This window comes from Rhodococcus sp. P4_F5 (genome assembly GCF_056401315.1).
In genome coordinates, this window is the sequence record NZ_JBFUJP010000021.1 from 1 (window position 1) to 57,671 (window position 57,671).

General features: G+C 72.1%; 37 protein-coding genes and 1 tRNA gene (1 of these 38 running past the window's edge). 20 read left to right on the forward strand and 18 right to left on the reverse strand.

The features are described from left to right. The 5 genes from AC1DU4_RS11045 to AC1DU4_RS11065 form a co-directional block, all read right to left on the reverse strand. The coding region (locus AC1DU4_RS11045; RefSeq protein ID WP_477839749.1) for an amino acid adenylation domain-containing protein at positions 1-16,537 on the reverse strand (16,537 nt) is incomplete at its 3' end. Positions 16,538-16,687: 150 nt separating this feature from the next. Beyond that, entirely contained in the window at positions 16,688-17,506 is an 819-nt protein-coding gene (locus AC1DU4_RS11050) for an SCO1664 family protein (protein WP_477839751.1), read from the reverse strand. Positions 17,507-17,509: 3 nt separating this feature from the next. Beyond that, positions 17,510-18,103 (reverse strand): DUF3090 domain-containing protein, encoded by a 594-nt coding sequence (locus AC1DU4_RS11055; RefSeq protein WP_477839753.1) that lies wholly within the window; start codon positions 18,101-18,103, stop codon positions 17,510-17,512. Positions 18,104-18,139: 36 nt separating this feature from the next. Next, on the reverse strand, positions 18,140-18,874 hold the full coding sequence (locus AC1DU4_RS11060) for a histidine phosphatase family protein (protein WP_477839755.1): 735 nt from the start codon (positions 18,872-18,874) through the stop codon (positions 18,140-18,142). Positions 18,875-18,883: 9 nt separating this feature from the next. Continuing rightward, positions 18,884-19,726, reverse strand: a complete 843-nt coding sequence (locus AC1DU4_RS11065; protein ID WP_477839836.1) for an undecaprenyl-diphosphate phosphatase — start codon at positions 19,724-19,726, stop codon at positions 18,884-18,886. Positions 19,727-19,868: 142 nt separating this feature from the next. On the opposite strand from AC1DU4_RS11065, the gene AC1DU4_RS11070 reads away from it, so the two are divergent. From AC1DU4_RS11070 to AC1DU4_RS11095, 6 genes are all read left to right on the forward strand, one after another. Continuing rightward, positions 19,869-20,786, forward strand: a complete 918-nt coding sequence (locus AC1DU4_RS11070) for an aldo/keto reductase (protein ID WP_477839756.1) — start codon at positions 19,869-19,871, stop codon at positions 20,784-20,786. A gap of 28 nt (positions 20,787-20,814) precedes the next feature. Continuing rightward, positions 20,815-21,252 (forward strand): TIGR03668 family PPOX class F420-dependent oxidoreductase, encoded by a 438-nt coding sequence (locus AC1DU4_RS11075; protein ID WP_477839758.1) that lies wholly within the window; start codon positions 20,815-20,817, stop codon positions 21,250-21,252. Positions 21,253-21,324: 72 nt separating this feature from the next. Then, the gene (locus AC1DU4_RS11080) at positions 21,325-22,002 is read left to right on the forward strand and encodes a biliverdin-producing heme oxygenase (protein ID WP_477839760.1); all 678 of its coding nucleotides are present in this window, start codon (positions 21,325-21,327) and stop codon (positions 22,000-22,002) included. 110 nt (positions 22,003-22,112) lie between these two features. Continuing rightward, positions 22,113-23,135, forward strand: coding sequence for a heme/hemin ABC transporter substrate-binding protein (locus tag AC1DU4_RS11085; protein ID WP_477839762.1), 1,023 nt, complete (start codon positions 22,113-22,115; stop codon positions 23,133-23,135). A gap of 38 nt (positions 23,136-23,173) precedes the next feature. After that, complete coding sequence (locus AC1DU4_RS11090) at positions 23,174-24,223, forward strand: FecCD family ABC transporter permease (RefSeq protein ID WP_477839838.1); 1,050 nt, start codon at positions 23,174-23,176, stop codon at positions 24,221-24,223. Beyond that, positions 24,220-25,071: a heme ABC transporter ATP-binding protein gene (locus tag AC1DU4_RS11095; RefSeq protein ID WP_477839764.1), complete on the forward strand. Its 852-nt coding sequence runs from the start codon at positions 24,220-24,222 to the stop codon at positions 25,069-25,071. Before AC1DU4_RS11090 ends, AC1DU4_RS11095 begins: the two co-directional genes overlap by 4 nt. 24 nt (positions 25,072-25,095) lie before the next feature. On the opposite strand, the gene AC1DU4_RS11100 is transcribed toward AC1DU4_RS11095, so the two are convergent. Continuing rightward, positions 25,096-25,449: a hypothetical protein gene (locus AC1DU4_RS11100; protein WP_072844768.1), complete on the reverse strand. Its 354-nt coding sequence runs from the start codon at positions 25,447-25,449 to the stop codon at positions 25,096-25,098. A gap of 204 nt (positions 25,450-25,653) precedes the next feature. On the opposite strand from AC1DU4_RS11100, the gene AC1DU4_RS11105 reads away from it, so the two are divergent. Together AC1DU4_RS11105 and AC1DU4_RS11110 are read left to right on the forward strand one after the other, a co-directional pair. Beyond that, entirely contained in the window at positions 25,654-26,658 is a 1,005-nt protein-coding gene (locus AC1DU4_RS11105) for a YncE family protein (protein ID WP_477839767.1), read from the forward strand. Positions 26,659-26,714: 56 nt separating this feature from the next. Then, the gene (locus AC1DU4_RS11110) at positions 26,715-27,785 is read left to right on the forward strand and encodes a quinone-dependent dihydroorotate dehydrogenase (protein ID WP_477839769.1); all 1,071 of its coding nucleotides are present in this window, start codon (positions 26,715-26,717) and stop codon (positions 27,783-27,785) included. Between the two features lie 55 nt (positions 27,786-27,840). Here the strand turns inward: AC1DU4_RS11110 and AC1DU4_RS11115 are convergent, their stop codons facing one another. Next, positions 27,841-28,374 carry a YbhB/YbcL family Raf kinase inhibitor-like protein gene (locus tag AC1DU4_RS11115; protein ID WP_477839771.1) on the reverse strand — a complete coding sequence of 178 codons (534 nt, stop codon included), beginning with the start codon at positions 28,372-28,374 and terminating at the stop codon, positions 27,841-27,843. 54 nt (positions 28,375-28,428) lie between these two features. Continuing rightward, positions 28,429-29,802 (reverse strand): M20/M25/M40 family metallo-hydrolase, encoded by a 1,374-nt coding sequence (locus AC1DU4_RS11120; RefSeq protein ID WP_477839773.1) that lies wholly within the window; start codon positions 29,800-29,802, stop codon positions 28,429-28,431. Positions 29,803-29,989: 187 nt separating this feature from the next. On the opposite strand from AC1DU4_RS11120, the gene AC1DU4_RS11125 reads away from it, so the two are divergent. Further along, positions 29,990-30,075: transfer RNA gene (locus tag AC1DU4_RS11125), tRNA-Leu, on the forward strand. 78 nt (positions 30,076-30,153) lie between these two features. Here AC1DU4_RS11125 and AC1DU4_RS11130 read toward each other — a convergent pair. After that, complete coding sequence (locus AC1DU4_RS11130) at positions 30,154-31,368, reverse strand: S8 family peptidase (protein ID WP_083577305.1); 1,215 nt, start codon at positions 31,366-31,368, stop codon at positions 30,154-30,156. Between the two features lie 178 nt (positions 31,369-31,546). On the opposite strand from AC1DU4_RS11130, the gene AC1DU4_RS11135 reads away from it, so the two are divergent. Next, a complete protein-coding gene (locus AC1DU4_RS11135; RefSeq protein WP_477839775.1) occupies positions 31,547-32,989 on the forward strand; it encodes an SDR family NAD(P)-dependent oxidoreductase in 1,443 nt (480 codons plus the stop codon). Positions 32,990-33,013: 24 nt separating this feature from the next. Further along, on the forward strand, positions 33,014-34,252 hold the full coding sequence (locus AC1DU4_RS11140; RefSeq protein WP_477839777.1) for a saccharopine dehydrogenase family protein: 1,239 nt from the start codon (positions 33,014-33,016) through the stop codon (positions 34,250-34,252). Here AC1DU4_RS11140 and AC1DU4_RS11145 read toward each other — a convergent pair. Beyond that, entirely contained in the window at positions 34,233-34,595 is a 363-nt protein-coding gene (locus AC1DU4_RS11145) for a lysoplasmalogenase family protein (RefSeq protein WP_477839779.1), read from the reverse strand. The genes AC1DU4_RS11140 and AC1DU4_RS11145 overlap by 20 nt on opposite strands. Further along, positions 34,556-34,945 (reverse strand): lysoplasmalogenase, encoded by a 390-nt coding sequence (locus AC1DU4_RS11150; protein WP_477839781.1) that lies wholly within the window; start codon positions 34,943-34,945, stop codon positions 34,556-34,558. Before AC1DU4_RS11150 ends, AC1DU4_RS11145 begins: the two co-directional genes overlap by 40 nt. A 231-nt stretch (positions 34,946-35,176) precedes the next feature. Here AC1DU4_RS11150 and AC1DU4_RS11155 point away from each other — a divergent pair, with 231 nt between their 5' ends. From AC1DU4_RS11155 to AC1DU4_RS11170, 4 genes are all read left to right on the forward strand, one after another. Then, positions 35,177-36,532, forward strand: a complete 1,356-nt coding sequence (locus tag AC1DU4_RS11155; RefSeq protein ID WP_477839783.1) for a CoA transferase — start codon at positions 35,177-35,179, stop codon at positions 36,530-36,532. Positions 36,533-36,601: 69 nt separating this feature from the next. Next, positions 36,602-37,087, forward strand: a complete 486-nt coding sequence (locus tag AC1DU4_RS11160; protein WP_477839785.1) for an OsmC family protein — start codon at positions 36,602-36,604, stop codon at positions 37,085-37,087. A 1-nt stretch (position 37,088) separates the two neighbouring features. Beyond that, the gene (locus AC1DU4_RS11165; protein WP_477839787.1) at positions 37,089-38,171 is read left to right on the forward strand and encodes a nucleoside hydrolase; all 1,083 of its coding nucleotides are present in this window, start codon (positions 37,089-37,091) and stop codon (positions 38,169-38,171) included. A 73-nt stretch (positions 38,172-38,244) separates the two neighbouring features. Continuing rightward, positions 38,245-39,117 carry a BPL-N domain-containing protein gene (locus AC1DU4_RS11170; protein WP_477839789.1) on the forward strand — a complete coding sequence of 291 codons (873 nt, stop codon included), beginning with the start codon at positions 38,245-38,247 and terminating at the stop codon, positions 39,115-39,117. Between the two features lie 19 nt (positions 39,118-39,136). On the opposite strand, the gene AC1DU4_RS11175 is transcribed toward AC1DU4_RS11170, so the two are convergent. After that, positions 39,137-41,617 (reverse strand): helix-turn-helix transcriptional regulator, encoded by a 2,481-nt coding sequence (locus tag AC1DU4_RS11175; RefSeq protein WP_477839791.1) that lies wholly within the window; start codon positions 41,615-41,617, stop codon positions 39,137-39,139. A gap of 611 nt (positions 41,618-42,228) precedes the next feature. Here AC1DU4_RS11175 and AC1DU4_RS11180 point away from each other — a divergent pair. The 4 genes from AC1DU4_RS11180 to AC1DU4_RS11195 are packed head-to-tail and all read left to right on the forward strand — an operon-like array spanning position 42,229 to position 48,906. After that, positions 42,229-46,209, forward strand: a complete 3,981-nt coding sequence (locus AC1DU4_RS11180; protein WP_477839793.1) for a Pls/PosA family non-ribosomal peptide synthetase — start codon at positions 42,229-42,231, stop codon at positions 46,207-46,209. Continuing rightward, positions 46,206-46,880, forward strand: a complete 675-nt coding sequence (locus AC1DU4_RS11185) for a BPL-N domain-containing protein (protein WP_477839795.1) — start codon at positions 46,206-46,208, stop codon at positions 46,878-46,880. The genes AC1DU4_RS11180 and AC1DU4_RS11185 overlap by 4 nt, the downstream gene beginning before the upstream one ends. 2 nt (positions 46,881-46,882) lie before the next feature. After that, positions 46,883-48,133: a heparan-alpha-glucosaminide N-acetyltransferase domain-containing protein gene (locus AC1DU4_RS11190; protein ID WP_477839797.1), complete on the forward strand. Its 1,251-nt coding sequence runs from the start codon at positions 46,883-46,885 to the stop codon at positions 48,131-48,133. Continuing rightward, complete coding sequence (locus tag AC1DU4_RS11195; protein ID WP_477839799.1) at positions 48,130-48,906, forward strand: BPL-N domain-containing protein; 777 nt, start codon at positions 48,130-48,132, stop codon at positions 48,904-48,906. The genes AC1DU4_RS11190 and AC1DU4_RS11195 overlap by 4 nt, the downstream gene beginning before the upstream one ends. Before the next feature lie 6 nt (positions 48,907-48,912). Here the strand turns inward: AC1DU4_RS11195 and AC1DU4_RS11200 are convergent, their stop codons facing one another. The 4 genes from AC1DU4_RS11200 to mutA all read right to left on the reverse strand — a co-directional run bounded on the left by AC1DU4_RS11200 (position 48,913) and on the right by mutA (position 55,583). After that, positions 48,913-50,262 (reverse strand): serine hydrolase domain-containing protein, encoded by a 1,350-nt coding sequence (locus AC1DU4_RS11200; protein WP_477839801.1) that lies wholly within the window; start codon positions 50,260-50,262, stop codon positions 48,913-48,915. Positions 50,263-50,438: 176 nt separating this feature from the next. After that, positions 50,439-51,428 (reverse strand): methylmalonyl Co-A mutase-associated GTPase MeaB, encoded by a 990-nt coding sequence (gene meaB, locus AC1DU4_RS11205; protein ID WP_477839803.1) that lies wholly within the window; start codon positions 51,426-51,428, stop codon positions 50,439-50,441. Next, complete coding sequence (scpA, locus tag AC1DU4_RS11210) at positions 51,418-53,673, reverse strand: methylmalonyl-CoA mutase (protein WP_477839805.1); 2,256 nt, start codon at positions 53,671-53,673, stop codon at positions 51,418-51,420. The genes meaB and scpA overlap by 11 nt, the downstream gene beginning before the upstream one ends. Next, the gene (gene mutA / locus AC1DU4_RS11215; protein ID WP_477839807.1) at positions 53,670-55,583 is read right to left on the reverse strand and encodes a methylmalonyl-CoA mutase small subunit; all 1,914 of its coding nucleotides are present in this window, start codon (positions 55,581-55,583) and stop codon (positions 53,670-53,672) included. The genes scpA and mutA overlap by 4 nt, the downstream gene beginning before the upstream one ends. A gap of 169 nt (positions 55,584-55,752) precedes the next feature. On the opposite strand from mutA, the gene AC1DU4_RS11220 reads away from it, so the two are divergent. Next, complete coding sequence (locus tag AC1DU4_RS11220; protein WP_477839809.1) at positions 55,753-56,448, forward strand: TVP38/TMEM64 family protein; 696 nt, start codon at positions 55,753-55,755, stop codon at positions 56,446-56,448. Here AC1DU4_RS11220 and AC1DU4_RS11225 read toward each other — a convergent pair. Then, positions 56,435-57,628: an SPFH domain-containing protein gene (locus AC1DU4_RS11225; protein WP_477839811.1), complete on the reverse strand. Its 1,194-nt coding sequence runs from the start codon at positions 57,626-57,628 to the stop codon at positions 56,435-56,437. The genes AC1DU4_RS11220 and AC1DU4_RS11225 overlap by 14 nt on opposite strands. Positions 57,629-57,650: 22 nt before the next feature. Then, on the reverse strand, positions 57,651-57,671 hold the 3' portion of the coding sequence (locus AC1DU4_RS11230; protein WP_477839813.1) for an NfeD family protein. Its footprint extends 411 nt past the window's final position; 21 of the gene's 432 nt are visible here — the last part of the coding sequence; its start codon lies beyond the right edge, outside the window; its stop codon occupies positions 57,651-57,653.

A 57,671-nucleotide genomic window follows, 5' to 3' on the forward strand; every position in this document is an offset into this window, starting at 1 on the left:
CGGCCGGCGCGCGCCCGCGGGCGAGCTCCGCCGCCTCCTCGCGCGCGAACGCCCCCGCGATGTCGATGTCCCCGACCCGGACGGACGGGTCCGCCGCGACCGCCGCGAGCACCCGGCCGAACATGTCCGCAAGTGCCGTCGCGGTGGATTCGTCGAACACGTCGGATGCGAACAGCACGTCGCCCGTCAGTCCCGCCGGAGCGCCGGAGTCGTCGAATCGCTCGCCGATCCCGAACTGGAGGTCGAACTTCGCCTCGCCCATGTCGACCTCGAGCACCTCGGCCGTCAGGCCAGGCAGGCCGACGCGGGGCCGGTCGACGTTGCGGAACTCGAGCATCACCTGGAACAACGGGGCGTACGACGTCGACCGCGCCGAGGCCGACCTCTCGACGAGCCGCTCGAACGGGACGTCGGCGTGTGCGAAGGCGTCCACGTCCGCCTCGCGCGTCCCGGCGAGCACCGCGTCGAACGGCGCCGCCGGATCGACCGCGGTGCGCAGCACCAGCGTGTTCACGAACATGCCGACCACGTCGTCCAGTTCGGCCTCGCCGCGCCCGGCGACCGGGGTTCCGACCACGACGTCGCGGCCGGCCCCCACTCGGGACAACAGCGCCGCGAGTGCGGCGTGCACCACCATGAACAGCGTCGAATCGTGCCGGCGCGCGAGTTCGGTGAGCCTGCGGTGGACGCCGGCTTCCACCGAGAGCTCGACCCGCCCACCGCGCGTCGAGCGCCGGGGCTCGCGCGGACGGTCCAGCGGCAACCCCGTCACCGGCGGCGCCCCCGCGAGTCGGTCCTCCCACCAGGCAATCTCGCCGGCAACGCGCGAGTCCGGGTCGTCCCGGGAACCCAGCGTCGCGTGCTGCCACACGGCGAAGTCCGCGTACTGGACCGGCAGCGGTCCCCAGCCCGGCGCGGCGCCGCCGACCCGGGCCGCGTACGCCGTCGCGACGTCACGGGCCAGGGGTCCGACCGAGAACCCGTCGGCCACGATGTGGTGGACCACCAGCACGAGGACGTGCTCGTCCGGCGCGGTGCGCAGCAGGCGCACCCGCACCGGGACCTCGCGTGCCACGTCGAATCCTTCGTGCACGATCTCCCCGACGCGGGCGGTCACCCGGTCCGCGGTGACCGGCTCCGGCGTCAGGTCCCCGACCACGCCGGGCGCGGGCACCGTCACCTGGGACGGGCCGGCGGCCGAGGACGGGAACACCGTCCGCAGCGATTCCTGCCGCTCCACCACGTCGACCAGGGCCCGCCGCAGGGCCGGGCCGTCGAGTCTCCCCGAGAGCCGCAACACCATCGGCACGTTGTACGCGGCCGACGCCGGATCGAACTGGTTGACGAACCACATGCGTTCCTGTGCCAGCGACAGCGGGATGCGGTCGGGCCGGACGCCCGTGCGCAGCCCGTCCCCGGGCAGTGCGGCGGCGGCCGCGCACCGCGGCGCGAGCGCAGCCGCGGCCGGGCAGTCGAACAGGTCTCGCAGCCCGATCCGGCTGCCCAGCACGCGGTTGATCCGGGCCACCGCCCGCGTCGCGCTGAGGGAGTTGCCGCCCAGCGCGAAGAAGTTGTCGTCGACCCCCACCGTGTCGATGCCGGTCACCTCGGCGAACACGGTGACCAGTGCCGCCTCCGTGGCGTTGCCCGCTTCCCGGAATCGCGGTGTCAGCGAGGCGAGTTCCGGTTCGGGCAGTGCGGCGCGATCCAGCTTGCCCACCGGGGTGAGCGGGACCGCGTCGAGCGTCACCACCGTCGTCGGCACCATGTGCGCCGGCAGGCGCCCGCCCGCGAAGTCCATGAGGGCGGCGACGTCGACGCCGTCCGCGGAGTTCGGCACGACATACGTCACCAGCATCGGGTCGCCGACTTCGCGTGCCCGCGCGGCCGTGACGGCGAACCCGACCGCCGCGTGGGCGGCGAACACCGCGTCGATCTCCCCGAGCTCGACGCGCAGCCCCCGCACCTTGACCTGGAAGTCGCTGCGGCCCAGGTAGTCGAGTGCTCCGTCCGGCCGGCACCGGACGACGTCGCCGGTGCGGTACACCCGGCTGCCGGGCGCGCCGCGCGGGTCCGGGACGAATCGCGCGGCGGTCAGCGCGGCCCGCCGGTGGTATCCGCGGGCCAGTCCCGCGCCCGCGATGTACAGCTCACCCGGCACGCCGGCCGGGACCGGTCGCAGGAAACCGTCGAGGACGAGCAGGTCGGTGCCGTTCACCGGGCCCCCGATCGGCACCCGCGCCCCGGGCACCAGGGGCGCGCTGATCGTCGTCAGGATCGTCGACTCGGTCGGCCCGTATCCGTTGAGCATCGTTCGTCCGGGCGCCCAGTCGGCCACCAGTTCCGGGCCGACGGCGTCGCCCGCGACGACCAGCACGTCGAGGTCGTCGAGGCGGTCGGGCTCGACGGTGGCGAGCACGGCAGGCGTGATGCAGGCGTGGGTTATCCGCTCCCGGCGCAGCAGTCCGGCGAGGTCGGCCCCGCCGTACACGCGCGGCGGCGCGATCACCAGCGTCGCGCCCGCAGACGCGGCCTGCAGCAGCTCGAGGACCGAGACGTCGAAGCTGGGCGAGCACACGTGCAGGCAGCGCGCCGCGGCCGGAATCGCATAGTGCTCGCGCTGCGCGGCGAGCAGGGACGACAGGCCGCGGTGGGTGACGCTCACACCCTTCGGCCTGCCCGTCGATCCCGACGTGTAGATCAGGTACGCCACGTCGTCGACGTGCACCGGGCTCGGCCGCTCCGCGTCGTGGACGGCATCCGCCGGCCGTGCGTCGACGTCCGCCTCGCAGTCCGGATCGTCGAGCACCAGCCAGTGCACGGAGTCCGGCATGCGCCCGTGATCGGCGTCGAGCACCAGTCCCACCGCGGCGTCGGAGTCGGTGAGCATGTGCTGGACGCGGGCGGGCGGGTAGGTCGGATCCACCGGGACGAACGCCGCACTGGTCTTCGCCACCGCCCACACGGCCGTCACCGAACGCGCCGACCGCGGCAGGGCGATCGCCACCACCGCGCCCGGTCCCGCCCCCGCGTCGATCAACTGCCGCGCCAGTCGATTCGACTCCGCGTCGAGGTCCCGGTACGACAGCCGCGCGTCCTCCGAGTCCACCGCGACGGCGTCGGGCTCGATCCCGGCCCCGGCGACGAGGATCTCCGGCAGCGGGCGCGGCGGACTCGCCGCACCGCCGCGGATCGGCGCGGCCGCGGCCCGCTCGTCCGCGGACAGCAGTTCGACCCGGGCGACGGGGTGCGCCGTCTCGTGTGTCACGGTCGCGAACGCGCGCCGCAGCCGGTCGGCGATCGATTCCACCTCGGCCGGGTCGAGCAGGTCCGGCCGGTACTTCAGGACCAGCCGCAGCCGCTCGTCCATGCTCGCGAGCACGGTCAGCGGGTAGTGCGTGGCGTCGAAACCCTCGACGCCCGCCACCCGCAGGCCGGCGACGTCGGTGTCGCTCGCGAGCGCCGAGCGGTCGACGGGGTACGACTCGAAGACCGTCAGGGTGTCGAACACCGCCGCCGGACCCGCCTCCCGCTGGATGTCGGCGAGCCCGACGTGGTGGTGGTCGAGCATCGCCGCCTGCTCCGCCTGCACGCGGCTCAGCAGCTCGCCGACGGTCTCGCGGGGATCGAACTCGATCCGCACCGGCACGGTGTTGATGAACAGCCCGATCATCGACTCGATCCCGGGCACCTGTGGCGGACGGCCCGACACCGTCGCACCGAACACCACATCGGTGCGTCCGGTCAGGGCCGCGAGCGCCAGCGCCCAGGCGACCTGGACGACGGTGTTGGCAGTCACCCCGCGCTCCCGGGCGGCCGTCGCCAGCGCCTCGGTCTCCTCGGCGGGCAGCGTCAGGGTCACCTCCCCGGGTTCGGCCGGAGCCGCGACACCGTCGAGCGGAGCCTGCGGAGCGAGCACAGGCTCGTCCCGCGGCACCAGCAGCGTCGGCCCGTCGACTCCGGCCAGGGCCCGGCGGTACGCCTCGACGCCGGAGGCGTGGTCCTGCGCGGTCAGCCACGTCAGGTAGTCCCGGTAGTCGCCCGCCGGGGGCGGCTCCCGGTCCGCGGCATAGAGGGTGAGCAGCTCTTCGAGCAGCAGCGGCGTCGACCAGCCGTCCAGCAGGATGTGGTGGTGGGTGAGCAGCAGCCGGTACTCCTCCGTTCCCGTTCGGGTCAGGGTGAAGCGCAGCAGCGGTGCGCGGTCCATCACGAACGGCGTCGCCCGATCCGCCGCGAGCAGTTCCCGCCAGCGTTCCCGACCCGTCGCCCCGTCGAGTCCGGACAGGTCGATCTCATTCCAGGGCACCGGAATCCGGCCCTCGACGACCTGGTACACGTCACCGGCGTCGTCCTCCACGAAGCACGCCCGCAGGTTCGGGTGACGATCGAGCAGAGTCCGCGCGGCCCGGCGCATCCGCTCCCGCGACGGTCGGCCGTGCAGCTCGACGACGAGCTGGACCATGTACGCGTCCACCGATCGCTCCGCGAGACGGGCGTGGAAGAGCAGTCCGGACTGCAGCGGGGTCAGCGGCCACACGTCGGTCAGCCCGGGCCGGCGCGCCTCGAGGGCGTCGATCGCCGTCTGGTCGAGCGGGACGAGATCGACGTCGGACGGGGTGAGACCGCCCGCGCCGGGGCTGTGGGCGTACGCGGCGAGCGCACCCAGCGCCCGGTGCCACAGGTCGGCGAGCCGGTGCACGTCGTCGGCATCGAGAACTCCGGTCGGGAACGTCCAGGACGACTGCAGGACGGCGCCTCCCGGCCGCGGCACGAGCCCGGCCGCGATGTCGACGACGGCCGTCACGGGCATCCGTGGTTCGTGGGCGCCGCCGAGCCCGTGCCGCCGGGTGGGCAGCCACGCCTGCGGATCGTCGCCGGCGCCCGCCGTGATCCGCCCCAGGTAGTTGAGGACGATCTGGGGCTCGCGCCACCCGCGCACCTGCGGCCCGGGTTCCCCGGCCAGTTCACGGAGCAGCCCGTACCCGATCCCCCGGTCCGGGATCGCCCGCAGCGCCTCCTTCACGAGCTTGACCGCCGCGCCCGCCGCCGCACCCCCGGTGAACGCCTCGGCGAGATCGATCGACGACAGGTCCGGGCGCACAGGCGACAGCGTGGTGAACCAGCCGACCGTGCGCGTCAGGTCCGCACCGGGCACCGCCGGCTCCTCCCGCCCGTGCCCCTCGACGCCGAGCAGGACGTCGGACCTCTCGACGCCCCGCTCGCCGCGCCAGCGGACCACCGCCATCGCGAGCGCCGTGAGCAGCCCGTCCAGCACGGCGGCGTGGAGCGACTCCGGCAGCGCGGTGAGGACGGCATCGGTGATCTCGGGCGGCGCCTCCAATGTCAGCACCTCGCTCGTGGCCGCGACATCGCGCGCGGGATCCAGCGGCCGCGACCCGATCGTCGGGTCCGGGCCGCCGAGGATTCGCTCCCACATCGGCAGTTCCGGGACCCGCTGCGGGGCAAGTTCTTCCAGCGCGATCGCCCACCGGCGCATCGACGTGCCCACCGGCGGCAGCGCGGGCACCCGCCCCTCCGACGCCTGCGCCCACGCCGATGCCAGGTCCGCCACCAGCACGCGCCACGACACGCCGTCGACGGCGGCGTGGTGGACGACCAGCAGCAGCCGGCCGGTGCCGGACGGCCCGTCGAACCACACGACCTGCACCATCGTGCCTGCGGCCGGATCCAGGCGGTCGGCCGCGGTATCGGCCGCCGCGGCCACGCGCACGTCGAACGCGGCGTCGTCCAGTGAATCGACCTCGATCCGCGTCACCACGTCCCGGGCCGTGACGCCCCCGACGCCGGGAACCGTCATTCGCCAACCACCGGGGCGAGCGGAGCGACGGGGTGTGTCACCGTCGGTGTCGCGGTCGCGGCTGAGCCGGGCCCGGAGCATGTCGTGCGTGTCGAGGACCGCCTGCACCGCGACCTCGAGCGTGGCCCGGTCGACTCCGTCGGGCAGCGCCAGCAACACCGACTGGGAGAACCGGTCGATCCGGCCGGCGCTGCGGCCGAGCATCCACGCGAGGATCGGGGTGAGCGGCACCTCCCCGACACCGCCGCCGGGCAGTTCTTCGAGCGTCGACGGACGGGGGGCGGAGTTCGAGTCGGCCACCGCGGCGAGCCCCGCGACCGTGGGGTGGTCGAACACGTCACGCGGTGTGAGAGACAGCCCCGCCGCCTTCGCGCGCGCCACCAACTGGATCGACATGATGCTGTCGCCGCCGAGGGCGAAGAACGAGTCCTCCGTCCCGACGGTGCCGCGCCCGAGAACGTCCGCGAACAGCCGGCGCAGGGTCTCCTCGGCCGCACCGGACGGCGCCCGGCCCACCGACACCTCCGCCCCGTGGTCGGGCGTCGGCAGGGCCGCCCGATCGAGCTTGCCGTGCACGGTCATCGGCAGCGCGGGAAGCACCACGATGTGTGCGGGGACCATGTACCCGGGCAGCCGCGCCGCGAGGGCCTCGTGCAGGCGCGCCGTGTCCACCTCCGCCCCCGCGGCGGCCACCACGTACCCGACCAGCCGGTCTCCCCCGCGCCCGACCGCACGCACGTCGGCCACCGCCTGACCGACGGATCCGTCTGCCGTCAAGCACGATTCGACCTCACCGAGCTCGATTCGATTGCCGCGCACCTTGACCTGACGGTCGCCGCGCCCCAGGCAGACCAGCCGACCGCCGCCGGTCCAGCGCACGAGGTCTCCCGTGCGGTACATCCGCTCGCCGGAATCCCCGCCGGGTTCGGCGACGAACCGGCCGGCCGTCAGCCCCGGACGACGGTGGTAGCCGCGGGCCAACGCCGGGCCCGCGAGGTACAGCTCGCCGGGCACCCCGACGGGTACCGGCTGCAGCCTGCGGTCGAGCACTCGCACGCGGAAACCCGGTGCCGGGCCGCCTATCGTGACGGGATCGCCCGGGAACAAAGGGTCGCTGACGCTCGCCGCGACGGTCGCCTCCGTCGGCCCGTACGCGTTGTACATCCGCCGTCCCGGGGCCCAGCGGGCCACCACGTCGGGCGGGCACGCCTCGCCGCCCGACAGCACGCACACCAGGTCGTCGAGTCCGGCCGGATCCGTCGCCGCGAGCGCCGTCGGCGTGAGCATGCAGTGGGTCACCCGCTCGGCCGCGAGCAGATCCCTCAGCTCGCCGCCGCCGTACACGGTGGGCGGCGCGATCACCATGGTCGCACCCGCACCGAACGCGAGGAGCAGCTCGAGGATCGATGCGTCGAAACTGGGTGATGCGCAGTGCAGTGTCCGGGAGCGGGGCGTCGTCCGGCACCGCCGCTGCAGGTGGTCGGCGAACGCCGCGAGACCGCGGTGAGTAACCGTCACGCCCTTCGGAGTTCCCGTCGATCCGGACGTGTAGATCAGGTAGGCCGCGTCGTCGAGCCGCAGCCGGGCGGTCCGTTCGGTGTCGCGGATCGGTGCGGCGGCAGCGGGTTCGCCGATCAGGCGGCCGGCGTCGAGCGTCCACCAGCGCGGCTCGTCTGGCAGGGCGTCCCGGGACCGCGCGAGCGTCAGCCCGAGGATCGCACCCGAATCGTCGAGCAGGAAGGCGAGCCGCTCCGCCGGGTGCGCCGGGTCGACCGGGACGAAGGCGGCCCCGGTCTTCGCGACGGCCCACAGGCCGATCACGAACTCGACGCTGCGGGGCATGGCCAGCGCCACCACCGACCCCGGGCCGACGCCCGTGTCGATCAGGCTGCGGGCGAGCCTCGTCGACGCGCGGTCGAGGACGCGATAGGAGATCTCCCGGCCGTCGAATCGGATCGCCGGCGCGTGCGGATCGATCGCCGCGCCCGCCGCGAGCACCGCGGCCAACGTGCGCGGCGGCGTGCCCGGCACCCCCTCCACCGCGGTGAGCGCGGCGCGCTCGGCACCGTCGAGGATGTCGATGTCCGCCACCGGCAGGTCCGGGGACTCGGCCGCCGCCTCGAGGATCCGCACGAACCTGTCGGCGAGGGTCCGGGCGGTGGCCTCGTCGAACATGTCGGTCGCGAACACCAGGCCGGCGGCCATTCCCGCTCCGCCGCCCGCGGCGTCGAACTCCTCGGCCACGGTGAGCTGCAGGTCGAAGTTCGCGGCCACCTCGCCGGGGTCGAGTGCCTCCACCCGCAGACCCGGCAGCGCGAATTCCGGCGGCGCGATGGTCCGGAACTCGAGCATCACCTGGAACAGCGGCGTATGCGCGTGCGAGCGGGGCGGATCCAGCGCGTCCACGACCCGTTCGAACGGGATGTCCGCGTGCGTGAACGCGCCCAGATCGGTCTCCCGGACCCGGTGCAGCAGCTCACCGAACGAGCAGGCGCCACCGACATCGCAGCGCAGGACGAGGGTGCCCACGAACATCCCGACCAGGTCGTCGAGGGCGGCGGCGCCGCGGCCGGCGATCGGGGTGCCGATCGCGATGTCGTCGGTCCCGGCGAGCCGGGACAGCAGGGCGGCCAACGCCGCATGCACCACCATGAACACGCTTGCATCGCGGCTGTGGGCGAGCGCGATCAGGCTCCGGTGCAGCCGCTCGTCGACCGCGAACTCGACGCGCCCACCGGACTGCGATCGGTCCGCCGGCCGGGGCCTGTCGCTCGGCAGGTCCAGTACCTCGGGCAGGCCCGCCAGGGTGGTGGTCCAGTAGTCGAGCTGACGGGCGAGCGGGGACGACGCGTCGTCCTCGGTTCCGAGCCAATCGCGCTGCCACAGTGTGTAGTCCGCGTACTGCGCGGTCAACGGCGGCCACCGTGGCGCGCCGCCGCGCAGGCGCGCCGCGTACGCGGCGGCCACGTCGCGTGCCAGCGGGTTCAGCGAGAAGCCGTCGGCGAGAATGTGGTGCAGCACCACGGTGAGCACGTGGGTCGTCTCGTCGACCAGAAAGAGGCTTGCCGACAACGGGACCTGTTCCGCAACGTCGAAGCCGCGTGCCACCGTCGCCCGCACCCGGGAGCGCAGGTCGTCGGCGTCGAGCACCCGGGCGACCTCGAGTCCGGACTCCGCGAGCTCGGCCGGCAGGATCTGCTGCCTGGGCCCGTCGTCGGTGAGCGGGTAGACCGTGCGCAAGGATTCGTGCCGGGCGACGACGTCGCCGAGCGCGGCCCGCAGCGCCTCGGCATCGAGGTCGCCCGACAACCGCAGCGAGAACGAGATGTTGTAGGCCGGGGACTCCGGATCGAACTGGTTGACGAACCACATCCGCTGTTGCGCCGGGGACAACGGGATCCGGGCCGGCCGGGCACGCGCGCTCAGCGGTGGCCGGCGCACCCCGCTGCCCTCCCCTCCGACCCGCCGGGCGAGCTCGGCGACGGTCGGGCCGTCGAAGACGTCCCGGATGCCGAGCGCGGCGCCGGTCGCGTCGTTGATCCGGGCGACCAGTTGCGCCGACACCAACGAATTGCCGCCGAGCGCGAAGAATCCGTCACCCGCGCCGACCCGATCGACACCGAGCAGATCGGTGATCACGCCCGCGACGATCTCCTCGACCGGGTTCCGCGGCGCGACGTAGGAGTGCTCGGCGACACCGGGTGCGGGCAGGCTCGCGCGATCGAGCTTCCCGTGCGCGGTGACCGGCAGCCGGTCCAGGATCACCACCGCCGACGGCACCATGTAGCCCGGAAGCCACTGGGCGACGGACGCTCTCACCTCGTCCGGATCGAGGACCGCACCGCCGTCCGGCACCGCGTACGCGACCAGCCGGATCCCGACGGGGCCCGCGTCGGTGACCACCACCGCGGACCCCACCCCGGATACCGACGCGAGTGCCGACTCCACCTCGCCGAGCTCCACCCGGTATCCGCGCACCTGCACCTGGTGGTCCGAGCGACCCGCGTATTCGAACGTGCCGTCCACCCGCCACCGGCCCAGGTCGCCGGTGCGGTACATCCGGGTGCCGGACCCGGCCGGGTCTGCAACGAACCGCGCAGCCGTCTCCCCCACGCGACTCGGGTAGCCCCGCGCCAGCTGCGTGCCCGACACGTACAGCTCCCCCACCACCCCGGGAGGCACCACGTGCAACCGCTCGTCGAGCACACGCACCCGCAGCCCCGGCAGCGGGCGGCCGATCGACCCCCGGCCGCGGCCCACCGAAGCCCTGGTCAGCAGGTCGTGGGTCACGTGCACGCAGGTCTCGGTGATCCCGTACATGTTCACCAGCTGCGGTGTGGAATCCCCTCGGCGCGCGAACCAGGCGGTGAGCCGCGCCGGATCCATCGCCTCCCCGCCGAAGATCACGTACCGCAGCCGCAGCACCGCGGCGTCCCCCTCGTCGGCGCGTGCCCGCTCGGCGTCGGCCAGCTGGTAGAAGGCGCTCGGGATCTGGCACAGGACCGTGACCGCCTCGTCCTGCAGCAGCCGCAGGAGGTCGCGTGGCGAGCGAGCGGTGATCTGGTCGACCAGCACCACGGTGGCGCCGTGGATCAGCGCTCCCCACAGCTCCCACACCGCGAAGTCGAAGGCGTACGAATGGAACATCGTCCACACGTCGTCGCCGTCGAATCGGAACAACTCCTGCGCACTGCCGAACAGCGTGGTCACACTTCGGTGCGACACCGCCACCGCCTTGGGGCGTCCGGTCGATCCGGACGTGTAGATCACGTATGCGAGCGAATCCGGGTGCAACGGCGCGGTCCGGTCCGCATCGGTCACCGCCTCGGGCGACAGCTCGTCGAGCGCAGTCGCCACCCGGGGATCGCCGAGATCGACAACCGGAATGTCGTTGCGACGCACAGCCGAACCGTTCTCGGCACCGTCGACCAGGACGCACGCCGGCGACGCGTCGGCGAGTATGTAGGCGATGCGGTCCGCCGGATAGTCCACGTCCACGGGAACGTAGGCGGCGCCGGTCGTGAGGACCGCGAGGAGTGCGACCGGCAGATCGTCCGAACGCGCCGTCGCGACGGCCACCAGAGAGCCCGGTCCGACGCCGTGACCGATCAGCAAGCGAGCCAGCGTGTTCGCGCGCGCCGCCAGCTCGGAATAGCGGACGCGCCTGGCGCCGGAGACGACCGCGCAGGCGTCCGGGTTCCGTGCCGCGGCACGCGCGAACAGCTCCGGCAGTGTGGCCGCCGGCACCACGCGGCCGGGCCGCTCCCGCGCCGCGAGCGCCCTTTCCCGCTCGTCCGTGATCACGATGTCTCCCACGACCGCGGTCGGGTCGCTGGCCGCCACGGCGAGGACCCGCACCAACCGATCGCCGATCCCGGCGACGGTGGCGCGGTCGAACAGGTCGGTCGCGTACTGCAGGGCCACGGACAGGCCGGCGGCGCGACCCGAGTCGTCGAACCGTTCCCGCACTCCCAGCTGGAGGTCGAACTTGGCGACACCCGGGTCCACCTCGACTGCCTCGGCGGACAGTCCCCGCATCGCCACCGTCGTCGGCGCGCCGTGCTGGAACTCGAGCAGCACCTGCACCAGCGGCGCGTACGTGGGCGACCGGTCCGAGGCGAACTCGTCGACCAGCCGCTCGAACGGCAGATCGGCATGGGCGAAGGCTCCCAGGTCGGTCTCGCGCACTTGGGCGAGCAGGTCGGCGAACGTGGTCTCGGGACGGACCGTGCTGCGCAGGACGAGGGTGTTGACGAACATGCCGACGATGTCGTCCAGTTCGGGTTCGCCGCGGCCGGCGACCGGTGTGCCCACGGCGACATCGGACCCGGCGCCGAGCCGGGCGAGCACCACCGCGAGCGCCGCGTGCAGGACCATGAACAGCGTGCAGCCGTGCTCGCGCGCGATCCGGACCAGGTCACGGTGGACCCCGGCCTCCACGTCCAACTCGATCCGGTCGCCGGACGCGGTCGTACGCGGGGATCGGGGGCGGTCGTGCGGCAGCGAGATCGCCGCCGGAAGGTCGGCGAGCCGGTCACCCCAGTAGGCGAGTTGCCGGGCGGCGAGTGACTGCGGATCGTCCTCCGCCCCGAGCAGTTCGTGCTGCCACAGGGCGTAGTCGGCGTACTGCAGCGGCAGCGGATCCCACTCGGGTGCGCGACCGGCCACCCGCGCGGCGTACGCCGCCGCCACGTCTCGGGCCAACAGCTCGACGGACTGCCCGTCCGCCGATATGTGGTGCAGCACAACGGCCAGGACGTGTCGACGCGACCCGGTCCGCAGCAGCACGATTCTCAGCGGAACCTGCCCGCGGACATCGAAACCGGCGGCGGCCGTCGCCGCGACCGTCTCCCCCACCCGCTCCGGGTCCACGACAACGGGTGTCAGGTCGACTGCCACGTCCGACGCCGGCAGGATCACCTGGCACGGCCCCCTCGCATCTGCCGGGAACACCGTCCGCAGGGCCTCGTGCCTGTCGATCACGTCGTTCAACGCGGTCTGCAGCGCCGCACGGTCGAGCTCGCCCGTGAACGTCACGGCGAACGGAATGTTGTAAGCCGGCGACGCAGTGTCGATCTGGTTCACCAGCCACATCCGCTGCTGCGCCGGGGACATCGGGAGCCGGTCCGGGCGGTCCCGCGCAACGAGCGCAGGTCGCTCCCGCACCGGCCGACCGGGGTCGGCGTTCTCGAGGATCCGATCGACGTGGTGTGCCAGTCCCGAAACGGTCGGTTCCGCGAACAGGTCACGCACGCTCAGCCGCACCGGCAGCGCCACATTCACCCGTCCGATCACTCGCGTGGCGACCAGGGAGTCGCCGCCGAGATCGAAGAAGCTGTCGTCGACACCGACGTGTTCCTCGCCGAGCAGATCCGCGAACGCCGCCGCGACCGTCTCCTCCGTCTTGCTGCGCGGCGCCTGATATCCGGCGGACGTCCCGCGGAAGCGCGGTTCCGGCAACGCGCTGCGGTCCAACTTGCCGGCGGGGGTCAGCGGGACCCGGTCGAGTGTGACGAGGGCCGCGGGCACCATGTACGCGGGCAGCGACTCGGCGGCGTGAGCGAGGAGCTCGGCCTCGTCGATCTCGGCGCCTGCCGCGGGTCGCACGTAGCCGACCAGCACGACGTCCCCGGAGGGACGGGTGTACCCGGTGGTCGCCGCGAACGCGACACTCGGATGCGCCTGGAGCACGGCATCGACCTCACCGAGCTCGATCCGGAAGCCACGGATCTTGATCTGGAAGTCGCTGCGGCCGAGATACTCGAGCTCGCGCGCGGCCGTGTTCGAGGTCGCGCCGCTCGCCCGAGCATGCCACCGCACCAGGTCACCGGTCCGGTACATCCGCCCGCCGGTGGCACTGAACGGGTCCGCCACGAAATGGTCCGCGGTCTGTCCCGGCCGGTGGTGGTAGCCGCGGGCCAGCCCGTCGCCCGTCACGTACAGCTCCCCCACCGCCCCCTCCGGCACCGGCTGCAGCCGCCTGTCCAGGACCATTTCGCCGCATCCGCGGGACGGCCCGCCGATGGTGACGGTGGCGCCGGGCCGCAACGTGGTGCTGATGCCGGCGACGACGGTGGTCTCGGTCGGGCCGTACGCATTGAACATCCGGCGACCTGCACTGCGGGAACTCGGGGGTGTCGGCGCGCCTCGGGAACCCGGGGGTGTCGGCGCGCCTCGGGAACTCGGGGGTGTCGGCGCGCCTCGGGAACTCGGGGGTGTCGGCGCGCCTCGGGAACTCGGGGGTGTCGGCGCAGCCCACTGCCGGACCAGCTCGGGCGGACACACGTCACCGCCGGTGACCACGCAATCGAGGTGATCGAGTCCGGCGGGATCGACGGATGCGAGCGCGGCGGGGGTGACGAAGGCGTGCGTGACCCGCTCGCGGCGCAGCACGTCCGCCAGTTCCTCGCCGCCGAACACGTTCGGCGGGACCACGACCATCGTCGCGCCGGCCCCCACCGCCATCAGCAGTTCGAGCACGGACGCATCGAAGCTCGGCGAGGAGAAGTGCAGGGTGCGCGAGTCCGCGGTGATCGCGAACCGTTCGCGTTCCTCCGCGGCGAGGTTCGCCAGCCCGCGATGGGTGACCACCACGCCCTTGGGCACCCCCGTCGATCCGGAGGTGTAGATCAGGTAGGCCGCGTCGTCGAGATGCACCGGCCGGGTCGCCGCGACGCGGGAGAACGGGGGGTCCGGCTGCGCGATCGGGTCGTCGAGGACCAGCCACGTGGTGGTCTCGGGCAACCCGTCGCGGTGGGCGCGGACCGTCAGGCCGATTCCGGCGCCGGAGTCGGAGAGCATGTGCTCGATCCGATCCACCGGGTAGTCCGGGTCGACGGGCAGGAAGGCGGCCCCGGTGCGCGCCACCGCCCAGACCGCGGTCACCGACTCGACCGAACGCGCAATCGCGAGGGCCACAACGGAACCCGGACCGACTCCGTGATCGAGGAGACGGCCGGTCAAGCTGTCGGCGAGCTCGTCGAGCTCACGGTAGGAGAGCCTGCGCCCGTCGGCGACGACCGCCTCGTGGTCCGGATCGACCGCGACCGCGTCGGCGAGGATCTGGGCGAGGGTCCGCGGGGCGACGTCGGCCGGACCCTCCACCGGGGTCAGGCCCGCGGCCTCCGCAGCGGTCAGGATGGGCACGTCCCCCACCGGCCGGTCCGGATCCTCGGCGACACCGGCGAGCAGGCGCTCGAACCGGTCGATCAGGGCGGTGACGGTGTGCTCGTCGAGCGCGGCGTTGTCGTAGGTCAGTCGCGCGTCGATGCCGGCGGGCGCGCCCTGCGCGGTGAAGTGCTCGGTCAGGTCGACCGTGAGTTCGGTGTCCTCCGGAGCGATCGCGGCGGACGGGGCGGTGTGGACGCCGAACGTCACGCGAGGCCGGGGCGCGCCCAGCGTCTCGACGACCCGCTCGATCGGGGTCTCCGGGTGCGCGAAGGCGCGGCGCTCTCTTTCGCCGGTCTCTAGCACCAGGTCGGTGAACGCGGCGGACGGGTCGATCGGGGTGCGCAGCGCCACGGTGTTGCGGGTGGGGGTGCTGTCGGGCCGGGCCGGCACCGGGGCGGCGACGACGATGTCGTCGACGTCGGTGAGCCTGCTCAGCACCGCGGCGAGTGCGGTGTGCAGCATGGTGAACGGCCCGACGTCGAGGCCGCGGGCGAGCGCCGTGGCCGCGGTGTGCAGGTCGCGGTCGAGTACGCGCGCGACCGAGCCCCGACCGGTCCGGCCGGTCGGCGCCGGGCCGGCGCGGGGCAGCACCGCCGATTCCGGCTGCCCGGCCAGCTCCTGCGTCCAGAAGGCCAGCTCGGCGGTCTCGCGCCGCATGCGCTCCCCGATCCGGGCCGACTCGGCATGGAGGTCCGACACCACGGTGTTCGGCTCGGCGGCGAGCAGGGCCTCGACCAGTTCGACGAAGCGCCGGTGATGGGTGCGCAACTCCTCCGCTTCGTATCTGTTGGGGTTGCCGCGGAAGTCGACGAGCGTCCGGGCGGGCGAGCCGCTCTGGTAGATGTTGACCAGCAGGTCCCGCACTGGTCCGGAGGTCACGATGTGGTACTCGCCGACGATCGACCCGAGGGTGATCTCCTGACGGAAGAGCATCACGTTGACCATCGGCCCCGACAGTCCCTGCCGCGCGCCGGTAAACCCGGCGTCGCGCCGGATGTCCTCGAGGCTGCACCTCTGGTGACGCAGCGCGCCCATCAGTTCCAGCTGCACCCGCCGCACGAGGCCGGCGACGGTGTCGTCGGGATCGACGGTGATCCGGAGCGGGGCGACGTTGACGAGCATGCCGCCGGAATGCTGTAGCGGCGCGGTGGTACGCGCGGACACCGGTATGTTCACCAGGACGTCGCGGCTGCCCGTCATCCTCGACAGGTAGCAGGCGAACCCCGCGATCAGTACGGCCGCGGACGTGGCGCCGACCAGGGCGTCGGAGGAGTTCAGCCGATCGAGCGCCGCGTCGGTCAGCCGTGCGCTCTCCAGCCGGCTGCGGGCCGCGGCCGGGCCGTCCCGGTGCGCGAGCGTGGAACCGCCCTCGATCCCGCGCACATGCTCCGCCCAGTACTCCCGGTCGCCGTCGAACCGGCTCGACGAGCGGTACCTCTGGTCCAGCTGGTAGAGCGTGCGCAGGTCGAGAGCCCGGTTCGGTTCCGGCTCGACACCCTTGGATGCGGCGGTGTAGAGGGCCGCGACCCGGTTCAGCATCGTCATGCCGCTGTAGCCGTCGAGCGCGACGTGGTGAATTCGCGTGTACCACAGGTAGTCCCTGTCGCCGACCTGGAGGATGGTCATCTCCACCAGGCGGTCCCGCGTCAGCTGGATCGGGGTGACGTAGTCGTTGTCGATCCACGCATGCGCCGCGCCGAGCGGGTCCTTCTCCTGCCGGAAGTCGAACAACGCAATCGAGGTGTCGATCGAAGGGTCGACCATCTGGCTCGGTTCCCCGCCGGTGTCCACCAGACGCAGGAACGGCGACTGGAACTCACGGGCCGCGGTCACCGCCGCCGAACGCAGCAGGTCGAGGTCCACGTCGCCGTGCAGTTCCACGTACTGCGCAATGAAGATCGGCGCCGTCGGGCTGAGCTGCTGACCGAACCACACGCTTCTCTGGACCGCAGACAACGGAAACGCGTCCGACGAGCCGTACGGTTCGGGTACGACTGCCGGCGGCTGCGCGGCGTCGCGGTGCGGATCAGGCGATGAGACGTTCTCCATCCGGATCCTCACGCAGTGGGAATCACTTCATTATCGGCACAGGCTGCTCGTTCAGGGTATAGGGACGCGGCGGTCGTCGCCTCAATTGGTCGGCGCGAGGAGCAGGTGCTTCACGGTGTCGCGGGTGGCGTCCGTCGGCGACCGGCGACGTCAGAACGGCGGCCAGGGAATGGTGCGACGGCCGAACGGCATCGGCATCACCGGATCCGCCAGCAGCGCGGCGGTCCGGGCCCGCAACGCGTCCACCTCGTCGCGGGTGATGTGTTCGTGCAGCCGGTCCGCCAGCTCGCCGTCCAGCCGGCTCGCGAACATCTCGATGTCCGGCAGCAGCGCGCCCTCCACCGGCTGGCCGGCCCAGCCCCACAGCACGGTGCGCAGCTTGTCGTCGGTGTGCAGGCAGATGCCGTGGTCCACCCCGTAGACCGAGCCGTCGACGCCCTCGAGCGCGTGCCCGCCCTTGCGGTCCGCGTTGTTGAGCAGCACGTCGAGCACCGCCATCCGCTGCAGACGCGGGTCGTCGGCGTGGATCAGCGCGACCTCCTCGCCGTCGCTGTCCTCGGCCCGCAGCACCTCGAACCAGCCCGGCGGCACCTGGTCCGGCGGGCACACGTCGACCAGGTCGAGGCGCTCGCCCAGCTCCCCGGTCGGCTCGGGCGTCTCCACCCACTCCTGCACCATCCCGGGGCCGTACGGCCCGTCCCGCAGGACGGTGCGCGGGATGACGCCCCACCCGGTCGCCTCGGACACCAGGTACGACGCCACCTCCCGCCCGGCGAGGGTGCCGTCCGGGAAGTCCCACAACGGCCGCTCGCCGCGGATCGGCTTGTACACGCAGCGCAGGCTCTGCCCGTTCGAGGAGGCCTCGCAGACCAGCGTCGCGTTGCTCGCGGTCACTATCCGCCCGAGTACCGTCAGTTCGCCCGACACGAGCAGGTCGGTGTCACCGGGGTCGGGGAGATCGGCGGTCAAGGGTCAGTTCTCTTCGGTGGGTTCGACGGCGTGGCCGAAGGTGGCGCCGCGCCGGTAACCGTTGGTCCGGATGCAGATGTGGCCGTCCGGGGCGAGCGGTTCGCCGCAGAGCGGGCACGGCGCCCGGCCGGCGGCGATCACCCGCACCGACCGCAGGGCGAACTCCCGGGCCTGTTCGGGTGTCAGGAACACGCGCACCGCGTCGGGGCCCTCCTCGACGTCGTCGAGGACGACGGACTCGTCGACCTCCGACTCGCTGACCGCGAGCAGTTCGACCACCACCGCGCCGGCGTCGGAGTCCCAGCCCAGCCCCATCGTCCCGACCCGGAACTCGGAGTCCACCGGCATCACCAGCGGACTCAGGTCCGCGAGGTCGGTCTCCTCCGGCGGGATCGCGGTGCCGAACCGCCGGTGCACCTCGTCGAGCAGCAGGCCCATCCGGTCGGCGAGCACCTGCACCTGCTGCTTCTCGAGCATCACGCTCACCACCCGGGAGTCGTGGATGGCCTGCAGGTAGAACACGCGGTCGCCCGGTTCACCGACCGTTCCGGCGATGAATCGATCGGGGGTGCGAAATACGTGAATCGCTCGGGACATCTGCACCTCCACCTGTTCGAATCAGCTGCTCACTGGTCATTCGGGATCGGTCCCGCCCTCATTATCCGCTTTTCCATCGGTTCCCACCTCTCCCCCTGGCACCGCGTCCGACGCGCCGACCCCCGCGCCCTTCGACGGCCCGGCGCCGTTCAGCCCGGACAGGTCCGCGCCGGTGTCGTTCATCCGCAGCACGAACGGGCGTGTCGCGGTGTACCGCACGACGCTGATCGAGGCCGGTTCCGCGACGATCCGCTGGAACCCGTCGAGGTGCGCGCCGAGCGCGTCGGCCAGCACCGACTTGATCACGTCGCCGTGGCTGCACGCCACCCACAGCACGTCCTTGCCGTGTTCGGCGGCCAGCCGGGCATCGTGTGCCCGGACCGCGGCGACCGCCCGGGCCTGCACCTGCGCCAGCCCCTCGCCGTCGGGGAAGACCGCCGCGGACGGGTGCTGCTGGACCACCTTCCACAGCGGCTCGCCGAGCAGGTCCTTGATCGGCCGACCGGTCCACTGCCCGTAGTCCACCTCGACGAGCGCGTCGTCGACCACCGGCGTCAGGCCGCGGGCGCCGGCCAGCGGGCCCACGGTGCTCTCGCAGCGCAGCAGCGGCGACCGGACGATCGCGGCGAGCTCGAGCGCGGCGAGGCGCTCGACCACCGAGGCCGCCTGCTCGCGGCCGCGGTCGTCGAGGTCGACGCCGGGGGTCCGGCCGGCGAGCGTTCCGGAGGTGTTGGCCGTCGACCGCCCGTGCCGCAGCAGAATCACCGTCATGGCATCAGCCTAGGTGGCCGCGATCACCCCGGTGCCGAGCAGTCCGAACAGCACCAGGCCGAGGATGATCCGGTAGCCGACGAACCAGTACATCGAGTGGTTCACCACGAACCTGAGCAGCCACGCGATGGTCACGTACCCGATCGCGAAGGCGATGAGGGTGGCGACGATCAGCTGCGCGCCGCTGGCGTTGAGTCCCTCGCCCGCCGGTTCGAAGGCGTCGGGCAGGCTGAACAGGCCGGCCGCGGTCACGGCGGGGATCGCCAGCAGGAACGAGTAACGGGCGGCGGCCTCGCGGGTGAGCCCCAGGAAGAGGCCGGCGCTGATGGTGCCGCCGGAGCGGGAGACGCCGGGGATCAGGGCCAGCGCCTGCGCCGAGCCCATGATGACGCCGTCCTTGAGGGTCAGCCCCTCGATCGGCCGACGCTTGCTGCCGTAGTACTCGGCCGCCGCGATGACCACTGCGAAGACGATCAGCATGGTGGCCACCAACCACAGGTTCCTCGCCCCGGTCCGGACCTGGTCCTTGAACAGCAGCCCGAGTACGCCGACCGGGATGGTGCCGACGATGACGTACCAGCCCATCTTGTAGTCGTGCCCACGCCGGCCCGAGTCGCGCAGGCCCCGGAACCACGCCATCGCGATCCGGGCGATGTCCCGGGCGAAGTAGACCAGCACCGCGGCCTCCGTGCCGAGCTGCGTCACCGCGGTGAACGAGGCACCGGCGTCCTCCTGCCAGAGCACCTCCGAGACGATCCGCAGGTGCCCAGAGGACGAGATCGGGAGGAACTCGGTCAGGCCCTGCACGACGCCGAGGACGATGGCCTGAATCCAGGTCATGGACTCGCCGATCACCGGTCGGCTCCAAAGTGGTTGGCGGCGAGGGCCGCAGGGATGCTGGCTCGAAGATTCACGGAGTGCACCGTACCGGGCGGGTCCGTGCGGCGCTCACGCCGTTGCGGCACTACGCTCCAGAACTTGTGGTGAGTATCTGATGCGGCAGCGCGCGGTCGGTAACAGCGGTCTCCGAGTTTCACGACTCGGCCTCGGCACCCTGGCGTGGGGCCGTGACACGGAGGGCGACGAGGCGGCGGCCCAGCTCATCGGTTTCACCGAAGCCGGTGGCACCCTTGTCGATTCGTCCCCGTTCTACGGCGGCGGCGTCGCCCAGCGGATCCTCGCCGAACTGCTCGACGACGTGATCCCGCGCACCGAACTGGTGATCTCGAGCAGCGGCGGCATCCATCCCGGCCGCGACGGCGTGGACTGCTCGCGCCGCGCACTGCTCGGCCAGTTGGACGCGACGCTGCGCGAACTGGGCACCGACCACCTCGACCTGTGGCAGGTGGCCACCTGGGACCCGTTCACCCCGGTCGACGAGGTGGCCTCGACGCTCGAGTACGCCGTCACGAGCGGCCGGGTCCGGTACGTCGGCGCCCGCGGCTACCTCGGCTGGCAGCTGGCCACCGCGGCCGCGGGCACGCCGCTGGTGGCCACCCAGGCCGAGTACTCGCTGCTCGCCCGCGGGGTCGAGGACGAACTCATCCCGGCGGCGGACCACCACGGCGTCGGACTGCTCGCCGCGGTCCCGCTGGCCGGCGGCGTGCTCACCGGGAAGTACCGCGACGGCATCCCGGCGGACTCGCGGGGCGCCTCCGAGACCGGCGCGGAACTGGTGGCGGGCTACCTGACCGAGGAAACCGCCCGGGTGGTGGAGGCGGTCGTCACCGCCGCCGACGGACTCGGCGCCTCGCCGCTGGCCGTCGCGCTCGCGTGGGTGCGGGACCGTCCCGGGGTCACCAGCGCCATCGTCGGCGCCCGGGACTACGCGCAGCACACCGGCGTGCTGGCGTCCGAGGAACTGGAGTTGCCCGCCGCGATCTCGGCGGCATTGGACGACGTCAGCGCCTGACGGGCCCCGCCCGCCTACTCTGGGCACCGTGCACGCCGAGGAACAACGACGGCGGTTCGCCGCGGCGAGGGTGGCACGGATGGCCACCGTCACCGCCGCGGGCCGCCCACACCTGGTGCCGCTGGTGTTCGCGACGGCCGACGGCCTCGTGTACTCGGCGGTGGACGACAAACCGAAGTCCACCCGCAACCTGCGCCGGCTCGACCACATCACGGCCACCGGCAGGGCCAGCCTCCTCGTCGACGAGTACGACGAGGACTGGCGCCTGTTGTGGTGGGTCCGCGTCGACTGCGAGGCCCGCGTGGCCGACGCCACAAGCCCCGACGGCAGCGCCGGCGTCCGCGCCCTCGTCGCCAAGTACCCGCAGTACACGACCCTTCCCCCGACCGGTCCGGTGATCGTGTTCCGTCCCGACCGGTGGGCCGGATGGTCCGCCACTGCAACGCGTTCCGGAAGGGCAGGCTAACCTAGTGACAACTCGAGGCCCGCGCTCCGCGAAGGTATCGACAAACCACGACCAACCCACGGGGAGATGAGCATGACGACGCTTGACGCGACCGGTACCACGGCGCCGGGCCTGGCCGAACGAATCAGGACCGAAACCGACGCGGCACACCGGAACACGGAGCAGTCCCGCTTCGTCGGCGACCTGCTCGCCGGCAAGCTGACCCCGGCCGCGCACGCCGCCCTGATCGGCCAGACCTACCTGGTGTACCTCGCACTCGAGGCCGCCGGCCGGGCCAAGGCGAGCGACCCCGTCGCCGCGCCGTTCATCGGCGAGGAACTGCTGCGCACCGAGGCCCTCGAGGCCGACCTCGAGTTCCTGCTCGGAGACGGCTGGCGCGAGCAGGTCACCGCGCTGCCCGCGACCGCCCGCTACATCGAGCGGATCGACGAGGTCGCGTACGACTCGTCGACGGGTTTCGTTGCGCACCACTACATCCGGTACATGGGCGACCTGTCCGGCGGCCAGATCATCCGGCGGATGCTCGAGCGCGCCTACGGCTACACCGTCGACGGACTCCGGTTCTACATCTTCGACCAGATCGAGAAGCCCAAGGTCTACAAGGACGAGTACCGCGCCAAGCTCGACGCGGCCCCGCTCTCCGAGCAGGAGCAGCGGCAGCTCATCGACGAGGTGAACCTGGCGTACCAGCTCAACGGCGACCTCTTCGCCGCGCTCGAGGCCGACATCGAGAGCTACCTCGTCAAGTAATGCCCTCCTGCCCCACGGCAGGAGATCTCAGGCTCGATCAGCACCAACCCGCGAAAGGAGGATGGCACCTGTTGCTCCTCGGCACGAGGAGTACCGGCGCCAACCATCCGATGACCAATCACCGCCGCCGTGTCCTCGGCGCACTTGCCGCAGTCACGGTGATCATGGTGACCGCGGGGTGCGGCTCGCAGGACGACGCCGCCACCGGCGGCCAGACCGGGCGCAGCACCGCCACCCTGGCGAGCCTGGACCCGCAGCCGATCGCGGACAACCCGGCCGCGACCCTGCCGGTCACCGTGACGGGGGCGGACGGGGTCGCGGTGACGATCACCGACACCAGTCGCATCGTCGCGGCGGACCAGTACGGCACGCTGACAGAGACGGTGTACGCGCTCGGCCTGGGCAAGAGCCTGGTCGGTCGCGACACCGCCTCCGGGTTCCCGGCCGTCGAGTCGGTGCCGGACATCACGCCCGGCGGGCAATCGCTGTCCGCCGAGGCGATCCTCAACCTGCGCCCGACCGTGTTCCTCACCGACACCAGCATCGGCCCGCGGGCCGTGCAGGAACAGTTGCGAGCGGCGGGCGTGCCCGTGGTGTTCTTCGACCCCACGCGGACGCTGGCCGGTGTCCCCGGCCAGATCCAGGCCGTCGCCGACGCCCTCGGCGTGCCCGCGGCGGGCGCCGAACTGAGCCGGCGCACCGCCGACCAGATCGCGGCCGCGACGGCCAAGGCCCCGACCGACGGCACCCGGCCCAAGATCGCCTTCCTCTACATGCGCGGCACCGCCATCACCATGATGGCGGGCCCGGGCTCGGGGGCCGACTCGCTGATCGAGGCACTCGGCGGCGTCGACGCCGGCACCGCGGCGGGCCTGACCCAGCAGTTCCAGCCAATCACCAGCGAGGCGATGATCGCGTCCGCCCCGGACGTGTTCCTGATGATGTCGAACGGCCTGGACTCCATCGGCGGACTCGACGGGCTGGCGAAGATCCCGGGCGTCGCGCAGACCCCCGCCGGCCGCAACCAGCGGGTGGTGGACATGAAGGACAGCGTGCTGCTCAGCTTCGGTCCGCGCACCGGCGACGTCCTCGACGCCCTCGCCACGGCGCTGTACACCCCGTCGGCCCAGTGACGACCACCGCCGACCCCGTGACCACCACGACACCACCGATCACCCCCGCCCGCCGCCGGTTGCGCGGCGGGACGGTCCTGCTCGCGCTGACGTTGCTGCTGCTCGTGCTGGCGGTCGCGTCGGCCTGCATCGGGCAGGTGCCGACCGGACCCGCCGAGGTGGTGGGCAGCATCCTGCACCGCATCGGCCTCGACATCGGCCCGATGCCCGCGCACCCGAGCGGAGAGGTCACCCTCTGGCAGGTGCGCTTCCCGCGGGTGACCCTCGCGGTGATCGTCGGCGCCGCACTGGCCTGCGCGGGCGCCCTGCTCCAGGGCGTGTTCGCCAACCCGCTGGCCGAGCCCGGCGTCATCGGCGTCTCCGCGGGCGCGGCGGTCGGCGCCAGCCTCGTCATCGTCACCGGCGGCGCGTTCGTCGCGGGCACCGCGGTGGCCGCGGGCGCCTTCGTCGCCGGCCTGGTGACCACCGCCCTGGTCTACCTGCTGGCCCGCTCCGAGGGCCGCACCGAGGTGGTGACCCTGGTCCTCACCGGCGTCGCCATCAACGCCTTCGCCGGCGGACTCATCGCGTTCTTCACCTTCGTCGCCAACCCCGCCGCCCGCGACCAGATCGTGTTCTGGCAGCTCGGCAGCCTCAACGGCGCCACCTGGGGCGCGGTCGCGATCGTCGCGCCGATGGCGGCGGTCGGCATCGCGGTGAGCATGGCGATGGCGTCCAAGCTGGACCTGCTCGCGCTCGGCGAGAGCGCGGCCGCGCACCTCGGGGTGAACGTCGAGCGGCTGCGTCAGCTCGCGGTCGTGGTGGTCGCGCTCCTGGTCTCCGCGTCGGTGGCGTTCACCGGGATCATCCTGTTCGTCGGCCTGGTGGTGCCGCACCTGATGCGGATGATCGTCGGACCGGCGCACCGCATGCTGATCCCCGCCAGCGCACTGTGCGGGGCGATCGTGCTGCTCGCCGCCGACCTCGGCGCGCGCACCCTGGTGCCCAACGCCGACCTGCCGCTGGGCATGCTGACCTCGCTGATCGGTGGCCCGTTCTTCTTCTGGATGCTGCGGCGCACCCGGCACCAGCAGGGTGGTTGGGCATGAGCGCGCTCGCCCGCCGGATCCAGGACCTCCTCGCCCGCGAACTCCCGGTCCCGACCGCGCCCGCGCCCGGCGAGGTCAGCCTGCGCGCCGTCGGCGTCAGCGTGGACCGCGGCCGGCGCCGGGTGCTCGAGTCGGTCAGCCTCGACGTGCGCACCGGTGAGGTGCTCGCGCTGGTCGGCCCGAACGGCGCGGGCAAGTCCACCCTGCTGGCCGCGCTCGCCGGGGACCAGGCCGTGGTGGCCGGCACCGTCGAGCTCGACGGCAGGCCACTGTCCGAGTGGACCGGCACCGACATGGCCCAGCGCCGCGCGGTGCTCCCCCAGCAGCACACCGTCGGGTTCTCGTTCACAGCACGCCAGGTGGTCCAGATGGGCCGCGCACCGTGGACGCGAACCGTCCGCCGCGACGAGGACGACGACGCCGTCCGCGAGGCGATGGCGACCTGCGACGTCGACCGGTTCGCCGACCGCCCGTTCGCGGCCCTGTCGGGTGGCGAACGCTCCCGGGTGGCGCTGGCCCGGGTGCTGGCCCAGCGGACGGGGACGCTGCTGCTCGACGAGCCGACCGCGGCCCTGGATCTCGGCCATCAGGAGGCGGTGATGGGCCTGGCGCGCGAACGCGCTCGCGCGGGCGCGGCCGTGGTGGTGGTGCTGCACGACCTCGCGCTGGCGGCCGCGTACGCGGACACCGTGGCGGTGCTCGAGGCCGGTCGCCTGGCCGTCCACGGCGGTCCGGCCGAGGTGCTGACCGAGACCTTGCTCACCCGGGTCTACGGCCACCCGGTCGAGGTGCTGGCGCACCCGGAGACCGGCGCCCAACTGGTGCTGCCGCGCCGCGGCGGCGGGTAGCTGACCTGTGTTCGTGCGCGCCGCCTAGAACACGTCGATCACGGCGCTGAGTCGGCTGAGGATCGCGCGAACCGTCAGCCCACCGCTGCCGGCCGGCTCCGTCCGCTCCGCGGTGGCCACGGCGTCGCGCACCACCGCAGCCACGCTGCGTTCGTCGGTGAGATCGACGTCGGTGACGGCGAATTCGGCCGTGGCCACCACGTCGGAGCTGTCGGGCACGTCGGTCTCGAGGTCGCGTCGGTACACCTCGACGCGCAGGGTGCTGCGGCGGACCCGGAAGGCGAAGACCTCGCCGTCCGGGTTGCGGCCGAACCCGTGCGCGTAAGCACCGACCGTCAGGTCCTCGAGGACGAACTGTGCGGCCTCGTCTGCGTCCATCGCGTGTCCTCCACCGAGTCGACCGGCGCCTCGTGTTGGCAACAACGGTAGCCGTATTTGTTCCACACGTCCGAGTCGGATTCTCGCCCCCGAACCGAATCAGGGATGCTATGGGGTGGACATGGTGTCCGGCCGGTCGCCGGTCGCGGGGACAAGCCCGCGCCGGCCGCTGCCGAACGCCGAGTGGCGACAAAGGAGACATACATGCGGGGACCGGCGGCACGCACCACGACCGTTCTGGCGGGAGCGCTGTTACTGCTGGTGACCGGCTGTTCCTCGGACAGCGGCGGGGAAGACATGAAGACGATCGACTCGGCCACGGCGGCCGTCTCGCCCGCCGCCGCCTCGCCCGCCGGCACCGTCGTCCCGCTCGGACAGCCGGTCGGCGCCACCGCTTTCGACGCCGCGACGGGCACCGTGGCGCTGCTCACAGACGACGCGACGCACCTGCTGCTCTACCCCGCCGGTGACGTCGCGGCGCCGCCGCGGGACATCACCCTCCCGGGCGGCACCGCATCGCTGTCGGACCCCCGCGACGGCGTGCTGGCGGTGCCCGCCGGCCGTTCCGTGGTGAAGGTGAACGTCGGCAGCGGCGAGACGACCACGCTCGACGTCGACGGCGAGGTCCGCTCGGCCACCCTGCTCGGCGACGGCGGCATGGTCGTCGGGACCGCGGACGGTGCCGTGCTCGAACTCGACGCGAACGGCGCTCAGGCCGGCAAGGTCTCGGGCTTCGCCTCGGTGGACGCCCTGGGCGTCACCGGCGACCAGGTCACCGCGCTCGACCGGCGCCAGACGTCCGTGACGAACGTGATCATGGACGAGGGCCAGGGCATGGCGCTGCGGGCGGGCGAGGGCGCGACGAACCTCGCCACCGATCACTTCGGCCGGGTGCTGGTCACCGACACGACCGGCGGCGAACTGATCGCCTTCACCACCGACCCGCTGATGATGCGTCAGCGCTTCCCCGTGCCGAACTCGCCGTTCGGCGTGACGGTCGACCAGAACACCAACCTGGTCTGGGTGACGCTGACCGGCACCAACGAGGTGGTCGGCTTCGACCTCTCCAGCGGGATCCCGGTGGAGAAGCACCGCTACCCCACCGTCCGCCAGCCCAACTCCGTTGCGGTGGACTCGAAGACGGGCACCCTGTTCGTCGCCTCCGCGACCGGCGACGGGCTGCAGCGCATCGAGACCGCCGGCCAGTGACCGTGGGCCGCACCGACGCCGACCGCGTCCCCACGCCAGGAATCCAGGGAGAACCGTTGTACCGCTTGCTGCTTCGAATCATGTTCCTCGTCCCGCCGGAACGCGTGCACCACCTGGCATTCCGGGCGATGCGTCTGGTCACGTTCTTCGGGCCGCTGCGCGCGCTGGTGGCGCGGGTGCTCACCGTGCGGGACCCGGCCCTGCGCACCCAGGTGTTCGGCGTCGACTTCCCGGCGCCGCTCGGTCTGGCGGCCGGCTTCGACAAGGACGCCACCGGCGTGAACGTGTGGGGCCCGCTGGGCTTCGGTTTCGCCGAGGTGGGCACCGTGACCGCGCAGGCACAGCCCGGCAACCCCGCGCCGCGGCTGTTCCGGCTGCCCGCCGACCGCGCGCTGGTCAACCGGATGGGCTTCAACAACCACGGCGCCGGCCACGCGGCCAACCACCTGCGGCAGCGTCGGGTCGGCGTGCCGATCGGCGCGAACATCGGCAAGACCAAGATCGTGCCCGCCGAGGACGCGGCCGCCGACTACGCGGCCAGCGCGCGACTGCTCGGGCCGCTGGCGGACTTCCTGGTGGTCAACGTGAGCTCGCCGAACACCCCCGGCCTGCGCGACCTGCAGGCCGTGGAGTCGCTGCGCCCGCTGCTGCAGGCCGTGCTCGACTGCGTCGAGGTGCCGGTGCTGGTGAAGATCGCACCCGACCTGTCCGACGAGGACGTGGACGCGGTCGCGGACCTGGCACTGGAACTGGGCCTGGCCGGCATCGTCGCCACCAACACCACCATCAGCCGGGCCGGGCTGGCGACGCCCGACGCCGAGGTCGCCGCGATCGGCGCAGGCGGACTGTCCGGCGCCCCGGTGGCCGACCGGTCGCTCGAGGTGCTGCGGCGGCTCTACGCGCGGGTCGGCGGCCGGCTCGCGCTCGTCTCCGTCGGCGGGATCGAGACCGCGGACCAGGCCTGGGAGCGGATCCTGGCCGGCGCCTCGCTGGTGCAGGGCTACACGGGCTTCATCTACGGCGGGCCGTTCTGGATGCGCCGGATCCACAAGGGACTGGCGCAGCGCCTGCGCGACGGCGGCTACACGTCGCTGTCCGAGGCGGTCGGCGCCGAACACCGGAGCTGACCCTGTGGATCCTCCCGGCCCCGATCGGGGACCGGGAGGACTCACCGGCGCGGGACTAGTGCCCGAAGGTGGCGGTCAGGGTCGCGCGCGCGATCGCGTGGCTGAACAGGTTGAACCCGAGGAAGGCCGGGGTGGAGTCGGTGGTCAGTCCGTCGACGGTCTCCACGCTCAGGGCGTGCACGGCGAAGATGTAGCGGTGCGGGCCGTGCCCGACCGGCGGCGCCGAGCCCAGGTAACGGTGCCCGCCGCCGTCGTTCTTGAGGGTGACGGCGCCCGCGGGCAGTCCCGCGCCCGTGCCGTCGCCGGCGTCGGCCGCCAGTGAGGTCACCGAAGCCGGGATGTTCGCGACGGCCCAGTGCCAGAAGCCGGACGCGGTCGGCGCATCCGGGTCGAACATCGTCACCACGAAGCTCTTCGTCTCGGGCGGGAAGCCGGACCACGACAGCTGCGGGGAGACGTCCTCGCCACCGGGGACGCCGAAGATGCCGCTGCGCTGCGCTGCGGGCACCTCACCGCCCTCGGCGATCTGCTCGGAGGTCAGCTCGAAGGTCGGCAGGTCCGGGAGCGGTCCGTACGGGTCGTGCGACATGGGGGTCCTTTCGTCGAAGGGGCGGCTCGGCCGATCAGCCGGCTCGAGACCGCTTCAGCTGTTCAACAGGAAGTGCTCGAGCACCCGGGTACCGAACTCTAGTGCGTCCACCGGCACCCGTTCGTCCACGCCGTGGAAGAGCGCGGTGAAGTCCAGGTCCGGCGGGAGCTGCAGTGGCGCGAAGCCGAAGCACCGAATCCCCAACTTGGCGAACGCTTTTGCGTCCGTCCCCGCGGACAGCATGTACGGCACGGTGCGCCCGTCCGGGTCGTGCGCGAGGATCGCGTCGTTCATGGCGTCGACCAGGTGCCCGTCGAAGGTGGTCTCGTAGGGGTCGAGCTTGGTGATCCACTCGCGGGTGACGTCCGGCCCGATCAGCTCGTCGACCTCCCGCTCGAACGCCTCCTGCCGACCCGGCAGCACCCGGCAGTCGAACACGGCCGACGCGGTCTGCGGGATCACGTTCGCCTTGTAGCCGGCGGAGAGCATGGTCGGGTTGGCGGTGTCCCGCAGCGTCGCGCCGATGATCCGGGAGATGGTGCCGAGTTTCTCCAGGGTGCCGTCGATGTCGGGCGAGTGCGGGTCGAACTCGAGGCCCGTCGTCGCGCCGACCGCCCCGAGGAACTCCGCCACCGAGTCCGGCACCACCAGCGGGAAGGTGTGCCGACCGAGCCGCGCGACCGCCTCGGCGAGGATCGTGACCGCGTTGTCCTCGTGCAGGAAGGAACCGTGTCCGGCGCGGGCCTTCGCGGTCAGCCGCATCCAGCCGAGCCCCTTCTCCGCGGTCTCGACCAGGTACAGCCGCGCGTCGCTGCCGTCCGGGCGCGGCACGCTCAGGGAGAAGCCGCCCACCTCTCCCACCGCCTCGGTGATGCCGTCGAACAGGTCGGGTCGGTGCTCGACCAGCCACTGCGAACCCCAGGTGCCTCCCGCCTCCTCGTCCGCGAGGAAGGCGAACACCAGGTCCCGGGGCGGCACCGTGCCCTCCGCCTTGAACTGGCGGGCCAGCGCCAACGTCATCCCGACCATGTCCTTCATGTCGACGGCGCCGCGCCCCCACACGTAGCCGTCCGCCACCGCGCCGGAGAACGGGTGCACGCTCCAGTCCGAGGGCTCCGCCGGCACCACGTCGAGGTGGCCGTGGATCATCAGGGCGCCGCGTTCCGGGTCGGCGCCGCGCAGCCGGGCGAAGACGTTGCCGCGGCCGGGCGCACCGGACTCGACGTACTCCGGCTCGTAACCCACCTCTTCGAGCCGCGCCGCCACCCACTCGGCGCACTCCCGCTCGCCCTTGGTGGTCTCGGGCTCCCCGGTGTTGGAGGTGTCGAACCGGATCAGCGCGCTGACGAGGTCGACGACCTCCGCCTCGGCGCGGCCGCGGGCCCGTTCGGACTGCTGGGAATTCTGGGACTGCTGGGATTTCGCCATGTCGGACACCCCCCTTTCCTACCACCGCCCACCTGCCGCCACCGGTTTCCGTCGTCGAACCGACAATCCGCCTCCAAAACAGCATTCTGACCTGCACAAACGAGACGATTTGGGGCTTTGGCCCACTCTGGGTTAATCTTTTCCAGCACGCAGCGAGAGCAGCGAGCAAGCAACACAGTGTGTGCAAGCGCGAGTGGCGGAATGGCAGACGCGCTAGCTTGAGGTGCTAGTGTCCTACTAATGGACGTGGGGGTTCAAGTCCCCCCTCGCGCACTCTGAGTTGAGACAGACGAGAAAGGCCCCGGATTTCGATCCGGGGCCTTTCTCGTTGTGCCGCAAGGACATTGGCGTTCACCTCGACATCATCACCGGCTCGCTGGGCGAGCGCGCCTGGGTCCGCGCGTGCTCCGCGGCCACCAGTTCACGCATCGCGAGTTCCTTCGCGCAGGCCAGCAGGGAGCCGACCGCGCTCACCCGCGGGAACGTCAGGCCGGTGTGGCCCACGTTGTCGTGCTCGTCGTCCCCGTCGTAGATCACCTCGCTGCCGCGCGCCAGCCATCGGGTCAGGTCGGCGACCGACGGCAACGACCCCGTCGTACGAAGGTAGAAGGACTGCAACAGCAGCACCACGCCGGTCGCGCACGCCGTCGCGTGACTGACCCCGTACTGGATCGACTCACCGGTGTCGTTGAGGATCCCGGTGGAGGTCACCGGCGACCCCGGCGCGAACAGCGACGTCGCGCACGCGCCACCCACCTTGTGGTGCAGGCGCTGGGTGAACGGCGTCAACCGGTCCGGAGCCGTGCTGAACGCCTTGGCGCCGTCCCGGTACCGGAACGGTCCCTCGTCGGCGTCGTAGACGGCTCCCACGCTGATCGTCTGCCGGAAGATCGCCGGGTAGCTCATCCCCTGCAGGCCGCCGTGTGCGTAGTACTCGCTGCCCGCGTTCACGCAGCAGGCGACGTCGGCGTCCGCCAGTTCCTGCAGCAGCGCACCGATCGAATCGCCCGGCATGTCGGTGTCGGTGGTCCGGTTGTCCGACGCGCACATCGACATGCAGACCCCGGAGATCCCGAGGGCGGCGCGGTGGTCGAGTACCCACTCCAGCCCGTCCCGGACGTCCGCGAACCGTCCGGTGCCGTCGTCGCACAGGACCTTGACCGGCACGATCCGCGCGTTGGGCGCGATCCCGGTGTGGATCCGGCCCGCGCAGACGATGCCCGCGACGTTGGTGCCGTGGCCGTTGCGGTCGGTGACGTCGGCCCGGTCGTGTCCGCCGTCGGCGGTGAAGTTGCGGCCCGGCACCACCCGGCCGGCGAAGTCCACGTGCGTCGACCGCAGGCCGGTGTCCAGCACGGCGACCGTGACGCCCGCGCCGCCGACGTTGAAGTCGCGTCGCGCGTCGGGCGCGCGCACCAGCGGATCCACCTCGGTCAGTTCCGGAAGGAACGGTCCGTCCTTCTGCAGGGGCGCAGTCACCGGCACCACGGATTCGGCGTGCAGGGTCGGGTGCATCGCCCCGCTGCCGTCGCCGATCGCCCTCTCGTTCAGTGCTCTCTCGTTCATGATCTCGGCCTCTCTCGCCCGCCGGGCGCGGCGGCCCGGCCATCCCCCGACACCAAAAATCCTCCTCGCGCCCGGCGCCGTTGTCACCAGTTGACGGCGGCCGAATCGGCTGGTGGCCGCCGACTCGGTAGGATTCGCTGCGACCAGTACGACGCGATCAGAACTGAGTTTGCAACCGATGGCACAACCAATGACAGGTATCGATCCCACCGACCTGGAGACCTGCATCCGGGTGCTGAACGCGGCCGGTGAGCTCGACTCGGACCACCCCGATTCGGTGGCCCTGCAGCGGGCCAGCGGCAAGATGTTCAAGGAGCTCAAGCGGCGTCGCCGGCTCGAGGCCCGGGACGCGGTCTCCGAGGCCGACCGCGCGGTCGTCGCCGCCACCGCGACCGGCTCGCCCGAGCGCATCGACGACGAGACCGCGGGCGTACTGATCACCTCCAACGCCCCGGGCGCCACGGCGGGCACCCTGATCCGCCCGCGCCCCTGCTACATCTGCAAGCAGCGCTACACCGTGGTCGACGCCTTCTACCACCAGCTCTGCCCGGACTGCGCGGCCAGCAGCCACGCCAAGCGCGACGCCAGCACCGACCTCACCGGCCGCCGCGCCCTGCTGACCGGCGGCCGCGCCAAGATCGGCATGTACATCGCGCTGCGACTGCTCCGCGACGGCGCCCACCTGACCATCACCACCCGCTTCCCCAACGACGCGATCCGCCGGTTCAAGGCGATGGAGGACAGCGCCGACTGGATCCACCGGCTCCGCGTCGTCGGCATCGACCTCCGCGATCCCGCCCAGGTGGTCTCGCTGGCGGACTCGGTGGCCGCCCAGGGCCCGCTGGACATCCTGATCAACAACGCCGCCCAGACGGTGCGCCGCTCCCCCGGCTCCTACTCCGCGCTGGTCGAGGCCGAGTCCGGCCCGCTGCCCGCGGGTGAACTGCCGGACGTGCTCACCTTCGGCAAGACCAGCGACGCCCACCCGGCCTCGCTGGCCAGTTCGCTGCCCGAGGCCGCGCAGTCGATCGTGCACCAGGTCAGCGAGCTGGCCTTGGTCGCGGGTTCGGCCTCCCCCGAACGCATTTCGCAGGGCATCGCCATCGACGCGGGCGGGCTGGTCCCGGACCTCGCACACACCAACAGCTGGGTGCAGACCGTCGCCGAGGTGGACCCGATCGAGCTGCTCGAGGTACAGCTGTGCAACTCGGTGGCCCCGTTCATCCTGGTCTCCCGGCTCCGCCCGGCGATGGCCGCGGCAGCGGCCCGCCGCAAGTACGTGGTGAACGTGTCCGCGATGGAGGGCCAGTTCTCCCGCGCCTACAAGGGCGCCGGACACCCCCACACCAACATGGCCAAGGCCGCGCTGAACATGCTCACCCGCACCAGCGCCAAGGAGATGCTGGACGAGGACGGCATCCTGATGACCGCCGTGGACACCGGCTGGATCACCGACGAACGGCCGCACTACACCAAGCTGCGACTGGCCGACGAGGGCTTCCACGCCCCGCTCGACCTCGTCGACGGCGCGGCCCGCGTGTACGACCCCATCGTGCAGGGCGAACTCGGCGTCGACCTCTACGGCTGCTTCCTCAAGGACTACCAGCCCTCGCCCTGGTGACCTGCGCCACCTAGGCTCGGCGGCATGACCCGCACCCGCGACCTCGACGTCGTCGTCTACGGCGCCTCCGGCTTTGTCGGCAGGCTCACCGCCGAGTACCTGGCCCGCCATGCGCCCGAGGGCACCCGGATCGGCCTCGCCGGCCGCTCCCGGGAGCGGCTCGAGCGGGTGCGGGAGTCGCTGCCGGGGGCGTCGGCGTGGCCGATCCTGATCGCCGACGCCGACGACCCGGACTCGCTGACCGCACTGGCGAAGTCGACGCACGTCGTGGTCACCACCGTCGGCCCGTACGCGAAGTACGGGATCGACCTGGTGCGGGCCTGCGCCGAGGAGGGCACCGACTACACCGACCTGTCCGGCGAGGTGCTCTTCGGCCGCGAGAGCATCGACCGGTTCCACGACGTGGCGGTGGCGTCCGGGGCCCGCATCGTGCACTCCTGCGGCGTCGACTCCATCCCCTCGGACCTCGGCGTGCACGTGCTGCACCAGCAGGTGAGCGCCGACGGCGAGGGCGACCTCACCGACACCACGCTGGTGGTCAGCGCGTTCCGCGGCGGGGTCAGTGGGGGCACCATCGACTCGATGCGCAACCTCGTCGACACCGTGAAGGTGGACCGCGGCGCCCGCCGGATCGCGGCCGGCCCGTACTCGCTGAGCCCCGACCTGGCCGCCGAACCCGACCTGGGCCGGCAGTCCGACTTCGAGATGGTGAAGGGCTCGGACATCGCGCCCGGCCTCGGCGGCCGCACTGCGCCGTTCGTGATGGGCTCGACGAACACCCGGGTGGTGCGCCGCAGCAACTCTCTGCGCGAGTGGGCGTACGGCCGCACGTTCCGGTACCGGGAGGTGATGAGCGTGGGCCAGTCGGCGCTCTCACCCGTCTTCGCCGCCGGGGTGTCGGCGGGCCTCGGCGCGCTGATGGCCGGTCTCGCCTTCGGCCCCACCCGCTACCTCCTCGACCGCGTGCTGCCCGCACCCGGCGAGGGCCCGAACGAGAAGACCCGCAGGACTGGCCATTTCACGATGGACCTCTACACCACCACCAGCACCGGCGCCCGGTACGCGGCCCGGGTGCGCGCGCAGGGCGACCCCGGGTACGCCGCGACCGCGGTGATGCTCGGCGAGTCGGCGCTGGCGCTGGCGTTCGACGGCGAGCGGCTGCCCGCCGCCGCGGGCGTGCTGACCCCGGCCACCGCCATCGGCGACGCCCTCGTCGACCGGCTCCGGGCCGCGGGATTCGAGATCAGCGTCCGGAGGACGTAATCGCGGCGAGGGAGCTGGCGGCCGTCGACCGGGCGGCGGCCAGCACCCCGAACACCAGCAGCGCCTGCCCGGCGACGTAGGTGAGCATCACCGCGAACCCCTCGGCCGGCGGGTGGTACCAGTCCGCGAACGCGCCGAGCGAAATCATGGAGTCGGACAGCAGGAACAGCGCCCCGCCGACGGCCGCGACCCGGCCCAGCGCCGTGCTGAGCACGGCCATCGCGCCGAGACAGGTGCCGTAGACCAGCGCGGGCACGAGCAGCGGCCCCGCACCCGGCGCACAGGCCGCCACCAGGGCGACGATCACCGCGACGTACCCGAACACCGCCGGTCGGCGCAGCACGCTCGCCGCGCGGTAGGGCCAGAACGCGGCGATGTACGCCAGCTGCGCGAGCAGGAAGACCCGATCATCACGAGGAACGCGGTGTCGCCGTACGCGAGGTCCGGCGCGGCGTCGCCCAGCCAGGACAGGCCGAGCGCGGCCAGCGTCAGCCGGACCAGCCGGATCCGCGGCGCGGCGGTCGCCAGCGCCAGGAACCCCGCGAGCAGCGGCATCAGGAACCACTGGCTCACGTTCGCCACGCCGTCCACGCCGACGAGCTGGGCGGCCAGGTGGATCACCGACACCACGGCGAACGCGCCCAGTGCGGCGGCGGGCCGGCGTCCGAAAGTCCGTGCGGGGTCGGCAATCATCTGACCAGGGTAGGGCGTGTCTCTCAACCCCACTCGGATGCACCTGGCGAAGCAATCGTGGTCCGGCAAGCCGGAGGAGTCGCTCCGCGGGCTCCGCTCCCGCGCGGAGGAGAAGCCGATACCGGGGTTGGATCGGCGCCGACGACAACGCAGCGGGGCGGCGATTGGGCGCCAGGGGCGCCGAAACGGGGGTTGGGAGATACGCCCGGTCTGCGGGTATACCGTCCAGGGATGGTGTCCGCCGAGCAGCTCCTCACCGACTACCAGAACGGCTGCGCGCTGCCGCGCCCGTCGGGTCGGGTGGTCTTCCCGCCCGCCGACGGCTACCTCTCGTCCCGTCTGCCGGTCGCCGCCCTCGCCCTGGGGTCCGTCGGCGCGCTGGCCTCGGCCGTCGACCGGCTGCTCGCCTCCCGCGGCCTGGATCCGCACCCGTGGGCGCTCGACCCGGAGCGGGTCGCCGCGTCGTTCGCGGGCGACCGGATGATGCGCATCGACGGCGAACCGGTGTCCGGCTTCGCGCCGATGTCGGGGTTCTTCGCGGCGTCCGACGGGTGGGTTCGCACCCACGGGAACTACCCCCACCATCGCGCCCGACTGCTGGACGCGCTCGAACTCGGGGAGGACTCCGACGCGGGCGTGCTGTCCGCGCGGATCGGCACGATGTCGGCGCGGGAGGTCGAGGAGCGGGCCGCCGGGGCCGGCGCCATTGCCGCCCGGGTACGGACCGAGGTGCAGTGGGCACGGCATCCGCAGGGGGTCGCCTCCGCCGTCGGGCCGATCGTCCGGATGGGCACGCCCGGGTCTGCGCCCGGCACCGACCCGACCCCGCTGGGTCACGCCGGCCGGACCACCGATCCGACCCGGCCGCTGGCCGGGCTGCGGGTCCTGGACCTGACCCGGGTACTGGCCGGCCCGGTCGCCGGGCGGGCGTTGGCGCTGCTCGGGGCGCAGGTGCTCCGTGTCGACCCGCCGCACCTGCACGAGATCGACTGGCAGCACCGCGACACCGGCCAGGGCAAGCGGTCGGCGCTGCTTGACCTCGGCTCCGACGACGGGGCTCGGGCGATGCGCGGACTGATGTCCACCGCCGACGTGCTCGTCACCGGCTACCGCCCCGGCGCGCTGGACCGGTTCGGGCTCGCCGAGGCGGCCGCCGGGATGGTGCACGGCTCGGTCAGCGCGTGGGGCACCGACGGCCCGTGGGCGCACCGCCGGGGCTTCGACTCCATAGTCCAGGCCGCGACCGGCATCTCGCTCGCCGAGGGCGGCGAACATCCCGGCGCGCTGCCGGTGCAGGCGCTCGACCACGCCAGCGGGTACCTGCTGGCCGCCGGGATCGTGGACGCGCTGACCCTGCGCCGCGGCGACGGCTCGGGGCGGACGGTGTCGGTGTCGCTGGCCCGGACCGCCCGCTGGCTGCTCGACGCGCCCGGACGGGTCGCCGACCCGGTGACCGCGCGGGCGCCCGGCGCGGACACCACGGTCACCCACGGGGCGGTCACCGCCGCCCGTCCCCCGCTTCCCGGATGTCAGAGCTACCCGTTCCCCGCCCACGACTGGGGCGCCGACGCCCCGCACTGGGTCTGACCGAAGCCGGGGTCCGACCGGGCGTCGGGTGTGGTCGGGACGGGCTCGCGGGCTGGCAGAATCAGCCGGGTGCGCGAACATCGCTACGACCTGACCGTGACGTGGACCGGCAACAGCGGCAAGGGAACCGCGGACCCTCGCGCCTACGGCCGCGAACACCTCGTCTCGGCGACCGGCAAACCGGACCTGCCGGGCAGCTCCGACCCTTCGTTCCGCGGCGACTCGTCGCGCTGGAACCCGGAGGAACTGCTGGTTGCGTCCCTGTCCCAGTGCCACATGCTCTGGTTCGTCGGCCTCGCGGCGTCGGCCGGTGTGGTGGTGACCGGGTACGTCGACCACCCGACCGGCACGATGACCGAGGAATCCGGCGGCGCCGGGCAATTCGCCGAGGTGACGCTCCGGCCGGAGGTCACGGTGTCGCCGTCCGCGGGCTCGGCGACCGACGTCCGCGACCGGCTCGACGCACTCCACCAGGAGGCCCACCAGATGTGCTTCATCGCGCGCTCGGTGAACTTCCCGGTGCGCCACCAGGCCGGCGTCCGGATCGGGGCCTGAGGTGACCGATGAATCGGCAAGGGTCCCACTGATCCTCGACCTCGACACCGGCATCGACGACTCGCTGGCCCTGCTGTACCTGCTGTCCAGTCCCGAGGCCGAGATCCTGACGGTCGCGAGCACCGCGGGCAACGTGCCCGCCGCACAGGTCGCCGCCAACAACCTGGCCTGGCTGGACATGTGCGGCCGGCCGGGCGTCGAGGTCACTCTCGGTTCGCCGGTGCCGTTGACCGATCCGCTCCGCACCACCGAGGACACCCACGGCCCGCAGGGCATCGGCTACGCCGAGCTGCCCGCGTCGGGCCGGCGGGTCTCGACGCGCAGCGCGGCGCAGGCCTGGGTGGAGGTGGCACGGTCCCGGCCCGGCGAGGTGACCGGACTGGTGACCGGCCCGCTGACCAACCTGGCACTCGCGCTCCGGCTCGAACCCGCACTGCCACAGCTGCTCCGGCGGCTGGTGGTGATGGGTGGCGCGTTCAACCATCCCGGCAACACCACCCCCGAGTCCGAGTGGAACATCTCGGTGGACCCGGAGGCGGCGCAGGAGGTGTTCGCCGCGTTCTCCGCGGCGCCCGCGGACCGTCGGCCGATCGTCTGCCCGCTCGACATCACCGAGTCCATCGAGATGCGACCCGAGCACCTGCGCCGCCTCGCCGCGGCCGCGGGCAGCGTGCCGGCCGAGATTGTCACCGAGCTGGATCCGCCCGGAACCCGTTCGGCCGCATCCGTTCCGATCATCCGACACCTGTCCGACGCGGTGCGGTTCTACCTCGAGTTCCACCGCGACCACGGGCAGGGCTTCCTGGCCCACATGCACGACCCGTTCGCCGCCGCGCTCGCACTGGACCCGGCCCTGGCCGAGTACCGGCCCGCCACCGTCGACGTCGAGCTCGCCGGAACCCTCACTCGCGGTTGCACGGTCGCGGACTGGCACGGGATGTGGGGCCGCCCACCGAATGTCGACGTCGCGGTCCGGACCGATCCGGACGCGTTCTTCGCCCGTCTCGTCGACCGGGTCGGCGCCTTTGCCCGAGGTCAGACGGACGCCGATCTGCGCACGGGTTCGGACGAATTCGGGACTTAAGTCACACCTGTCACACGCAGGGTTGTAGCGTCGGACCAAACCCCACGAGGGACAGCACGATTGGGAGGTCTGGATGATCGATCGGCGAAGGCTTCTCCTGGGTGTCGCGGGCGCCGGCCTGTTGGCGGGCGGCACCACCGCCGGACCGGCACAGGCGCAGTTGTCGTCGAACTGGCCATTGCCGCAACCGACGACCCCGCCGGCGGCCTCGCCGCTGCCGCCGGTGCCGGCTCCCACCGTCGCGCCTGCCCCGACATCCGCGCCCACCACGACCGCCGCCGAGCTGCCGTTGGCACTCGTCTACCGCGGACCCGCCTCCTCGCCGGGCTGCCCGGAGTCCGCTGCCGCACTGCTGCAGACGGCGCCGCGGCCGTTCCGCACCGCGTACGTCGGACCGCAGGAGAAGCTGAAGATCACCAAGAATGTCCTCGACACGGCCACCGTCTACGTGCAGCCGGGCGGCGGCACCCTGTCCGCGGCCTGGGTCGCGATGCAGCCGTACGCCAACGTCATCCGGAACTGGGTCTCCGGGGGCGGGAACTACCTCGGGTTCTGCCTCGGCGGCTACCTCGCCGGCGCGACACCGGGTTTCAAGCTGCTGCCCGGCGACACCTGGCAGTACATCACCGCGGCCGACGCGACGGTCACGACCACCGACGCCGCCCGGATCACCGTCCTCTGGCGCGGCGAACCACGCACCCTCTACTTCCAGGACGGCCCGGTCTTCGAGCTGAACTCGAACCACACCGCGCAGATCCTCGCGACCTACGCCGGTGGCCAGGCCGCCGCGGTGGTCGCGGACTATGCCGCCGGCCGGGTCGGCGTCGTCGCACCGCATCCCGAGGCGCACAGCGGCTGGTTCCGCAGCGACGGGCTCTCGCCCACCAACGCGATCCACCCGGAGCTCGGACACGACCTGATCGAGACCACCGTCTACGGCGGCTGACGGCACCCCGGCAAGGCGCTCAGGCGAGGCCGCTCTCCCTCGCAACCCGGATCGCATCGGCCCGCGTGTGCACGCCGAGCTTGCGGTAGAGGGACTGAAGTTGGGTCTTCACCGTGTTCGGCGAGACGTACAGGCGCGAGGCAATTTCCGCGACGGTTGCCCCGTCCACCATGGACCGGAGCACCGTCGCCTCCCGGCCCGTCAGGCTGACCATCCGCACCGGGTCCGGGAACTGCGCCGCACGCTCCTCGGCCGGCAGCGTCCGCCACGCCTGCGGCGCGGGCAGCTCGTCCGACAGGGCGGCCACCGCGGCTGCCGGCACGGTCGTCAGCAGCCCGACCGCCCCGGTCTGCTCGACGAATGCCACCACCCGGCGCCAGCCCCGGCCGGCGGCCTCCACCTCCCCGAGGGCGAGCGATGCTGCCGACCCGAGCAGGACCGCCTCCATCCGGGTCCCCGTCCACGCGTCGCCGCGGTGCGCCAGCTCCTCGCACTCCACGGCGGCGGTGCCCGGGTTCCCGGTTTGGAACTCGACCCGGGCCCGCACCAGTGCCACCAGCGGGTGGGACCGGTACGTTCCCGCCACCGCTGCTCGCGCCTCGGTCGCGCGCCCCAGCGCGCAGCGGAGGTCCGCCTCCACCGCGGCCAGCAGCGGACCGGACACGCTCCCTGGCCTCAACCAGCGGCCGTACACCGCGACGGCCCGGCGCACCCGGTCCAGCCCCTCCTCCGCGGCACCCCGCGCCAGGTCCAGCCGGCACCGCGCGTAGACCGCGAAGCCCCAGAGCTCGTCGCGATCGGACAGGTCGTCGAGCTGGTCGAGGGCCCGCGCCGCCGACGCGGTGTCGAGGCGTCCCACCCCGACCAGCGCTCGAGCCACCAGACCGGGAACCCGCACCATCGGCCCGACCCATCCGGCCGGCACCCCGAACCGGGCCTCGGCCTCGAGCCACTGGTCGGCGAGGCCGGACTCGCCGGTGAGCGCATAGTTCAGTGCGAGCGCCCCCGCCGCGTTGCGGGCGGCGAACTCGATGCCACCGAGCTCGCTGGTCCGGTACGCCCGCAGCAGATCGGTCGTCGACTCGCCGAGGTCGCCGGCGAGTTGCCGGGTGATACTCCACTGCAGCCGGAGCAGCGGCAGGATCTCGTCGATCTCGGACCGGTCCGCCGCCGCGGTGCCGACGGCCAGGGCCGAGGTGTGAACGGCAAGGTCGACGGCGCGGCCGAACTCCCCGGCGAACCGCAGGACCATCATCTGGACCGTGTTCAGGATGAGGGTGTCGCGAAGCGAGAGCGGCGCCCGACTCCCCGCGGTGCGTCCGGCCGGCCCGGCCGCACCCGGATACGGGACCTCGACCTGGTCGGATCCCCAACGGACGAAGAGCTCACGGGCCGCCTTCACCGTGGGGAAGCCCTCGACCACCCACGGCGGCAGCGCGGTCAGGCTCTCCCGCAGCACCCTCGGCCGGGTGTGGATCATCTCCACCCAGTTTTCCTCCACGATCGACAGCGCGAGGTCCCACTGCTCCGCCTCGACCGCGTGCACCAACGCCTCGGGCAGGTCTCCGGACTGCTGGAAGTGGCGGGCCAGGACCGCGGACTCCGGGAGGCTCCGCCCACCGTGCTCCGCCCTGGCGGCCCGGACCAGCGCGGTCCGGACCGCCGGAGGGTAGACCCACTCGTCGATCTGCGGGCCCGCCGCACGCACCAGGACGCCGGCCCGCTCGAGGGTCAGGATGTGCGACCGGGCGCCGTCGCCGGTCAACGCCGTGGCGACGGCCGCCGTCACAACGGCGGCGACCGAGGTCGAGAGCAGGAACGGGCGAAGCGGCGCGAGCTCGGCGTCACCGAGGAACTGGTCGGCGACGTACCGGTCGACCGCGGCGTCGAGCGCCTCGGTCGAGCGGGCCCGCTCGACCTCGTAGTCGGCGCCGAACACGCGAGCCACGGCCAATGCGGACCTCACCAGCCCGGCGTGCCCACCCACCGCCGCGTGGATGCTGCGGTAGGTCCGCTCGTCGAGGACCACGCCCGACCGGGCGAAGTACTCGGCCGTCTCCGACTCGGTGAAGGACAGCTCGGCACCGACGAGCACCGTCGCCTCGAGTTCCGCGGGCCAGTGGTCCGCGAACCCCGCGCCCCAGCGCGTCGTGACGATCACCCGGGTGCCGGGCCACGACCGCAGCAGTCCGAGAATCCCGGTCCGGTGGTCCTCCTCGCGAAGCAACTCGGGCAGGTCGACGACAACCGCGGTGCCCACGCCCGGGTCGACCCGACGCAGCACCTCGTCGACACACCGCCAGTAGTCGGCCGGATCAAGGCCCGGGGCGGGCGCCGGGACCAGGACGGCGTGCAGGTGCGCCGCCGCGGGAGTCGCCAACCACGACTGCACGAGCGCGGACTTGCCGGAGCCCCGCGGGCCACCGATCACCGTGAGCGGGCGCCCCTCGTCCAGTCGGGCGAACAGCCGTGGGCGCGGCGCGACCGTCGGATCGGCCACCGACACGGACCCAGCCGCAGACCTGACGACCTCACCACAGAACGTCTCGAACACCCTGCACCCCCCTCGGCCGGTCAACTGTGTGGTCGGGCGGGCGCGTCGTTCCGTTACCGCAAACCGGACATTCAGCGCATCGCCTACCCTCCACTCGAAGTTACCCGCGATGTCACTGGACGCAAACAGAGCCCAAACTTCAGGGTGATCCAGGACACTCGCAGTGGTCGAAACCGGGTGAAGACGAGGTTGAAATCTGCACCACATCGGATGGCCCCGAGTCCGTCACATCACCCCCGACTGCCGATTCCGGCCGAATCCCAAGACCTCGGCCGAGGCACATTCCACCCCAGCGTCGAAACCGCCTGACGCCGTACAAAACTATCCACACGCAGGCCCTTTGTCGCCAAACCCGGACCCGCGGTACGGATTTGGACGACCGTCCGGAAAGGGTCCACTCGCCCGCCGGGCCCGGGCGAGGCCAGTGGTCACCCATCCACTGGGACGCCGCCGGCACGTCGGCGACGCCCAACCCCCATGGTTCTATGGCCGTGCTGTTCGCCTCAATGTTAACCATCAAATAACTTTCGCCTGGGGGGGCCTCCTTGCACGAAGACATGACAGCACCGATGCGGCGGGTGGAGCCGAGCCCGGCCGGAGGGTCCGCCTTCCGGCCCCTCAGTCGTCGGCTCAACCATGTCTTCGAGGCCACCGCCGACCTCACGCCCTCCGCCGTGGCGGTCGAATGTGGGTCCGTCCGACTGACCTACGCTCAGCTCGAGTTCCACGCCAACCAGCTCGCCCACCAGCTCACCGCGCTGGGCAGCGGGGTGGGGTCGCGGGTGGCGATCCTGCTCGAACGCTCGCCCGCCACGTACGTCGCGATCCTCGGTGTGCTCAAGGCCGGCGCGGCCTTCGTGCCGATCGACCCGGCCTCACCGGCCGACCGGATCGCGTACATAACCGAAGACGCCGGGGTGGACCTCGTCGTCACCACCGCATCGTTCGGGCAGACCCTCTCCACGCTGCACACCAACTGGCTCGAGCTCGACACCCAGGCCGCCGAGATCTCCGGCCAGCCCGGCACCCGGCCGGACCTCGAGATCCTGCACAAGGACCCGGCCGCCTACGTCATCTACACCTCCGGTTCCACCGGAAGGCCCAAGGGCGTCGAGGTCGCGCAGTCGAGCATCTGCAACTTCCTCGACGTGGTACCCGAGGTCTACGACGTGCAGCCCACCGACCGCGTGTACCAGGGCATGACCATCTCGTTCGACTTCTCCATCGAGGAGATCTGGCCCACCTGGGCCGTCGGGGCGACGCTGGTCGCCGGCCCCACCGACTCCCGCCGGCTCGGTGGCGAACTGGCGGACTTCCTCGACGACGCCGCGATCACCGTCCTGTACTGCGTGCCGACCCTGCTCGCGACCATCCCCCGCGACCTCCCCCGGCTGCGCAGCGTCCTGGTCGGCGGAGAGGCCTGCCCCCGCGAGATCGTCGAGCGCTGGGCGCGGCCGGGCAGGCGGATCCTCAACACCTACGGGCCCACCGAGGCGACGGTCACCGCGACCTGGTGCGAGCTGCTGCCCGGCCGCCCGGTCACCATCGGCGTACCGCTGCCCACCTACTCGGTTGTCATCCTCGACGAGGACCGGTACCCGGTCGCCGACGGCGAGGTCGGCGAGATCTGCATCGGCGGACCCGGCGTCGCCCGCGGCTACGTCGGCCGCCCGGACCTCACCGCGGACCGCTTCTTCCCGCATCCCTTTGCCGGACCCAGCGGACGGCTCTACCGCACCGGCGACCTGGGCCGCATCACCGACGACCGCGAGATCGAGTACCTCGGGCGCGCGGACAGCGAGGTCAAGATCCGCGGCCACCGTGTCGACCTCGGCGAGATCGAGAGCGTGCTGCTCGAGGACCCCGCCGTCGCCAGCAGCGTGGTCACCCTGGCCACCGTCACCGGCTCCCAGCACCTCGCCGCCTACCTGGTGCTGCGGACCGGTTCGGCCCGCCAGGGCGGCTCCCCCGAACTGATCGAGCGCCTGCACCGGGAGGCGCACTCACGCCTGCCCGACTACATGGTGCCCACGTTCGTCGACATCGTCGACGAGCTCCCGATGATGCCCAGCGGAAAGGTCGACCGGCCCCGACTGCCGGAGCCGACCGGACAGCGTCTGGCACTTGCGGCCGGGCCCGTGGTGGCCGCCGCGTCGGACCTCGAGCGCACCCTCCAGGTGCTGTGGGCCGAACAGTTGGGCGTCGAGGCCGACGCGCTGTCCGTGGACGCGAACTTCTTCACCGAACTGGGTGGACATTCGCTGTTGGCCGCGCAGCTGGTGACCACGCTCCGTGAGCGCGGCGTCGACGACGCCCTCGGCATCCGGGACGTGTACGCAAACCCGACGGTCCGGGAACTGGCCGCTGCCCTGGCGCCCGCGGCCGGTCGGGCCGCGGTCGCGGCGCCGCCGGTGGACAAACTGCCCCCGCGGGTGCCCCGTGGCTCGGAAGTGGCCCGGGCCGGCGGTGCACAGGGCGGGCTGCTGCTGCTCATCCTCCTGGTGGTCACCCTTCCCGTCTCGGTCGTCTACAGCCTGCACGACGGCCAGCCCTCCTTCGGCGCGCTGGTGGACCTACTCCTGGCAACCGTGCCGACGTATCTGCTGGTGCGCTGGGTGCTGCCGGTACTGCTGGTCCGCCCGCTCTCCCGCGGCATCAAGCCCGGCACCTACCCCCTGTGGGGAGCCACCTACCTCCGACTGTGGATGGTCGAGCACCTGATGATGCTCTCGCCCATGCCGGTGCTGAGCGGGTCCCCGATGATGGCGAGCTTCCTGCGCGCCACCGGCGCCGAGGTGGGCCGTGACAGCTACATCGGGACCAGCACGGTGCCCTTCCCCTCGATGGTGACCATCGGCGACCACGCCTCGATCGGCTACAACACCGACCTCCGGCCGTGGCATGTCGCGAGCGGCTGGGTGGTGCTCGCGCCCATCGTGATCGGCGACCGCGCCTTCGTCGCCGAGAACTGCGTCCTCGAACCAGGATCCGGGCTCGGCGACGACGCGATGCTCGGCGAGCAGTCCACCCTCACCCGAGGCTGGCGGATCCCGGACGGTCAGCGCTGGATCGGCTCACCGCCGTCCGAGGTGCCCGCGCTGAGCGAGAGCGTCGAGGCCATGCACGCCGCCGGACCCGCGCCGAGCTGGACCCGCCGACTGACCGCTGCTGCCTGGGGCGGCCTGGCCCTGCTGGAACTGCTGGCCATCGCGACCATCGTGCCCAGCCTGGTCATGGTCTGGGCCGTGCTGCTCGAGTACGGCATGATCGCCGCACTGCTCGCGACGCTGCTGTCCGGCGCCGTCTACGTGCTCACCGTCTGCGCCGTGGTCGCAGGCGGCAAGAAGCTGATCCTGCCGAATCTGCCGGCGGGCGAGTACCCCACCGCGTCCGGCCTCGGGATCCGGAAGTGGATGACCGACAAGCTCTTCGAGATGAGCCTGACCTACAACAATTCGCTCTACGCCACCCTGTACACGGCACCGTGGCTGCGCCTGCTCGGCGCCCGGGTCGGCGCCGGTGCCGAGGTCTCGACGGTGGCGCACATCGACCCGGACCTGCTCACCATCGGCGACGAGAGCTTCGTGGCCGACATGGCCAGTCTCGGTGGGGCGACGGTCTGCAACGGCCGAATGCTGTTCGAGCACACCGAGGTCGGGACCCGAGCGTTCGTCGGCAACGCCGCCATGCTGCCGAGCGGGACCCGCACCGGCGACGGCTCGCTGATCGGCGTGCTCACGGTGCCGCCCGCCGGCGGCGTGCCGCCGGACACCTCCTGGCTCGGCTCGCCCGCGATCTTCCTGCCGGCGCGTCAGGACAGCGGCGACTTCGACGACTCCGAGATCTTCAGCCCGGGCCGGGGCGTCGTCGCCCACCGGCTCTTCATCGAGTTCTTCCGGATCACGCTGCCCGCCACCGTGGTCGGGGTCAGCCTGTACTTCTACCTGCTCGGCCTGTCCCAGTTCGCCCGCAACACCGGCATGTTCGTGACCGTCGTCGTCGCCCCGCTGCTGGCGCTGGCGACGGCGTACGGCGTGGTGCTCTACGCGGCCGCGGTGAAGCGGAACATGGTGGGCACCTACGTGCCCCGCGTCGAGCCGCTGTGGGCGAAGTTCGTCCGTCGCGCCGAGTTCGCGACCGGTGTGTACGAGGCTGCCGCGGTACCGGTGCTGCTGCACCAGCTGATGGGCACCCCGTTCCTGCCCCCGCTGCTGCGCAGCTTCGGCGCCACCATCGGCCGCCGCGCCTGGATCGGCACCACCTACCTCACCGAGTTCGACCTGGTCCGGATCGGCGACGACGCCACCGTCGGGGCGGGTGTCTCACTGCAGACCCACCTCTTCGAGGACCGGGTGATGAAGATGTCCACGGTCACGGTCGGCGACAGCGCCACCGTCGGCACTCGCTCGATCGTCCTCTACGACGCGGTGGTCGGCGACGGCGCCGAACTCGATGCGTTGTCGCTGCTGATGAAGGGCGAGCAGTTGCCACCGCACACCCGGTGGCACGGGATCCCGGCACAGGGAGTCCGCTCGTGACCACCCGTCGTCCGCTCGCGCTGGTCTACCGCGGCGGGGCCACCGCGCCCGGCTGCCCCGAGTCCGTCGCGTCGCTGCTGCGCCGCAGTCGGTGGAACTTCGACATCCACTACGTGGGGCCGCGGGAGGACGTCAAGCTCACCCGCGCGGCCCTCGGCGTGGCGACCGTCTACGCGCAGCCCGGCGGCGCCACCCTGGGACCGGCCTGGCGGCGAATGCGTCGGCACCGGGACACCATTCGCGACTTCGTCTCCGGAGGCGGCCGCTACCTCGGCTTCTGCCTGGGCGGCTACCTGGCCGGCGCCACCCCGGGCTTCGACCTGCTGCCCGGCGACACCGACCAGTACATCGCCTCCGCCGGGGCAGCCGTGGCCTCGACCGACGCCACCACCGTCGAGGTGCGGTGGCGCGGATACCGTCAACCCCTCTATTTCCAGGACGGACCCATGTTCGAGCTGAACGCGGCCCCCGCCGCCCACGTCGAAGTCATCGCAAACTACGCCAACGGGCAGGTGGCCGCGCTCGCCACCGACTTCGGTTCGGGCCGGGTCGGCGTCGTCGGCCCGCACCCGGAGGCCGATGCCGACTGGTTCGCCGACTCCGGCCTGCGCACACCCGAGTCCACCGGCGTCGCCGCCGGGCTGGACCTGATCGACGCGGTGATGTGCTGACCATGAGCGTCACTCCGGACACCGCGGCCGTCTCGCAGCCGACCGCCGCTCCCCCGACCCGCCAGGCCTCGCGCCTCGTCGGCGTCGACGCCACCCGCGGGTTGGCGGTCCTGGGCATGATCGCCGTCCACTCCCTCAACGAGTACGACGACGCCGGCGAACCCACCTGGATGTTCTCGCTCGCGGCCGGTCGCGCCGCGGCCATCTTCGCGGTGCTCGCCGGGGTGAGCATCGCGTTCATCTCCCGACGTCGCCGCCTGCATCGCGGCCCCGAGGCCACCGGGATCAGTGCGTCACTGGCCGCCCGGGCGGTCGTGATCGGACTGATCGGACTGTCCCTGGGATACACCGACATCGAGTTCGGCGTGGTGATCCTGACCTACTACGCGGTCATGTTCCTGCTGGCCATCCCGCTGATCTACCTCTCGACCCGGACGCTACTGGTGTCGACGGTCGCCGCCGGACTGCTGCTGCCGGTTCTCAGTCAGGCGCTGCGGCCCCACCTGCCCGAGTTCCTCGACGAGCAGCTGAGCTTCGGGGCGCTGTTCTCCGATCCCCTCGGCATGCTCTCGACGCTCGTCTTCACCGGCGAGTTCCCCGCGTTGGTCTGGATGACGTACGTGGGCGCGGGCATCGTGGTCGGCCGGCTCACCCTGACCTCGATCCGCGTCGCCGCGGGTCTGGCCGGTACGGGCGTCGCGCTGATGCTCGGTTCCGCCGTCACCTCCTGGGCCCTGCTGAACCCGTTCGGCGGCCTCGAACACCTCGACGCCACCACCGACGACGACGTCATCGCCGAACTGCTGGCGTTCGGCGGCGACGGCACCGTCCCCACCACCACCTGGTGGTGGCTCGCGGTCGACGGCCCGCACACCGGCACCCCACTGGACCTGGCCGCGACCATCGGCAGCACCCTGGCCGTGCTCGGGGTGGCCCTGCTGCTCGGCCACGTCACGCGCCGGTACCTCGCGCTGGCCGTCCGGGTGCTGTTCGTCCCCCTGGCCGCCGTCGGCAGCCTGTCGTTGACGGCCTACGTCGGCCACATCATGTTCGTGAACTCGGACTTCGACGTGTACGGACCCTGGTCCGGCTACCTGCGCCAGGTGGTGGTGATGATCGCCCTGGCCATCGTCTGGAAGGCCACCGCCGGCCGTGGCCCGCTCGAGGGACTGGTCACCGCCGTGACCAGCCGGGTGCGCCGCCGCACCGAGGACTGGGCCTCACGCCGGTCTGCCGGGCACGGGCCGGCGTGAGTACCGGGCGTGAGCAGCTGACCCGGCGGCGGTTCCTGCTCGGTGCCGGGACGGCGGCGATCGGCGGCGCCGCCGCCGGCTGGGCACTTCACGAGCGGCCCGACGATCGACCGGTCGCGCTGGTGTACCGGGGGAAGGCGTCCTGCTCGGGCTGTTCCGAGGCCGTCGGGCGGCTCCTCGAATCGGCGCCGGACCCGTTCCGGGTCGTCTACTGCGGACCGGACGAGGACGTCGAGCTGACCGCGGAAGCGCTCGCCGGCGCCGCCGTCTACGCCCAGCCCGGCGGCGGCGAGGTGCGTCCGGCGTGGCGCCGGATGCGCTCGCACGCAGCCGACATCCGGGCCTACGTCCACGGCGGCGGCAACTACCTCGGCTTCTGCCTGGGCGCCTACCTCGCCGGGGCCGATCCCGGTTTCGACCTGGTGCCCGAGACCGTGCACCGCTACCTCGGGACAGCCGGCTCGGAGGTGCAGGACACCGACGACACCGTGATCGAGGTGAACTGGCGCGGCGAGCGGCGGCACATGTTCTTCCAGGACGGCCCGGAGTTCACCGGCGACTGGGTCACCGCCCCGGAGACCACGGTGCCGGCGCGGTACCGGACCGGGACGGTCGCGGCCGCCGTCACCGGCTACGGCGCCGGCCGGGTCGGGCTGGTGGGACCGCACCCGGAGGCCGACGAGAGTTGGTACCGCGGACCCGGACTGACCAACCCCGACGGCATCCGGTTCGACCTCGGTCACGACCTGGTCGCCGCGACCGTCGCGCGCTGACCGGCGTCAGCCGGTGGGGGTGACGGCGGGTGTCGGCGCCACGGACAACCCGGTGTAGATCTCGTCGAGAACCGTGGGCAGCAAGGCATTTGCCGTGGTCCTGCCGTCGGGCGAGAGGGTCAGATTCGTCCAGATCACCAGCGTCACGTCGTTGTCCGGGTCGTGACCGATGAAGGAGTTGAAGCCCGGAAGCTCGCCGCCGTGGTAGTACATCGAGGCGTTCGGCCCGAAACGCTGGTACGTGATGCCGTAGCCGTACTGCCGGCCGTCCGGTGAGTTCGGGTCCTCCGGCTGCAGACTGTGGAGCCACTGCTGCTGGTGGTCGGCGTCGAAGACCTTGCCCGACACCAGCGCTCGGGTCCACGTGGCCAGGTCGTCGGCCGTTGAGATCACCGCCCCGGCGGCGGTGGCGTAGGACGGGTTCTGGTGGGTGTAGTCGAGGGGTTGCAGGGCGCCGCTGCGTGCGGCGGCCTGCAGGTCGGCGGGGTACGGCTTGTCGACCAGCGCGTAGGACGTGTCGCCGTACATGTAGCCGCGCGAGTAGCGCTCCGGCAGCGAGTTGTCCTCGGCCGCAGGCAGCGACGTCCGCCCCAGCCCGAGCGGGCCGAACAGCCGGTCCTGCAACTGCTGGGCCAGCGGGCGGCCGCCGGCCTTCTCCGCCACCAGGCCCAGCAGCGCGTAGTTGGTGTTGCTGTACTCGAATGCCGTGCCCGGCGGAAACCCCGGCGGGTGCCGGAACGCGATGTCCAGCACCTCCTGGGGTGTCCAGACCCGTGCCGGGTCGGCGTCCAGGGCCGCCGACAACTCCGGCGCGTCCGTGTAGCCGTAGAGCCCGCTGCGCATCTTCAGCAGCTCCGAAATGGTGATGTTGTCGCCGTCGGGCACGTCCGGCACGTAGGCGGACACCGGGTCCTCGAACCGGAGCTTGCCGTCCTGGGCCAGCAGCACGATCAGCGCCGCCGTCATCGTCTTGGTGTTCGACGCGACCCGGAAGTGGGTGCCGGTGTCCGGCGGGGTCTGCGCGCCCAGCTCGGTGGTGCCGACGACCGCGTCGAAGGTGCCCTGAGGGGTGCGGAGCTGAACCACCGCGCCGGGGACCATCAGCACCTCGGCGGCGTCCGCCACCGCCGCCTGAAATGCGGCCGGGTCGATCGGCTTCAGCGCGGCCGATGCCGGCGCGGAGACGGTGGTCGCGCCGGATCGCGACGAACTGGTGGTGTCCGACGTGCCCGAACAGCCGGCGATCGCCAGCGCGGCGCACGACGTGAGGACCGCGAGTCGGGTGGCGCGTGCGTGCCGGAGGCGACGCCCGCCGTGGCGGGAGCCCGGACCGCGGTCCTTGCGGGAAACCCTCATGGTCGGCACTTCCGCCTCTGCCCCGGGCCGAGTACCGCGCCGATGAGCGGTACCTGGTGGGTCGACCTCGCGGCGTCGCAATCCTAACACCGCGCCGACCGCAGGTCCGGGACAGAAAGCCTCTGACCTGCATCGAACCGGTTCGGCCGGGCTCAGAGGCCCGGCCGAACCGACCGTCAGCTGTCGAACGCGTCCAGGATCCGGTGCGCGGCCAGGGCCGCCGTCAGCGAGCCCTCCCGCACCTGCTGCTCCACGTCGTGGCGGATCGACTTGACCTCCGCGTCGTCGTCGAGCCGGCGCAGCAACTGGTCGTGGACCATGGACCAGGTCCAGTCCACCTGCTGCTGCTGTCGCTTGCGCTCGAGTTCCCCGGCGTCCCCGAGCACCTTCCGGTGCCGCAGGACCTCGTCCCAGAACTTGTCGACGCCGTCGTTCTCGAGGGCACTCATGGTGAGCACCGGCGGCTTCCACAACGCGTCGTGCGGGTAGATCAGCCGCAGCGCCCCGGCCAGTTCCCGGGCCGCACCCTTCGCCTCGATCTTGTGCTTGCCGTCGGCCTTGTTCACCGTGACGATGTCGGCCAGCTCGAGCACGCCCTTCTTGATGCCCTGCAGCTGGTCGCCGGTGCGGGCGAGGGTCAGGAAGGTGAAGGTGTCGACCATGTTCGCCACCGTGACCTCGGACTGCCCGACGCCGACCGTCTCGACCAGGATCACGTCGTAGCCGGCCGCCTCGAGCAGCACGATGGTCTCGCGGGTCGCCTTCGCGACGCCGCCGAGGGTGCCGGACGTCGGCGAGGGGCGGATGTACGCGTTGGGCTCCACCGAGAGGTTCTGCATCCGGGTCTTGTCGCCCAGGATCGAACCGCCGGTCCGCGTCGAGGACGGGTCGACGGCCAGGACCGCCACCTTGTGCCCCAACGAGAGCAGGTACATCCCGAGCGCCTCGATGGTGGTCGACTTGCCCACCCCGGGCACACCGGTGATGCCGACTCGGATGGCACCACCGGCGTGCGGGAGCAGGCGCAGCAGCAGCTGCTGCGCCTGCTCCCGGTGATCCGCCCGGGTCGACTCGACGAGGGTGATGGCCTTGGCGAGCTGAGCCCGCCGGTCGGCCAGCACCGCATCGCCGAGTGCGGTCAGGTCCAGGACCGGCCTAGCTGCCACTCAGATCGTGCCCCAACTGTGCCGACAGCTTCTCGAGCAGTCCGGTGGCCGCGTCCGCGATCACCGTGCCGGGCGGGAAGATGGCGGCTGCGCCGGCCTGGTACAGCTCCTCGAAGTCGCCGGGCGGGATGACGCCGCCGACGACGACCATGATGTCGGGGCGGCCCACCGCGGCGAGCGCCTCCCGAAGCGCCGGCACCAGGGTGAGGTGTCCGGCGGCCAGGGAGGAGACACCGACGACGTGCACGTCGGCGTCGGCGGCCTGGTTGGCCACCTCTTCGGGGGTCTGGAACAGCGGTCCGACGTCGACGTCGAAGCCGAGGTCGGCGAAGGCGGTGGAGATCACCTTCTGGCCGCGGTCGTGTCCGTCCTGGCCCATCTTGGCGACCAGGATGCGGGGACGACGACCCTCGGCCTCGGCGAACGCCTCGACGAGTTCGGTTGCGGTAGCGATGTTCTCCGCCTTTCCGGCCTCGTCCCGGTACACACCGCTGATGGTCCGGATCTCGGCCTGGTGACGCCCGTAGACCTTCTCGAGCGCGTCGGAGATCTCCCCGACGGTGGCCTTTGCGCGGGCCGCGTTCACGGCGAGCGCGAGCAGGTTGTTCTCCATGCCACCCTCGGCGGACGCCGCCGCCCGGGTGAGCTCGGCGAGCGCGGCCTGCGTCGCGGCCTCGTCCCGCTCGGCCCGCAGCGCCGCGAGCTTCGCGAGCTGCTCCGCACGCACCTTGGAGTTCTCGACCTTGAGCACCTCGATGCTGTCCGGCTCGTCCGGCACGTACTTGTTGACGCCGATCAGCGGCTGGCGGCCGGAGTCGATCCGGGCCTGGGTGCGGGCCGCGGCCTCCTCGATGCGGAGCTTCGGGATGCCCTCGCTGATGGCCTGCGCCATGCCGCCGGCCTCCTCCACCTCGGCGATGTGCGCACGCGCACGGTTCGCCAGCTGGTGGGTGAGCCACTCGACGTAGTGCGATCCACCCCAGGGGTCGATCGGCCGGGTGGTGCCGGACTCCTGCTGCAGCAGCAGCTGGGTGTTACGCGCGATGCGAGCCGAGAAGTCGGTCGGCAGCGCGATCGCCTCGTCGAGCGCGTTGGTGTGCAGCGACTGGGTGTGCCCCTGGGTCGCGGCCATCGCCTCGACGCAGGTCCGCCCGACGTTGTTGAACACGTCCTGCGCGGTCAGCGACCAGCCGGAGGTCTGCGAGTGGGTACGCAGCGAGAGCGACTTCGCGCTCTTGGGCTCGAACTTCTCGACCAGCTCGGCCCACAGCAGGCGGCCGGCACGCAGCTTGGCCACCTCCATGAAGAAGTTCATGCCGATGGCCCAGAAGAACGACAGCCGCGGTGCGAACTTGTCGATCTCCATGCCCGCGTCCAGGCCGGCGCGGATGTACTCCACGCCGTCGGCGAGGGTGTACGCCAGCTCCAGGTCGGCCGTCGCGCCGGCCTCCTGGATGTGGTAGCCGGAAATGGAGATCGAGTTGAACTTCGGCATCTTCGCGCTGGCGAAGGCGAAGATGTCGGAGATGATCCGCATCGACGGCTTCGGCGGGTAGATGTAGGTGTTGCGGACCATGAACTCCTTCAGAATGTCATTCTGAATGGTTCCGGCGAGCTGCTCGGGCGTGACGCCCTGCTCCTCGGCCGCGACGACGTACAGCGCGAGAATCGGCAGCACCGCACCGTTCATCGTCATCGACACCGACACCTGCGACAGGTCGATCCCGTCGAAGAGCTGACGCATGTCGAGGATCGAGTCGATGGCCACACCGGCCATGCCGACGTCGCCGGCGACGCGCGGGTGGTCGGAGTCGTAGCCGCGGTGCGTCGCGAGGTCGAACGCGACCGACAGGCCCTTCTGTCCCGACGCCAGGTTGCGGCGGTAGAAGGCGTTCGACTCGGCCGCGGTGGAGAAGCCGGCGTACTGGCGAATGGTCCACGGCTGGTTGACGTACATGGTCGGGTACGGGCCACGCAGGAACGGCGCCGCGCCCGGGAAGCTGTCGAGCGGGTAGCCCTCGGCCTCCGCCGCGTCACGGTCGGCCTTGGTGAAGACCGGCTTGACGTCGATGCCCTCGGGGGTGGACCACACCACCTCGTCGGCGGTGTAGTTGTTCGCTGCCGCCGCCTCCGCGATGTGCGCGGCGGACTGGTCCACGGTGGGCGCCTGCGGGGCGGGCGCGGCCGGGTCCGTCAGCGGGACGTCGGCGAAGCTGCCGATCAGGTGGCCGACGCGGCTGGTCATTTCACTCCCAAGGTGTCAAGCAGGCCGGACAGGGCCGACACTGCGTCGATACGAGCGGTGAGGAAGCCGTCGGGGCGGTCGGAACCCTCCGCGTCGGCAAAGGTCTTCTCGGGACCGGCGAGCAGCACCGTCTCGATGCCGGCCGCGCGCAGCGCGTCGACCGCGGGCACACCGTCCGTGCCGTAACGCTTGTCGGTGCCGCAGAGCACCGCGACCGTGGTGCCCGCGTCCCGCACGACGCCCGGCAGGGTGCCGAGGTCGAGGGTGCCCGGGTTGACGGCCTCGATGCCGCCGGAGGCCAGCAGGTTCGACGCGAAGGTGGTGCGGCCGTTGTGCTCGGCCACCGAGCCGAGCGCGGCGAGCAGGACCTTGGGCCGCGAGCCGTTCTCCGCCAGGTGGCTGTCGGACCGGGTGCGGAGCGCCTCGAAGGCGGCGCCGTAACGGGCGACGTCGTCGAGCGGGCCGCTCGCGCCGACCGGCAGCGGCTTCTCGTCGAGGTTCGGAAACTCGTTGACGCCGGTCACCGCGGTCTTGCGGTGCGCGATGTCGGACTCGCGGGCCGCGCGGGTGACCGCGATCCGGTCCGCGACCAGCCCGGACTCGAGCGCCGCGGCAAACCCGCCGTCGGCCTCGATCTGCTGGAAGAACTCCCAGGCCTTGGCCGCGATCGAGGCGGTCAGGTCCTCGACGAACCAGGAGCCGGCGGCGGGGTCGAGGACCCGGCCGAGGTGCGACTCCTCGAGCAGCAGCAGCTGGGTGTTGCGGGCGATGCGAGCCGCGAAGGACTTGGAGGTCTCCAGCGTGCCCGCCGGCACCGCGGCGTCGAACGGCAGCACGGTCACCGAGTCGGCACCGCCGACGCCGGCGCCGAACGCGGCGAGCGTGGTGCGGAGCATGTTCACCCACGGGTCCCGCTGGGTCATCATCGCGGCCGAGGTGACGGCGTGCTGAGGGGCGCCGCCGAACTCGGATGCGCCACACACCTGCGCGATCCGGGCCCACAGCTGGCGTCCGGCCCGGAGCTTGGCGATGGTCTGGAACTGGTCGTCGGAGGCCGAGAACCGGAACTCGACCTGGCCCAGCGCCTGCGAGATCGTCAGACCGGCGGGGGCATCCCCCGTCGCTGCGGTCGCCCCGGCCGTCAGGGCCCGCAGGTACTCGAGCCCGGCCGCGATGGCCGCGCCGAGCTCCTCCGCGTCGCTGGCGCCCGCGTTGTGGAACACGGTGCCGTCGACGGTGAGCGCGCGGACGGTCTCGTCGCGGCCCGCGGCGGTCTGCGCGAGTGCCACGGCGGCGGCGAGGTCCACGTCGGCCCGGTCGGCGAACCGACTCGTCAGCGGCGCGGCGCCGAGGCTCACGGTGACCGCGGCCCGGTCGGTGACGCCGTCACCGGCGGCGGCCCGCGCATCGAGCAGCGCGAGGACCTGCTCGGCCGCGGCCGCGGTGTCCGCGCCTGCGTCGAGGGTCAGCGGCGCGAGGTCCAGGAGTACGCCCTCGAGCGCCTTCGCCACGCCGGCGGCGGGCAGCGCGTCGGTGCCGACGCTGAGCCAGACGGCGCTGATGCCGTTCTCCAGGCCGTCGAGGATCGTCTGGTTGGTGGCGGCGGGATCCGACTCGCCGGCACCGAACGCCGCGCTGACGAGCCAACCCCGGTTCACGTCACGGTGTGCGTCGCGGCCGCGGACGAACGGGAACTCGCCCGGCAGGGCGGTCTCGGCGGTCTCGTCACGGCGCGTGTACAGCGGCGCAATGGTGACGCCGTCGTAGGTGGGGGTGTCGAGGAGCCGTTCCGGCTCCGCGGGCAGCTCGGACACGTCCACCCGGCGGGCCTTCGCGAGCACCGCCGCCACCGCCTGCTGCCACGCCGCGTAGTCGCGGGCAGCCGATTCGGCCTGTGAAGCGTGTGACACTGGAGCTTGTGACACGGTGTCTGCTTCCTCTCGGTTATTCGGGCACAGTCATTGTCCCGTGATGCTAGCGGCCGCCGAAACGGCCGCGATCGCGCGTACCTAATTACCGTTCAGTAACATTGACGCCGGTGGGTGAGCCGCCCGGGCGGCGCAGGTAGCCTGGGCAATCGTGACAAGGTGGCTGCGTGACCCGAAGCTGATCGGGGCGTTGCTCCTGTTGCTCGCCCTCGCCGTGGCGGCGGTCCTCGTCCCGCATCCGTCGATCGACCAGATCCGTGAGTGGGCCGACTCGGTCGGCCCCGCCTTCCCCTTCGTCTTCCTGGCGGTACACGCGGTCGTGACCATCGCACCGGTCCCCCGCACCGTCTTCACCCTCGCCGCGGGCGTGCTCTTCGGCGCGCTGACCGGCATCCTGCTGGCGGTAGCCGCGACCACGCTCAGCGCCGCCCTCGCCCTGCTGCTGGTCCGCGCGGTGGGCCGCGACGTGGTCGCCGCCCGGCTGACCCATCCCGCGGTGCAGAAGGTGGACGACCGACTGGCCCGGCGCGGCTGGCTGGCGGTCGGGTCGCTGCGGCTGATCGCGCCGGTCCCGTTCTCGGTGGTCAACTACTGCGGCGGGGTGTCGTCGATCAGGTTCTGGCCGTTCGTCCTCGCCACCCTGGTCGGGGTGGTACCCGGCACCATCGGCGTGGTGGTGCTCGGCGACGCCCTCGGCGGACGGACCAACCCGGCCCTGCTGGCGCTCTCCGGCGCCTGCATCGCGGTCGGCCTGCTGGGCCTGGTGCTCGACACCCGAATGCCCGTGCCGGGCACCACCGTTCCGCTGTCGGAGTCGGAAGTACCGACCGCCGTCAGGAAGGATTGAGCGGGTCCACCAGCAGGTCCATCACCGACTCGGACGACGGGTTCGGCTGAGCCGGAGGTTCGACCTGCAGGTGCTGCGGCGCCGGCGCATCCACCGACTTGTGCGCCACCGCCTCGGCCGCTGCCACCGCGCGTGCCACCGACGGGTCGCTCGCGTTCTCGAACCAGCTCGCGACCTCCTCCGAGTCGTCCACCGGCGGCGCCGCGTCGTCCGTGACGCTCGGCTCGTAGCGGAACACCCCGTCGTCGCCGGGCGCACCGAGCGTCTTCGCGAACCCCTTGAGGGCGTCACCGAAGTCGCTGGGCAGCAGCCACACCTTGTTCGCGTCGCCCTGCGCCATCTGCGGCAAGGTCTGAAGGTACTGGTAGGCAAGCAGTTCCGGCGTGGGCTTGCCGGCCTTGATGGCCGCGAACACCTTCTCCACGGCCTTCGCCTCGCCCTGCGCCTGCAGGTACTTCGCGGCCCGCTCACCCTCCGCGCGCAGGATGCGGGACTGCCGCTCGCCCTCGGCGGTGAGGATCGACGCCTGCTTGGCACCCTCCGCGGCGAGGATGCGGGACTGCTTGTCGCCCTCCGCGGTCTTGATCGCGGACTCCCGATGGCCCTCGGCAGTGAGGATGGTGGCCCGCTTCTCGCGGTCCGCCTTCATCTGCTTCTCCATCGACTCCTGGATCGACGGCGGCGGGTCGATGCTCTTGAGCTCGACGCGGGCGACGCGCAGGCCCCAGCGTCCGGTGGCCTCGTCCAGCACGACGCGGAGCTGGCCGTTGATCGAGTCCCGCGAGGTGAGGGTCTCCTCCAGCGTCATCCCGCCCACCACGTTGCGCAGTGTGGTGGTGGTGAGCTGCTCGACACCGACGATGTAGTTGTTGATCTCGTACACCGCGGCCTGCGGGTTGGTCACCTGGAAGTAGACGACGGTGTCGATCGAGACTGTCAGGTTGTCCTGGGTGATCACCGGCTGAGGCGGGAAGGACACCACCCGCTCACGCAGGTCCACCTTGGCGCGGATCCGGTCCACGAACGGCACCAGGAAGGTCAGCTGCCCGGACACCGTGCGCACGTACCGTCCGAGGCGCTCGATCACCGCCGCCTCGGCCTGCGGGACGATCGCGACGGACTTCGCCATCGTGATCACCACCAGCACGACGATCACTGCAAGAACGATGAGTGCGGCCACTGTCACAACTCTCCAGACATTTCTAGGGTCCCCTCCACACGAC

Coding starts and splice junctions, on each gene's coding strand:
- AC1DU4_RS11055 (WP_477839753.1), bottom strand. CDS start 18,103: ATGTCCCGAGCGATTCACGTATTTCGCACCCCCGATCGATTCATCGCC.
- AC1DU4_RS11060 (WP_477839755.1), bottom strand. CDS start 18,874: ATGACGGTGATTCTGCTGCGGCACGGGCGGTCGACGGCCAACACCTCC.
- AC1DU4_RS11070 (WP_477839756.1), top strand. CDS start 19,869: ATGCGGCAGCGCGCGGTCGGTAACAGCGGTCTCCGAGTTTCACGACTC.
- AC1DU4_RS11080 (WP_477839760.1), top strand. CDS start 21,325: ATGACGACGCTTGACGCGACCGGTACCACGGCGCCGGGCCTGGCCGAA.
- AC1DU4_RS11085 (WP_477839762.1), top strand. CDS start 22,113: ATGACCAATCACCGCCGCCGTGTCCTCGGCGCACTTGCCGCAGTCACG.
- AC1DU4_RS11095 (WP_477839764.1), top strand. CDS start 24,220: ATGAGCGCGCTCGCCCGCCGGATCCAGGACCTCCTCGCCCGCGAACTC.
- AC1DU4_RS11100 (WP_072844768.1), bottom strand. CDS start 25,449: ATGGACGCAGACGAGGCCGCACAGTTCGTCCTCGAGGACCTGACGGTC.
- AC1DU4_RS11105 (WP_477839767.1), top strand. CDS start 25,654: ATGCGGGGACCGGCGGCACGCACCACGACCGTTCTGGCGGGAGCGCTG.
- AC1DU4_RS11115 (WP_477839771.1), bottom strand. CDS start 28,374: ATGTCGCACGACCCGTACGGACCGCTCCCGGACCTGCCGACCTTCGAG.
- AC1DU4_RS11120 (WP_477839773.1), bottom strand. CDS start 29,802: ATGGCGAAATCCCAGCAGTCCCAGAATTCCCAGCAGTCCGAACGGGCC.
- AC1DU4_RS11130 (WP_083577305.1), bottom strand. CDS start 31,368: ATGAACGAGAGAGCACTGAACGAGAGGGCGATCGGCGACGGCAGCGGG.
- AC1DU4_RS11135 (WP_477839775.1), top strand. CDS start 31,547: ATGGCACAACCAATGACAGGTATCGATCCCACCGACCTGGAGACCTGC.
- AC1DU4_RS11140 (WP_477839777.1), top strand. CDS start 33,014: ATGACCCGCACCCGCGACCTCGACGTCGTCGTCTACGGCGCCTCCGGC.
- AC1DU4_RS11150 (WP_477839781.1), bottom strand. CDS start 34,945: ATGATTGCCGACCCCGCACGGACTTTCGGACGCCGGCCCGCCGCCGCA.
- AC1DU4_RS11155 (WP_477839783.1), top strand. CDS start 35,177: ATGGTGTCCGCCGAGCAGCTCCTCACCGACTACCAGAACGGCTGCGCG.
- AC1DU4_RS11170 (WP_477839789.1), top strand. CDS start 38,245: ATGATCGATCGGCGAAGGCTTCTCCTGGGTGTCGCGGGCGCCGGCCTG.
- AC1DU4_RS11180 (WP_477839793.1), top strand. CDS start 42,229: ATGACAGCACCGATGCGGCGGGTGGAGCCGAGCCCGGCCGGAGGGTCC.
- AC1DU4_RS11190 (WP_477839797.1), top strand. CDS start 46,883: ATGAGCGTCACTCCGGACACCGCGGCCGTCTCGCAGCCGACCGCCGCT.
- AC1DU4_RS11200 (WP_477839801.1), bottom strand. CDS start 50,262: ATGAGGGTTTCCCGCAAGGACCGCGGTCCGGGCTCCCGCCACGGCGGG.
- scpA (WP_477839805.1), bottom strand. CDS start 53,673: ATGACCAGCCGCGTCGGCCACCTGATCGGCAGCTTCGCCGACGTCCCG.